39 protein-coding genes and 2 pseudogenes (1 of these 41 only partly in view) are annotated in these 53,591 nt (G+C 56.0%); 22 read left to right on the forward strand and 19 right to left on the reverse strand.

What is annotated here, in order from left to right; genetic code table 11:
• Positions 1-2,249, reverse strand: a pseudogene (locus A1830_RS03990) (glycosyltransferase); it reaches 1,323 nt to the left of the window's first position.
• Positions 2,250-2,745: 496 nt separating this feature from the next.
• Here A1830_RS03990 and A1830_RS03995 point away from each other — a divergent pair.
• Both A1830_RS03995 and A1830_RS04000 read left to right on the forward strand, forming a co-directional pair.
• The gene (locus A1830_RS03995) at positions 2,746-4,290 is read left to right on the forward strand and encodes a methyl-accepting chemotaxis protein (protein WP_067702041.1); all 1,545 of its coding nucleotides are present in this window, start codon (positions 2,746-2,748) and stop codon (positions 4,288-4,290) included.
• A 335-nt stretch (positions 4,291-4,625) separates the two neighbouring features.
• Complete coding sequence (locus A1830_RS04000; protein ID WP_067702043.1) at positions 4,626-6,584, forward strand: methyl-accepting chemotaxis protein; 1,959 nt, start codon at positions 4,626-4,628, stop codon at positions 6,582-6,584.
• 75 nt (positions 6,585-6,659) lie between these two features.
• On the opposite strand, the gene A1830_RS04005 is transcribed toward A1830_RS04000, so the two are convergent.
• A complete protein-coding gene (locus A1830_RS04005) occupies positions 6,660-8,042 on the reverse strand; it encodes a four-carbon acid sugar kinase family protein (RefSeq protein ID WP_067702046.1) in 1,383 nt (460 codons plus the stop codon).
• A 3-nt stretch (positions 8,043-8,045) separates the two neighbouring features.
• On the reverse strand, positions 8,046-8,732 hold the full coding sequence (locus A1830_RS04010; protein ID WP_067702049.1) for an aspartate/glutamate racemase family protein: 687 nt from the start codon (positions 8,730-8,732) through the stop codon (positions 8,046-8,048).
• Between the two features lie 272 nt (positions 8,733-9,004).
• Between A1830_RS04010 and A1830_RS04015 the strand changes: the two genes are divergently transcribed.
• The 3 genes from A1830_RS04015 (at position 9,005) to A1830_RS04025 (ending at position 12,558) form a co-directional block, all read left to right on the forward strand.
• On the forward strand, positions 9,005-10,243 hold the full coding sequence (locus A1830_RS04015) for an alpha-hydroxy acid oxidase (protein WP_067702052.1): 1,239 nt from the start codon (positions 9,005-9,007) through the stop codon (positions 10,241-10,243).
• A 93-nt stretch (positions 10,244-10,336) separates the two neighbouring features.
• Complete coding sequence (locus A1830_RS04020) at positions 10,337-11,038, forward strand: molybdate ABC transporter substrate-binding protein (RefSeq protein ID WP_067702055.1); 702 nt, start codon at positions 10,337-10,339, stop codon at positions 11,036-11,038.
• A gap of 659 nt (positions 11,039-11,697) precedes the next feature.
• On the forward strand, positions 11,698-12,558 hold the full coding sequence (locus A1830_RS04025; protein ID WP_156484933.1) for a hypothetical protein: 861 nt from the start codon (positions 11,698-11,700) through the stop codon (positions 12,556-12,558).
• Between the two features lie 57 nt (positions 12,559-12,615).
• On the opposite strand, the gene A1830_RS04030 is transcribed toward A1830_RS04025, so the two are convergent.
• Positions 12,616-13,641 carry a LacI family DNA-binding transcriptional regulator gene (locus tag A1830_RS04030; RefSeq protein WP_067702060.1) on the reverse strand — a complete coding sequence of 342 codons (1,026 nt, stop codon included), beginning with the start codon at positions 13,639-13,641 and terminating at the stop codon, positions 12,616-12,618.
• 235 nt (positions 13,642-13,876) lie between these two features.
• On the opposite strand from A1830_RS04030, the gene A1830_RS04035 reads away from it, so the two are divergent.
• The 7 genes from A1830_RS04035 to A1830_RS04065 all read left to right on the forward strand — a co-directional run bounded on the left by A1830_RS04035 (position 13,877) and on the right by A1830_RS04065 (position 21,429).
• Complete coding sequence (locus tag A1830_RS04035; RefSeq protein ID WP_067702063.1) at positions 13,877-15,184, forward strand: MFS transporter; 1,308 nt, start codon at positions 13,877-13,879, stop codon at positions 15,182-15,184.
• A 65-nt stretch (positions 15,185-15,249) separates the two neighbouring features.
• Positions 15,250-15,891 (forward strand): 3-oxo-tetronate 4-phosphate decarboxylase, encoded by a 642-nt coding sequence (locus A1830_RS04040; protein ID WP_231877559.1) that lies wholly within the window; start codon positions 15,250-15,252, stop codon positions 15,889-15,891.
• Positions 15,892-15,916: 25 nt separating this feature from the next.
• Positions 15,917-17,068, forward strand: a complete 1,152-nt coding sequence (locus A1830_RS04045; protein ID WP_067702066.1) for a lactonase family protein — start codon at positions 15,917-15,919, stop codon at positions 17,066-17,068.
• A 61-nt stretch (positions 17,069-17,129) separates the two neighbouring features.
• Positions 17,130-17,843, forward strand: coding sequence for a hypothetical protein (locus tag A1830_RS04050; RefSeq protein WP_067702069.1), 714 nt, complete (start codon positions 17,130-17,132; stop codon positions 17,841-17,843).
• Between the two features lie 10 nt (positions 17,844-17,853).
• Positions 17,854-19,269, forward strand: coding sequence for a c-type cytochrome (locus A1830_RS04055; RefSeq protein ID WP_082804085.1), 1,416 nt, complete (start codon positions 17,854-17,856; stop codon positions 19,267-19,269).
• Complete coding sequence (locus A1830_RS04060; protein WP_067702072.1) at positions 19,262-19,792, forward strand: sugar dehydrogenase complex small subunit; 531 nt, start codon at positions 19,262-19,264, stop codon at positions 19,790-19,792. The genes A1830_RS04055 and A1830_RS04060 overlap by 8 nt, the downstream gene beginning before the upstream one ends.
• Positions 19,792-21,429, forward strand: a complete 1,638-nt coding sequence (locus tag A1830_RS04065) for a GMC family oxidoreductase (RefSeq protein ID WP_067702075.1) — start codon at positions 19,792-19,794, stop codon at positions 21,427-21,429. Before A1830_RS04060 ends, A1830_RS04065 begins: the two co-directional genes overlap by 1 nt.
• Positions 21,430-21,560: 131 nt before the next feature.
• On the opposite strand, the gene A1830_RS04070 is transcribed toward A1830_RS04065, so the two are convergent.
• The 6 genes from A1830_RS04070 to A1830_RS04095 form a co-directional block, all read right to left on the reverse strand.
• Complete coding sequence (locus A1830_RS04070; RefSeq protein ID WP_067702078.1) at positions 21,561-23,963, reverse strand: membrane-bound PQQ-dependent dehydrogenase, glucose/quinate/shikimate family; 2,403 nt, start codon at positions 23,961-23,963, stop codon at positions 21,561-21,563.
• A 276-nt stretch (positions 23,964-24,239) separates the two neighbouring features.
• Positions 24,240-24,779, reverse strand: coding sequence for a PadR family transcriptional regulator (locus A1830_RS04075; RefSeq protein WP_067702081.1), 540 nt, complete (start codon positions 24,777-24,779; stop codon positions 24,240-24,242).
• Between the two features lie 72 nt (positions 24,780-24,851).
• Entirely contained in the window at positions 24,852-25,640 is a 789-nt protein-coding gene (locus A1830_RS04080) for a siderophore-interacting protein (RefSeq protein WP_067702084.1), read from the reverse strand.
• Positions 25,641-25,801: 161 nt separating this feature from the next.
• Entirely contained in the window at positions 25,802-27,124 is a 1,323-nt protein-coding gene (locus tag A1830_RS04085) for a PQQ-dependent sugar dehydrogenase (protein ID WP_067702087.1), read from the reverse strand.
• A 2-nt stretch (positions 27,125-27,126) separates the two neighbouring features.
• On the reverse strand, positions 27,127-27,561 hold the full coding sequence (locus A1830_RS04090) for a DUF2231 domain-containing protein (protein ID WP_067702090.1): 435 nt from the start codon (positions 27,559-27,561) through the stop codon (positions 27,127-27,129).
• 455 nt (positions 27,562-28,016) lie between these two features.
• On the reverse strand, positions 28,017-29,408 hold the full coding sequence (locus A1830_RS04095) for an NAD-dependent succinate-semialdehyde dehydrogenase (RefSeq protein ID WP_067702093.1): 1,392 nt from the start codon (positions 29,406-29,408) through the stop codon (positions 28,017-28,019).
• Between the two features lie 135 nt (positions 29,409-29,543).
• Here A1830_RS04095 and A1830_RS04100 point away from each other — a divergent pair, with 135 nt between their 5' ends.
• From A1830_RS04100 to A1830_RS04120, 4 genes are all read left to right on the forward strand, one after another.
• Positions 29,544-30,407, forward strand: a complete 864-nt coding sequence (locus tag A1830_RS04100; RefSeq protein WP_067702096.1) for a putrescine utilization regulator PtrR — start codon at positions 29,544-29,546, stop codon at positions 30,405-30,407.
• Positions 30,408-30,450: 43 nt separating this feature from the next.
• Positions 30,451-30,798, forward strand: coding sequence for an NIPSNAP family protein (locus A1830_RS04105; protein WP_067702100.1), 348 nt, complete (start codon positions 30,451-30,453; stop codon positions 30,796-30,798).
• A gap of 759 nt (positions 30,799-31,557) precedes the next feature.
• Entirely contained in the window at positions 31,558-32,457 is a 900-nt protein-coding gene (locus A1830_RS04110; RefSeq protein ID WP_231877560.1) for a GGDEF domain-containing protein, read from the forward strand.
• A gap of 760 nt (positions 32,458-33,217) precedes the next feature.
• Positions 33,218-34,720, forward strand: coding sequence for a hypothetical protein (locus tag A1830_RS04120; protein WP_231877561.1), 1,503 nt, complete (start codon positions 33,218-33,220; stop codon positions 34,718-34,720).
• A 371-nt stretch (positions 34,721-35,091) separates the two neighbouring features.
• Here A1830_RS04120 and A1830_RS04125 read toward each other — a convergent pair whose 3' ends face one another.
• The gene (locus tag A1830_RS04125; protein WP_067702109.1) at positions 35,092-36,222 is read right to left on the reverse strand and encodes an MFS transporter; all 1,131 of its coding nucleotides are present in this window, start codon (positions 36,220-36,222) and stop codon (positions 35,092-35,094) included.
• A 760-nt stretch (positions 36,223-36,982) separates the two neighbouring features.
• Between A1830_RS04125 and A1830_RS04135 the strand changes: the two genes are divergently transcribed.
• The gene (locus A1830_RS04135) at positions 36,983-37,543 is read left to right on the forward strand and encodes a hypothetical protein (RefSeq protein WP_067702115.1); all 561 of its coding nucleotides are present in this window, start codon (positions 36,983-36,985) and stop codon (positions 37,541-37,543) included.
• 302 nt (positions 37,544-37,845) lie between these two features.
• A pseudogene (locus A1830_RS04140) lies at positions 37,846-38,119 on the forward strand (YrhB domain-containing protein).
• A gap of 89 nt (positions 38,120-38,208) precedes the next feature.
• On the opposite strand, the gene A1830_RS04145 reads toward A1830_RS04140, so the two are convergent.
• Positions 38,209-38,829: a TetR/AcrR family transcriptional regulator gene (locus tag A1830_RS04145; protein WP_067702118.1), complete on the reverse strand. Its 621-nt coding sequence runs from the start codon at positions 38,827-38,829 to the stop codon at positions 38,209-38,211.
• A 166-nt stretch (positions 38,830-38,995) separates the two neighbouring features.
• Here A1830_RS04145 and A1830_RS04150 point away from each other — a divergent pair, with 166 nt between their 5' ends.
• The gene (locus A1830_RS04150; RefSeq protein ID WP_067702121.1) at positions 38,996-40,195 is read left to right on the forward strand and encodes an MFS transporter; all 1,200 of its coding nucleotides are present in this window, start codon (positions 38,996-38,998) and stop codon (positions 40,193-40,195) included.
• A gap of 367 nt (positions 40,196-40,562) precedes the next feature.
• Here the strand turns inward: A1830_RS04150 and fabV are convergent, their stop codons facing one another.
• Complete coding sequence (gene fabV / locus A1830_RS04155) at positions 40,563-41,759, reverse strand: enoyl-ACP reductase FabV (RefSeq protein WP_067702124.1); 1,197 nt, start codon at positions 41,757-41,759, stop codon at positions 40,563-40,565.
• Between the two features lie 74 nt (positions 41,760-41,833).
• Complete coding sequence (gene eptB, locus A1830_RS04160; RefSeq protein WP_067702274.1) at positions 41,834-43,504, reverse strand: kdo(2)-lipid A phosphoethanolamine 7''-transferase; 1,671 nt, start codon at positions 43,502-43,504, stop codon at positions 41,834-41,836.
• Between the two features lie 466 nt (positions 43,505-43,970).
• On the opposite strand from eptB, the gene A1830_RS04165 reads away from it, so the two are divergent.
• Positions 43,971-45,245, forward strand: coding sequence for a Glu/Leu/Phe/Val family dehydrogenase (locus A1830_RS04165; RefSeq protein WP_067702127.1), 1,275 nt, complete (start codon positions 43,971-43,973; stop codon positions 45,243-45,245).
• Between the two features lie 37 nt (positions 45,246-45,282).
• Here the strand turns inward: A1830_RS04165 and A1830_RS04170 are convergent, their stop codons facing one another.
• The 3 genes from A1830_RS04170 to A1830_RS04180 all read right to left on the reverse strand — a co-directional run bounded on the left by A1830_RS04170 (position 45,283) and on the right by A1830_RS04180 (position 46,932).
• A complete protein-coding gene (locus A1830_RS04170; protein WP_067702130.1) occupies positions 45,283-45,693 on the reverse strand; it encodes a hypothetical protein in 411 nt (136 codons plus the stop codon).
• A 60-nt stretch (positions 45,694-45,753) separates the two neighbouring features.
• Positions 45,754-46,200 carry a DUF441 domain-containing protein gene (locus A1830_RS04175; protein ID WP_067702133.1) on the reverse strand — a complete coding sequence of 149 codons (447 nt, stop codon included), beginning with the start codon at positions 46,198-46,200 and terminating at the stop codon, positions 45,754-45,756.
• Between the two features lie 96 nt (positions 46,201-46,296).
• Positions 46,297-46,932, reverse strand: coding sequence for a hypothetical protein (locus A1830_RS04180; RefSeq protein WP_067702136.1), 636 nt, complete (start codon positions 46,930-46,932; stop codon positions 46,297-46,299).
• A 241-nt stretch (positions 46,933-47,173) separates the two neighbouring features.
• Between A1830_RS04180 and hpxO the strand changes: the two genes are divergently transcribed.
• Entirely contained in the window at positions 47,174-48,331 is a 1,158-nt protein-coding gene (gene hpxO / locus A1830_RS04185) for an FAD-dependent urate hydroxylase HpxO (protein WP_067702139.1), read from the forward strand.
• 133 nt (positions 48,332-48,464) lie between these two features.
• Here hpxO and dcp read toward each other — a convergent pair whose 3' ends face one another.
• Both dcp and guaD read right to left on the reverse strand, forming a co-directional pair.
• Positions 48,465-50,519: a peptidyl-dipeptidase Dcp gene (dcp, locus tag A1830_RS04190; RefSeq protein ID WP_067702142.1), complete on the reverse strand. Its 2,055-nt coding sequence runs from the start codon at positions 50,517-50,519 to the stop codon at positions 48,465-48,467.
• A 108-nt stretch (positions 50,520-50,627) separates the two neighbouring features.
• Positions 50,628-51,974: a guanine deaminase gene (gene guaD, locus A1830_RS04195; protein ID WP_067702145.1), complete on the reverse strand. Its 1,347-nt coding sequence runs from the start codon at positions 51,972-51,974 to the stop codon at positions 50,628-50,630.
• 396 nt (positions 51,975-52,370) lie between these two features.
• On the opposite strand from guaD, the gene ydfG reads away from it, so the two are divergent.
• Positions 52,371-53,117, forward strand: a complete 747-nt coding sequence (ydfG, locus tag A1830_RS04200; RefSeq protein ID WP_067702148.1) for a bifunctional NADP-dependent 3-hydroxy acid dehydrogenase/3-hydroxypropionate dehydrogenase YdfG — start codon at positions 52,371-52,373, stop codon at positions 53,115-53,117.
• Positions 53,118-53,591: the final 474 nt, after the last annotated feature.

The following is a 53,591-nucleotide window of genomic DNA, read 5'->3' on the forward strand; positions in this document are numbered from 1 at the left end:
CCGGCCATCTCATCTGCCGTCTTCTCCCATGAGGTGTTGCTCACCACGGCCTTCATCCCGGCGGTCATCGCGGTCCGCTGGGTAGTGGAGAGGGCGATGGCCCGCTCACAGTGGCGCGCAAAATCGGCTCCGTCGCGGGCAATCATCACCAGTTCGCCATAGGGCGTAGCCACATCTTTGATAGCGGTGCTTACTACCGGCAGCGCTGCGGCCATATACTCCAGCACCTTCGTCGGGCTGATAAACTGCGTGGAGGCATTGAGCGCAAACGGCATCAGACAGACGTCCCAGCCAGCCAGAAACTGCGGCAGCGCCTGATAGGGCTGCATACCAAAATAGTGAATATTGTCGCGCACCGGCAGCGCCGCCTGGCTGATTTTCACGACCGGACCGACGTAGATAAAGTGCCATTCAGGATGGGCATCGGCCAGCTGAGCCATCAGGGTGGTGTCGATCCTTTCATCGATCACGCCATAGTAGCCGAGCCGGGGATGAGGTATCGCCGCCTGCAGAGGATGCTCGTTGCTTCTGTCCAGCGCCTGCTCAAAGTGAATGGCATCGACGCTGCTGGGAAAGCAGTGCACATCGGAGTGCCGCGCGCGTTTGGCATCATACAGGCTGGGACCACCGGTAAATACCAGGTCGGCCCGCTTAAGCAGTGCAGATTCACGCTGTAACAGCTGGCGCGGCGCCTGATCGAAGGCGGCCAGCTCATCCATACAGTCATAGATAACCAGAGCAGGATCGAGCGGGGTAAGCAGCGGCAGTGCCATCGGCGTATAGAACCAGACGATGGGTCGCCCCTCGGGGCAGAGCGCCGCCATCAGCGGCTGGAGACGCGCAATCTGATCGTCATGAAAGCCAGGCTGGCGAACGTCGGTATGCGGTCGCGCCACGGTCACATTGGGGGCCGGATGAGAGAGATGCAGTCCGGCCTCACCCGCCTCGTAAACCGGCTCTTCGATAAACACCACCCGATAATGCCTGGCCAGCCGTGAGAGTAAATGCTGCGGACGCTGGAACACAAAATCCCAGCGTAAGTGGCTAAAAACAATCAGCGTAGGGGTTGTCATTGCACTCTCCTCATTATGATCCTGTTGAATCCATTTGTTCTGAAAATGTGCTGTCGTCGCCTGCGCCTGATAAAGCGCGTCGGCATAGGGCTGGTCCAGTTTGCGGACAAAGGGGTCCGCGGCGCCAGGGATAACATCCCACAGGCCGCTGCGATGCCAGATATCGGCATTATCCCATTCGGGTCGATCGGTCACCGGATAGAGACAGATGCCGGTAAGTTCCGTGCCCATCAGCATGGCCTGAGCGGCCTCAGCGGCAATATGATTAATCCATGCGCCCCGCCCGCTGCCCACGTGGCTGGTTTCCGCGATCAGTATGGGGCGCTGGTAGCGCAGTGAGAGAAAGTGAAGCATCGTATGCAGCGGCGCACGGCGCGGATCGCCGAGGTGCCACCACAGCCGGTGATTACTGACGTATTCCCACTGATTGTCGTGATAATAATTGGCCCCGATCAGATCGAGATAGCGCGGCGCCCCGCCCAGCTCAGGCTCCAGTTTGCCGCAAAGCATGTCCCATGCCTGGTACTGGGCGTGACATTCACCTGCCACCTGCTCCCCCCATATCGCCTCCTCGCCCAGGGGCGGAACAATATGGATAAGCGGATCGCAGTGCATGATCCTCGCGCGGGGATCGACCTGCCAGATTGCATCACAGGCGGCAATGGCGGCGCGAACCAGCTGCCGTTTGGACTCAATCCCGGTTAAGTGACCCGGCCCGGCCGACGAGGGAAAATACCCCACGGAGAGCGCCCAGCTGGTAAAGGAAATCTCATTCACCGGCGAATAGACCGGTGGAGTTGCGTAGTAAGGGGCCAGATGGGCTGCCAGGGCGGCACAAAACCGGGCAAAGCGCGGCACAAAATCGACCTGAAAGGGATCGGTCCCTTCCGGCCAGCCATAGTGGCAAATCGTCCAGCATATCTGTACGTTTGCCCGCTTTGCCGCCCGCATACGTTTGTCGACGCTGCTAAAATCGTATCCTGTTCCCCTGTCGCACAGCCGCCAGCCTACACTTTCACGTACGGTCCTGATGCCAAATTCACCGAGCGCCAGGTAATCTTCCCCTGCCTTCGCACCGTGTCCGTTAGCGTCGATCATCGACAGACGCACGCCCTGTCGGTTTAGGTGATCGGCACCCTCAAATCCTGCCTGCCAGAATGAAGCATACGGGGCCATTCCTCTCCTCCGTTCCAGATCCAGTTTAAAAACTATTTCTCCCCGCGAGGGGCATGAAATAAATGTTAAATACGATGATATTCAGGGAAGATTATTATTCGACTACATTACTCTTCAGGTTTAGTTGGTAGTATAATTATGTTAACAACAGAACGGGACAACTAAAAATAGCGAGCCTTTTCATCCAAGTATAGTCAAATAAAGAAATTAGCTCTTAATCACTCAGCCATTATTTAATTTTTAACAAATCATTTCTTCACCCACTGACAAATAACCTTGCAAATCATTAACAAAGCCTGCGAGCAAAAAATAATTATTCCGCTGCGGTTGCAAAATTGCGACGGGTCGCACGGTTTTTTCTCGCTAACATCGTAACTCGTTAAAATTATTATGGAAAATTAAAGCAACCCAGAGCTTACTCATTTTCAAAAAAGGGTAATTTTTCCCGCAGCGTTGCCGATATTACTTTTAACTTTTCTTAGATAAGGATGCTACGATGTCACTGAAAAAGTCCTCCCTGCTTGTTCTGCTTGTGTTATTTACCCTCTTTATAACCAGTATGCTCTCTAACGTCTGGCTTCTGACGCGCAGTAACACCTCGCTGGATAAGGTCAACAAAGAAATACGCGTGGTGCTTTCAATTATTGATCCTATTAACCACAGTCGTACCCTGCGCGTTCGCCTGATGGAATATATGAAAGCCATGGAAAATAGCGCCACGCTTTCCTCGAAACCGACGCTCGACGGTGTTAATGAAGTCGTATCAAAAGCGGATGCGGCATTCCAGGCGTATCTCGCAGCGCCTAAGCTGTCCGATGAACAGGCGCTGGCTGATGAGTATCGCACGGCTTATCTCGCCTACCGTCAGCAGGGCCTGCAACCGCTTATCCTGGCGGCTACGGCCAGCGACCGGGCAGGATTCGATCGTCAGATCCCAAACGTAGTCCGGCTCGACAGGCAGTATGAGATCGTGCTTGATAAAGTGCTGGCCCTGCATGAGCAATATGCTAAACACCTTAATGCCACGGCCCAGGGGAACTTCACGTTCGGCCTGGGTCTGATCGCCACCTTTAGCCTGCTGTTTCTGATCGTCATTACAGCCGTGCTGATCCTGTTGCGCCGCTTCGTATTGGCTCCACTCACGCTTGCCCGCGACCACTGCCGTCAGATAGCGGCCGGTGTGCTGGATAAGCCGCTACCTGTGACACCGTCACGCAGTGAAATCCAGGCATTAATGAGCGCGATGGAGCAGATGCGCGACTCGCTCACCGATATTATTCGTCAGGTGCGGCACTCGGCACAGACCGTCTCCAGCGCCTCGCAGGAAATTGCCGCCGGAAATACTGACCTGGCCTCGCGAACCGAGCAGCAGGCTGCCGCCCTGACGCAAACGGCAGCGAGCATGGAGGAGCTGGGGGCCACGGTAAAACAGAATAATGAGAACGTACATGAAGCCAGTCGCCTTACCCAGCAGGCCGTACAAAATGCCCGTTCAGGCGATCGCGTCTCCCGCGACGTTATTCAGACAATGGAGCAAATCAACAGCAGTTCCAAAAAAATTGAGGATATCATTGGGGTAATCAATGGCATTGCGTTTCAGACCAATATTCTGGCGCTTAATGCGGCGGTAGAGGCGGCCAGAGCGGGTGAACAGGGGCGCGGATTTGCCGTAGTGGCCGGAGAAGTCCGCTCGCTGGCACAGCGAAGTGCCGTCGCGGCAAAAGAGATCGAGGGTCTGATTGTCGCCTCAGTAGCCAGCATTCAGTCGGGTTCACAGCTGGTATCAGAGACGGGCGAAGTCATCAACGCCATTATCACATCGGTTACTCAGGTGGACGCACTGATGAACCAGATTTCCATTGCGTCTGAAGAGCAGAGCCGCGGCATCAGCCAGATTGAACAGGCAGTGACCGAGATGGATAGCGTGACCCAGCAAAACGCGGCGCTGGTTCATCAGTCCGCTGCCTCTTCCGCCTCGCTCGAAGAACAGGTCAGTCATCTCACCCAGGCCGTCTCCGCCTTTCACCTGACAACGGGCTAAACGGATACCCCTACGCCGCCGCAGGTTCGTTCAACAACAAGGGGCTGCGGCGTCGTCAGGAAATGCTCTGTCCTGCCCTCAATGTGGGTAAAAAGTTCTGAGGAGATTTATTAACGTATTAATAACTCGATTGTGTTTGAGTTATTGTCGCGTTCCTGGGTGAATGATAAAGAAAAATAAAAACAGGCATTATTTGCGGCCTTTAATTTTCTTTGCTATATAACAGCCAAATTCTCCACGTTTTCATCCTAATTAAAAATAAACATTTAAATTGGGGTTAGATAAGTCATATCCATAAATAAAGACTTAAGCTAAATTATCCCCTGGAGCACAGCATGTCCATCGCATCATATCTGTGGAATACCCTTATTCCACGTAAAATACATTCACTGGCGGCCCGGCCGGCCAGCAATACGTTTGACTGTCGGGCGGTGCCAACGCGGTTTCCGGTTGGCAGCGGCGATGGCCGGGGCCTGATGATGGTCTTCGTGCCGCCCGAAGCCGATTTCAGCCGGATCAACAGCGCCTGGCAGAAACTGAGCACCCCGCATCGCCGGATTATCGTGCTTTCGTCGACCGGCGCGCTCTGTGCAAAAAAGGGGCAGTCTACCTACTGCGACACCAGCGGGCCGATGGGCAGCTGGCTCTGGCTGCCGCAACAAACTATCGCCGAACATGAAGTGCATCAGCTGGACCTGGCTATCCCGCCCGAGGCCACGGCCGGGCAGCGCATAGCCGCGCTCCGACGCCAGTTAGACAAAATGCCGGTCAGTATGGCGCTCTCCTCTGAAGATACCTTTGCGATGATCTACTGCGACGGCCTCTCTTCGGCAGAAGGATTTCTGATGCAGGCCTGGTATGACAGCGGACGTTTCCCCTGCCTGGCAATAGGCGGATCAGCGGGCGGACGTACGGACTTCCTGAACACCTGGATTGGAACGCATGAGGGGCTGTTACAGAATAAAGCGGTGATTGTATTTTGTAAGATGGCGAAAGGTAAATCATTTGCACCCTTTAAGAGCCAGAACTTTACCCCGACCTCGCAAAGCTGGCTAATTGCAGAAGCGAACCCGGTCACCCGCACCGTTTCCTCGCTGTTTGATACCGACGGACAGCAGAAACCGATCGTTGAGGCACTTGCTGACTATTTTAAATGCCCGCCTTCCCAGCTTGAAAAACATTTACAGGGGACGACATTTGGCGTGAAAGTCGGAGAGGAATACTTTATTCGTTCCGTCGCTAAAGTTAATACCGACAGTCTCAGTTTTTTTTGCGACCTGGAATTTGGCGATCGCCTTTATCTTCTGGAGGCGCAGGATTTTGTTAATGCCACACAGCAGGAGTGGTTGAAATTTTCAGCCGGTAAAGGCAAACCCAGCGCAATGCTGCTTAATGACTGCCTGCTGCGTCGTCTGAATAACCCGGACAGCCTGCCTTCGGCCAAGCTCTTTAGTGGCGTAACCGCCGCGGGCTTCTCAAGCTTTGGCGAAATTTTCGGTGTGCCAATTAACCAAACGCTGTCAGCGCTGGTATTTTACGACCGGGATGTGAAGGCTATGACGCGCTTTGCGGTCGAGTATGCGGCCTATGCCGGACACTACGCACAGCGTTCGCTGCGGCGTTGGGAAGCCCTGCATACGCTACAGACCGGCGTGATTGATAAGGTCATTGCCTACCAGCAGGCCATCGCGCCGGTGATCAATACTTTCCCGCTGCTTGAGCAGGCCACCAACCGCCAGAGCGACGCCCTGGACATCGCAGGGGTGAATATTGGCGCGATTAACGATGCCGCCGCCATCACCCTGACCGCGCAGGAAGAACTCACCGCACAGCTTGCCGAGCTGGAGAAAATTTCCCGCGGCATCACCCAGATAACTGCTGGCATCGGCGCCATTGCCGATCAGACCAACCTCCTCGCGCTTAACGCGGCGGTAGAGGCTGCGCGCGCTGGCGCGGCGGGACGCGGATTTGCGGTAGTTGCGGAGGAGGTACGCCGTCTGGCGCGCTCGTCAAAAGAACAGGCGGATGCTACCCGTCAAAACATCAACGAAACGGTCACTACGCTGGCCACGCTGAAAAAGCTGGCGGGTCGCAGCGCCAGCACGACAACGGATATGGCACAAAAGAGCCTCTCGGCTCAGGGACAGATCGCGACCATCAGCGAAGAGAATGCGCTTGGACGGCAGAGCATGGTGGAAAATATCAGCCGACTCAAAGATGCCGCAGCGGGGATGGATGCGATGAATCAGGCGGTCAGCCAGCTCACCGTTCTGCAAAAGCTGGTGAATCTCTAGCCCCCGGCCGGCTCGCGCTTCCCTGCCCTCGACGCGGCGCAGGAAAGCGCGGAGAGAGACGCGGCTGAGAGGGTGTTAGCCGCGCAGTGAGGCGACCGCGCGGGCGAAAAACGTTTTCCCCCCGAAGTTACCCGATTTTAGCGCCAGCGCGATGGGTTCCTCCCCCTGAGAAAACATCGCGGGTACGCCCACATCGATCTCTTCACCGATAGTCAGCGCACCCAGATCCAGCGCGCTGACCACCGCCCCCGACGTTTCCCCTCCACCGACCACGATACGTCGGGTGCCCGCGGCCACCAGCCGCTGTGCGGTGGTGCCAAACAGCGCATCCAGCGCAGCGGCAACCTTCTCACGGCCGTATTGCTGCTGGATCTGCCTGACCGACGCCGGATCACCGGAGGAGTAAACCAGCGGAGACTGCCCCTGATGCGCCTGAATAAAGTCGACCAGCCGATCGGGACCGGTTATGCCGCTCATCACGTCGCCAACGTCGATCATCATCACCGGGTGATGTTTCTTGTGTTCGGCAATCTGCTCGCGGGTGGCCCCCGAACAGCTGCCGACCAGAATCGCTTCCGCACCGGGAACCTGCGGGGTACGCGCAGGTTGGCCGCTTACCCGCCCCTGCGCAATAAAGTTGTGCGGCAGACCAAGGGCGATGCCGGAGCCGCCGGTGACCAGCGGCGCATGGCGGCAGGCTTCACCGATAGCCGCCAGATCGGCCTCGCTGATAGCATCCACCACCACCAGCGTGGTCGCGTTCGCCTGCAGGCCAGCATCTGACGCTGCGCCCGGCACACGTTCACGAAGGTTATCCGCCTGCTGCGCGATATCGGACGCTGCGCCCGACGCACGTTCGCGTGAGGTTTCCGCCTGCTGTTCTACTTTCGCCAATGCCCGGCTCAGCGCGTCGCTACCCTGGCTCACCGTTTGCCAGCCAATATGCACAACCGGATTATGCGACTGGCGTTGCAGTACCCGGCGCAGATCGGCATCGGTCATTGGCGTGAGCGGATGATGCTGCATTCCCGATTCGTTAAGCAGACGATCGCCCACGAACAGATGCCCCTGATAAACCGAGCGGCCCATGGCGGGGAAAGCGGGACAGACCACCACGCTTTTGGCCCCAAGATGCGTCGCCAGCGCATCAATGACCGGCCCGATATTGCCGCTGTCGGTTGAATCAAAGGTCGAGCAGTATTTGAAAAGGATCTGCTCGCAGCCCTGCGCCTGTAACCAGCGGCAGGCGGCCAGCGACTGGGCCACGGCCCGATCCGCCGGAACAGAGCGGCTTTTGAGGGCGACCACCCCCGCTTCAACTTCTGCCTCAGCAGGCCGCGAGGGCACCCCCAGGTACTGGGTTGTTTTCAGGCCGCCCTCACCCTGTATCCCTTTCGCGAGCGTCACCGCGATATCGCTGGCCCCGGTAAAATCATCCGCTATTACGCCAATTAACATTATCTACTCCTTTACGCCTGCGGGGCTGTGCCGATCCGCTGCCGCCACGCTGGCCTTCATCCGCTTCACGGCGGCATGGGGCGCGGTCAGTACCGGGATTGCAACCTGCTGACGAACGCTGTCGGCAGCGCGCGAGGTGGAAAAGTGGGCAAGCATAATGACATCACAGTGCGCCAGCTCTTTTGCCTGCGCGGCCACCCGCTGATTGTGCCCCTCGACGTCACCTTTCTTCAGCAGATCGATGGCTTCCTCCACCAGCACGGTGGTCAGCGTGGCCGCAGAGTGATGCTCCGCGACGTACTGGTTAAATTCATCGGTCATGGTCTGTATCGAAGGACCAAAGGTGGCGAGCATGCCGATGGTATTTCCCTGCTGCACCGCCTCGTGAAACATTGCTTCATTAGGCTTCAGTACCGGTACAGGAAGCGTCTCCGCCAGCCTGTCGATGGCCGGGCCAAAGGCCGAGCAGGTTACCAGAATGCCCCCGGCCTGCATCTCATAGCCATATTCGCCCAGGCGAACAAAGCGATCGATTAATGCCGGGGAGAGTGTCTCCTCGCGCGCACGGTCCACCGACAGGCCATCGTCCAGCAGGTTAATGGTTTCGGCCTCGGGCCAGATATCCCGAAAGGCCGCATCAATCGGCGCCATGGCGACCGGCGTGGCGTGCAGTAAAACAATACGGGTCATGATTCGCTCCAGAGAGTCAGCTCGGCGGGCGTGCTCTGCCCGGTATAGTCGTACCGCGTCGGGCACGGGTTCCAATGTAAGGGCTTACAAATGTTTCTGTAAAGTGAGCCCGATCACAGATTACGCGGTTCACGTTGTTAATGTTATGTTGAAATATTAACGATAATTGATCACAATTGAAAGCGCTTACAAAATAAATGCATTTTGCGTCATGCCCCGTCATGCCCTGATGCCTCACTGCTAACCCTGTTCACCGACTGTGAGAACGCATTATGACTTCATCTGCTACGCCCTCCACGCTGCGCGGGGTTGACCCGGATACCGCTACCGTCGTGACCGCACCGGCGACGGCAAAGCTGCCGCGTCGGTTTCGCGATCTGCTGGCCCTGGACGATTTTGAACGCCATGCCCGTCGACGCCTGCCCAATATGATCTATCAGTATGTGGCGGGCGGGGTTGAAACCGGGCGCGGTATTGCCGGTAACCTTGAAGCCTACCAGCGCTATACGTTTATCCCTCGTATGTTCAGAGACGTTTCGGGTCGCAGCCAGCGCACCACCCTGTTTGGTCACAGCTATCATCATCCTTTCGGCGTTGCGCCGTTGGGCGGTGCCTCCTTTGTCGCCTATCAGGCCGATATCGCGCTTGCCCGGGCCGCCCGTGAAATGAACGTGCCGATGATCCTCAGCGCCTCTTCACTGGTCAAGCTGGAGGACGTACATGCCGCTAACCCGGATGCGTGGTTTCAGGCCTATCTGGCGGGCGATCAGCCGCGTATCGACCGGCTGCTGGATCGCGTGGCGGCGGCGGGCTTCAGCACGCTGGTGGTCACCGGCGATACGCCGATGCTGGGTAACCGCGAGCACAATATCCGCAGCGGCTTCAGTATGCCGATCAAGATCACCCCGAAGGTGGCGCTTGAAAGCGCGCTCAGCCCGCGCTGGCTGCTGGGCACCGTCGCGCAGACCTTCCTGCGTCACGGCGCGCCGCATTTTGAAAATACCGACGCCGAGCGCGGCCCGCCGATGATGTCGGGCAAAGTGCGAAACACCCAGGCGCGCGACAAGCTCTGCTGGAAAAACGTCGAGGCCATTCGTAAGAATTGGCGGGGAAATCTGGTAATCAAAGGGCTGATGTCGCCGCAGGATGCCTTTATTGCTCGCGATCTTGGTGCGGATGCGGTGATCCTCTCCAATCACGGCGGCCGCCAGCTGGATCACACCCTGCCGCCCCTCTATTCGCTGGCCGAGGTGGCTGCGCAAAAGGGCAGCATGAAGGTGATTATCGACAGCGGCATTCGCCGCGGCACCGATGTGATGAAAGCCATGGCGCTGGGCGCCGATCTGGTTCTGCTTGGCAGGCCTTTTCTGTATGGGGCCGTCATCGGGGGGCAGGCAGGCGTGGAGCATGCCATGCATATTCTGCGTGATGAAATCGACCGCGATTTGGCGCTACTCGGCGTGCGCACCCCGTCTGAACTGGATGAGAGCTACCTGTGTAAAACGCGCTGATACAATTATTAGCGCTAAATGTGCATTACGCGCTGATTCGAAATGAGCGCTACCTGCGCATTACGCGCTGATCCCATTATTAAGGAGTACGGTATGTCCGGAAATACAACCCTGCGCGTATTTAGCGCACTGGCGGTTCGCGCGCCCTTTGACGCACTGGAGCAGGCTTTTTTGCAGCAGCATCCCCACTGCGAACTGACGCTGGAGTGGAATCCCACTTCGGTGATTGAGAAAAAAATTGCCGCCGGTGCCCCGGCCGATGCGGCAATCCTCACCGTACCGGTGATCGAGCGGCTGATTGAGGAAGGCGTAATAATTGCCGACAGCCGCGTGGATCTGGTGGATTCGCGCATTGGTCTGGCCATATTACCCGATGCGGTCGCGCCGGATATCAGCAGCCTGTCGGCGCTTAAGCAGACGCTGCTGGCAGCACGCTCGGTGGCCTGGTCGCTCGGGGGGGCCAGCGGCATCTATTTTCAAACGCTGATCGAGCGGCTGGGCATTGAAGCGGAGATGACGTCGCGCGGTACCACCATCCCCGAAGGATTTACCGCCAGCCAGCTGCTGACGGGCAAGGCGGATCTCGCCCTACAGCAAATCAGCGAGCTGCTGATGGTGCCGGGTGTGAAAGTGATCGGCCCCCTGCCCGATGAGGCGCAGAAGGTGACCGCCTTTGCCGGGGGTATTTTCCGCGCGGCAGCCAATCCGCAGGATGCGGCGGCACTGCTTGCCTCGCTGCGCACGCCGCAGGCGCGGGCGACCTTCGAATCCTTTGGGCTGACCTGTCGCGAGTAGACTGTCTGATTTATCTTCCAGCCTCCAGGCAGTAAAAAAGAACGGCACTGCAGGCGCCAGAGGGTGGTGCTTGCCCTTCAGCTGATGGGATTTAGAAAAAATATCCTTGCTGCCCGGTTTTTGCAGTTTGCACCACCATAATATTACTGGATCCTTTACCCTTTAAACTGGAGAGGCCTTATTATTCTCTCGAACAGGGACTATCCGAAATAATTAAGAGGATAAAGACTGTAATATTCTGAAACCGTAATAAAGTGTTGATACTGATGCAGACAGACGTTTGAGTATCAATATCTGACAATGTTCTTATTACTATAAGCTGCATTATTTCTTATTACTCTAAGCTGCATTATAAAGTCTGGTATTTCCTGAGCGATTCATATTACCAACCGTATTAGCGTTATTATTGTAAGTGAGCAGTCAGGTGGATAATTTACACGAGCATCTGCGTCAGTGGTCGAGGAAAACTAAGCCACTAAGTAGCCGCAGCCAGGGGTTTTTTAACTTACAAAAACCGCTCAACTTTAATTTTTTACAGCACCAGGGGAGTTATGACGGACCCGGTTAGTGGTATTCTTTGAAGCTTATGCTCAGGCGGGCCTGAGCAGGAGTTCCACGTCGGAATCCTATAATTTTAGAAGATAGTGAGAAATGTGAATATGTCTATTATCTCGGGTCCTGGTTTTGTTACAGGCTTTAAGGCCTTGTACTCGATGGCCAGGATCCAGCCTAAAAATACTTTATCTTTATTGTCGCGTTTATCAACAGTTATTAACAGTAATGTTAATTTGAAGAAGTCACAGGCTTCTTGTAATAAAAATCAAATCCAGTCAGGGGATCGGATGGGCAATCTGCGTCCAGCTCCCCCGCCACCGACCTCAATCCTAAAGGCGACTAATCTGGCTATCAAGCTTGAGCAGGTGAACGATAAGCAAAAGCTGGCTAAGCTTATGATGGGACAGGCCACGCAGGATCACCAAAAAAAACCTGAAGCGGCGAGGGAAAAGTGGGATCTACCCAGTCCAGGCCTCAGCAGAAAGACAGTACGGGCTCCGCAGCCGCCGGGGATGTCAAGTCCCAGGATTACCAATCTGGCTCCGCAGCCATCGGGAACCTCAGGTCCGACGGTGAACGATCTGGTTATGCGGCTTAAGCAGGTGAACGATAAACCGAAGCTGGCCAGGTTTTTGGAACAGGCCATGCAGGATTTTCAAAAAAGCCCTGAAGCGGCGAGGAAGAAGTGGGGTCTAACCAGTCCGGGCCTCAGCCGAAAGACCGTGCGGGCTCCCCAGCCGCCGGAAATCTCAAGCCCCAGGGCTTCAGATCTGGCTCCGCAGCCACCGCGAACCTCAAGTCCGACAGTGAACGATCTGGCTATTCAGCTTAAGCAGGTGAACGATAAGCAGAATCTGGCCAGGCGTTTGGAACAGGCCATGCAGGATTTTCAAAAAAGCCCTGAAGCGGCGAGACAGAAGTGGAATCTATCCAGGTCTGGCTCTGATGGTCAGTTAACACGGTAGGAAATCCAGGGATCTTACCAGGATCCTGTAAGCTAACCGAATCACCCCGCGCTCAGGCTAGCGCGGGGCTGTCCCGGTGCTGCTGCGCACAATCAGCCGTGGGGTGAGCAGCGTCTGCCTCGTCGCGGGCTGGCCATTTAGCGTTGCCAACAGATAATCTGCCGCACAGCGGCCGATTTCATCCAGCTCCACGCGCATCGTGGTCAGCGGATGCTCGAGATGCTCCGCGTATTCATAATCGTTGAAACCGGTAATGGATATATCGTTGGGTACCCGCAGATAACGTTCCCCCGCGCCGCGCAGCGCACCAAATGCCAGCAGATCGTTGCCGCAGATCACCGCCGTGGGCGGCTCCGGGCCGTCCAGCAGGCGAAACATCGCCTGGCGCGCATCGTTCATGGTAAAGGCATTATCAATCAGGTTCACTTCCGCCAGGGCTATCCCCGCAGCCGCCAGCGCCTCACGCGTGCCGGTAATACGATCGAACACGCGATCGTTGGAGGGGGGCGTACCGACAATCACCCCAAACCGCTGATGCCCCAGCGCCAGCAGATGCCGGGTAAGCTCGCCTGCCGCATGCTCGTTATCGTAGCCGACGCTCGGGTGCTGCCGATCAACGGAAAAAGTCTGCACGCAGGGAATATCAAGCTGGTTGATACGCTCCCGCAGCCGGGGATGGTGTGAATTACCCACCAGCATCAGTGCATCAATGCCGTATTCCACCAGCTTGTTAACCTCCTGCAGTTCGGTTTGCGGATCGAAGTCGGAGTTCGCCAGCAGCAGGGTATACCCGGACTGGTGGATCTGCTGCTGAAAGGCGGCCAGCGGCCTGGAGAAGGTTTCGGTGGCAAGCGTCGGCACTACCGCCCCAATCGTCATGCTTCTGCGTGATGCCAGCGTCCGCGCCGCGCGATTAATCACATAGCCCAGTTCCTCACACGCCCGCTCTACCGCTTCACGCCGCGACTGGCGCACCGAAGCACTGCCGTTCAGCACGCGTGACACGGTTGCCGTCGACACGCCAGCGCGTTTAGCAACATCTTCCAGGGAGACTCTGCCAGGCAGAGCGGGCTTATCGGACATGATGGAACTCCATGCTGAAATGAGTGACGTCGCCCACAAATTTTGCAGACAGCGAAAACTTAGATTTGAAAGCGCTTACTTTTCGCTTGACTGTTTTTTGTAATCGCTTACTTTTAACATCGTGTTATCAATTTACCTTCAAATTTTACCGAATGATAACAGGGATTGCGACAGTCAGGGGCATCCTCCGTCTGATAACCCTCGTAAAAGCATCAGGATAATAAAGGAATTCACCATGCGTAGATACCCTCGGATCCGCTGGCTAATGATCGCGTTTTGTTTCTTCGCCATCGCCATTAACTATATCGATCGCATTAATCTGGCGATTGCGGCACCCCATATTAAACGGGATCTCGGCCTGGATGACACCAGCATGGGGCTTATCCTCGGGGCCTTCTTCTGGACCTATGCGCTGATGCAGATCCCCGCCGGTCGAATGATTGACCGGCTGGGTGCGCGTATGGGGCTGGCCATCGCCGTGGGCTGGTGGTCGCTGTTTACCGTCTTCACCGCTTTCGGACGCGGTTTTACCTCGATTTTTGCCTTCCGCCTGATGCTGGGACTGGGTGAGTCGGGGGGCTATCCCGGCTGTGCCAAAGTGGTTTACTCCTGGTTTGCAAAAAAAGAGCGCGCGACCGCCAGCGGTATTTTCGATGCCGGCCCGCGCGCCGGGAGCGCCATCGCCCTGCCCCTGGTGGCATGGCTGATCGGCACCTGGGGATGGGAAACCTCTTTTGTGGTTACCGGCGGCCTGGGGCTGGTATGGGTGGCTATCTGGATGCTGTTCTATCGCGAACCTGAGGAGATTAAGGGGCTGGACCCGGTTCAGCGCGAAAATTTACTGGCCGATCGCAGCGTGCAGGTGGTGGATAAAAGCGAGAAGGTCAATATTCCCGGCCTGTTCCGCTACCGGACGGTCTGGGGAATGATGATCGGCTTCTTCTGCATGAACTTTGCCACCTACTTTTTTGTGACGTGGTTCCCAACCTATCTGACCATGGCGCACGGCTTCTCTCTCAAGGAGCTGGGTACGCTGGGCGCTATCCCCGCGCTGATGGGTATCCCCGGCAGCCTGCTCGGCGGCCTGTGCTCCGACTGGATGTATCGCAAGGGATTTTCGCTGACCACCGCGCGTAAAACCTGTCTGATTGCCGGGATGCTGCTCTCATCGGTGATCGCCTTTGCCGCCTTTACCAACAGCATGCCGGTGATCCTGACGCTGTTTTCTCTGACCTATGCGGGCCTGGCCTTTACCGCCGCCAATATCTGGACCCTGCCTGCCGACGTCGCCCCCGGCCCGGGCTACGTGGGGACGCTGAGCGGTATTCAGAACTTTGCGGGCAACCTGGCGGGGATCGTCACGGCCTCCTTTACCGGTCTGATGCTCAGCCTGAGCCATGGATCCTTTGTGGTGCCGCTGCTGGTGGCGGGCGGCATCTGCCTGCTCGGCGCGTTTAACTTTATGTTTATTATGGGGAAAGTGGAACCGCTGGTGCTGAAAAAAAACGGTGGCGCGGCCCAGGTCGCGGCGGCTAATCGCTAACCGATGGCCTCAGGCCGCCCTGTTGCCCGACACTGCTACCCCACTGATGCGAATGAAAGAGTGTAATGATGAAAAATGAAAATCAGCTTCGTGAAGAGATCTGCCAGGTGGGTTTCAGCCTCTGGTCACGTGGCTATACCGTCGGCACCGCAGGCAATATCAGCGCCCGACTGGACGATGGCTGGCTTATCACCCCGACCGATGCCTGCCTGGGCCGACTGACGCCGGCGCAGATTGCGAAAGTCTCTCTTAGCGGCGACTGGCTATCGGGCGATAAACCCTCCAAAACCCTGCTGCTGCATCGCCAGGTTTACGATCGTAACCCGGAGGTTCAGGGCGTGGTCCATACCCACTCCACCCATCTGGTGGGGCTGACGCTGGCGGGCGTCTGGCACGCCGCAAGCATTCTGCCGCCGATCACACCTTATCAGGTAATGAAAGTAGGACGCATTCCGCTGATCGCCTACCGCCGCCCTGGCGCGCCTGAGGTAGCGGAGCAGGTGGCAAAACTTGCCTGCGAGGTCAGAGGGGTGATGCTCGAACGCCTGGGGCCGGTTATCTGGGGCCGATCCGTGTCCGCCGCTTGCTATGCGCTGGAGGAGCTGGAGGAGACCGCCCGCTTATGGATGCAGGCCACGAATAAGCCAGAGCCGCTGAACGAAGCCCAGGTCAGCGAACTCTGTGAAGCCTTCTCCACAAGCTGGTAACGCCAGATAACAACAGGAAAAAAATATGCGAAAAAAACGTGTTTATGCCGCTGCGCTGCTGTCAGTGCTGGCAACCCTCAGCGGCGCACAGGCCCGCACCCTGGTTTATGTCTCTAACGCCGACAGCGGCACGGTTACCGGTTATCAGCTGGATAAAGAGAAGCCCGGCCTGATCCCCACCGGCACCTTACCGACTGGCGAGAAAGCCATGTCGTCGGTGGTCTCTGCCGATAAGAAAACCCTCTATGTTTCGGTACGCAGCCAGCCCTGGCGGGTGGCGGCCTGGCATATTCAGCCCGACGGCACGCTGGTGAAAGCCAGTGAGACGCCGCTGCCGGAAAGCATGGCCTATCTGTCACTGGATAAACAGGGGCGCTATCTGCTTAGCGCCTCCTACGGCGGCGATCTGTTCAGCATCAACCGCATCGACGCTCAGGGCCGGGTGGAGACGCCGCCGGTGCAGGTTGTTCATACCGGCAAACGTGCGCATGCGATTCAGGTTGACCCGACCAACCACTTCCTTTACGTCACGCTGCTGGGCGCTGACCAGCTGTTGCAGTATCACTTTGATGCGACCAGTGGCAGGGTAACCCCGGCTAACCCACCCTTTGTAAATATTCAGCATGAAGCGGCGACCGGCCCGCGCCATTTCGTTATCGCACCGGGGCTGGACAGGCAGGGCAAGCGCAATATGTATATTCTCACCGAGATGGCGGGCAATATTACCCGCCTGACCCTCAATCCTGACGGTACCGCCACCCCCCAGGAGGAGGTGAATTCCGTCTCGCCCAAAGAGGATATGCAGCGTGGTGAAGCCCGGCCGCTGACCGGCGACGATAAGCTGCCGCCTTCGGCTAAACCGCGAATTTGGCAGGCCGATATCCATCTCAGCCCGGACGGACGTTTTCTCTACTCCACCGAGCGCACCCGGAGTCAGCTCTCATCGTTCTCTGTCGATCCTGTTAACGGTCATCTGACCTGGCTCTCCAGCATCAAAACCGAAGAGCAGCCGCGGGGCTTCGCCATTGATAACAGCGGCCGCTTCCTGATCGAATCCGGGCAAAAATCCACCCAACTCTCTTTGTATACCCGTGACAACGTCACCGGCGCCCTGACCCTGGTGGGCCGTTACCCCACGGGTAAAGGTGCCAACTGGGTCACGCTGGTAGAAGAGTAACCTTAGCCACCGCCCGGTGGGCCGTGTCCACCGGGCTGAGTCCCCCACTCATGGAGCCATTATGCCCCTTAAAACACGTCCCCTGATTGCTGCCCTGCTTACCGCAGGCCTGTTTACGCTGACCTCCCTGCCCGCGGCCAGCGCGGTGGAAAAAGGCGTCGCCACTGACCTTGAGCCGCTGCATCACGTTATCCTGGAGAATCAGTATGTCACGGTGATGCGGGTGATTATCCGTCCCGGCCAGTCAACCCAGTATCATGAGCAGCACCTTGATTACGTCAATACCCACGTTAACGGCAGCCGGGTGAGCATCAGCTGGCCTGACAAACCCGCCAAAGAGAGCGAGATGAAGAGCGGCAACGTCAAGTTTGGCGCGCATCAGGGCAAGTCGACGGTCGATCGGGTCACCAATATCGATACCACGATCAATCACCAGGTGGCATTTGAAATCAAACAGCATGGCCCACTGGGCTTTGGTGACGCAACCCGACCGGACAGCCCGCTCTTCCAGCAGGTACTCAGTCAGAAAACCGTGAAGGGCTGGAAGGTCACGCTGCAGCCCGGTGAAGGAACCGGCGCTTACGCCCAGCACGGTCCCGGCGTACGGGTATTCTTCACCGGAGGCCGCCTGCTGGTGGCTGTTCCCGGCCAGCCGAACCGTAATAAAGAGATCTGGATCCACCGTGGCGATGCGATGCTCACCGATCCCGGCAAGGTGGAGTTAACCAACGGTGGCGAAACGCCGCTGATCTTTAACGATTACGAACTGCTGTAGAGGCTGCCCGGTGAGATATCTCTGTCTGCCGCTGGCGATAAGCCTGCTGCTGCTCAGCGGCGCAGGTTATGCTGCTGGCAGCACCGAAATTAACCGGCTGCCGGGCAGCGCAGTCCATGGCGCGGGCGGCAACGAAAATAGCGATCTGCTGGCCAGGGGGAAGTATCTGGCTACTGCCGCCGACTGCGGCGCCTGCCACACCTCACCCCGCCAGGGCGCGCCGATGGCCGGAGGTTACGCCATTCAGTCCCCGATGGGCAGCATTTACGCCAGCAACATCACACCGTCAAAAACAGCGGGCATTGGCCTGTGGAGCGAAGCGGAATTTGTTCGGGCAGTACGCAAGGGCATTAATCGCCAGGGTGAGCATCTTTACCCGGCGATGCCCTACACCGCCTACGCCCGCATCACCGATGACGATATGCATGCGCTCTATTTTTACTTTATGCAGGGCGTGACGCCATCCGATACGCCCACGCCCCGGACGCGGCTCCCCTTCCCGTTCAGCTTCCGCAGTGCTATGGCACTGTGGAACGCCCTTTTCGCCCGTGAGCCACAGGCCCGTTCGACTCCCGCTACGCGCGGAGAGTACCTGGTCAATGCGCTGGCGCACTGCGATACCTGCCATACCCCGCGCAATATGCTGATGGGCCAGCAGAACGATCGGGCGCTGGCAGGCGGCAGCCTGGGCAGCTGGTATGCGCCCAATATCACGCCCGATCCCCAGTCGGGGATCGGTAGCTGGACGGCGGCAGAGCTAACCCGCTACCTGAAAACCGGACGCGTACCGGGCAAGGCGCAGGCGGCCGGTCCGATGGCCGAGGTGGTGGAGCACAGCCTGCAATACCTCTCCGATGCGGATATTGCGGCGATGGTGGCCTGGCTGCGTCAGCTACCGGCCGTGGATAACGGCGAGGTAACGGCCAGAGAGAGTCTGGGCGGACCCTCCGCCAGTGAGGCGCGGCTGCGCGGGCAGCAGGAGGCCGACTCCGGCTGGCAGGTATTCAGCGCCAGCTGCGCCAGCTGCCACCAGCCCGACGGCAGCGGTAACGCTCGCTACCCTTCCCTGTTCCATAACAGCGCTACCGGCGCCAGCCGCCCGGATAATCTGATCGCCACCATCCTGTTTGGCGTCCAGCGCAATGTTCAGGGTGAGTCGGTCGCCATGCCCGCGTTCGGGCCGGATGCCGATTTCGCGATGCGGCTGAGTGACCAGCAGATTGCCGACGTTAGCCGCTACGTAATGAAGAATTTTGGTAACCCGCAGGTAAACGTCACGGCTGAACAGGTCGCCGGGCTGCGCCGGGGCGGGGCCACGCCGCTGCTGGTCCGGCTCACCCAGCCTGGCGTACTGGCGGGGGCCGCCCTCGCCGTTGTCCTGCTCGCGGCGGCCCTGATCATCCGCAGAAGGAGGCGAGATGTCTGAACCCACCTCATTACCCTTGACCCTGTCCCGGCGCAGGCTGTTACAGGGCATGGCGGTACTGTCGCTTAGCGCGCTCACCGCCTCGCTCTTTCCGCAGCAGGCCGCCGCACGCACCCAGGAAACCCAGGCCTTTCAACAGATCGCGGCCTTCCTGGTCAGTCGTCCGGTCAGCCCGGTGCTCAGCGCCCGCTACTTTGCCGCGCTGAACCGTCGCGTAGCGGACTTCTCTACACGCTTTAGCACGCTGGCCCGGTATCTGGAAACGCAGCGCTTTACCCACGTTGACGATCTTGCCCGCACGCTTGCCGTGCAGGATCCCCGGCGTCAGACCGCGTCACTGATTGTCGCCGCCTGGTACACCGGCGTGGTGGGTGAAGGCGCAGACCGCGAGCTGATTGCCTATGCTGACGCCATGATGTACCTGCCGACCCGCGGCGTGCTGGTCATACCCACCTACGGCGGCGGCCCTGATTCCTGGGGCAGCAAGCCTGACGATCCGCAAATAACCAAAGGAGAGGAGTAATGGACAGACCCGTCGATGCCGAGGTGATTATCATTGGCTCCGGCGTGATGGGCGGCCTTATCGCGACCCGACTGGCAAAGGCCGGAAAGTCGGTGATTATCGTCGAGGCTGGCCCACGCGTTAAGCGCCAGGAGATCGTCGAACGTTTTCGCAATTCGCCGTTTAAAATGTCGCTGACCAATATGAAGCTCCAGGGCGTAGGTTCCCCCTACCCCGATCTGCCACACGTTCCCTCCACCTATGGCGACTACATCCAGCACGTCGGCCCGGTAAAGTACGCCACCCGCTACCTTCGCGTGGTCGGCGGTACCACCTGGCACTTTGGCTCCGCGCTGTGGCGCATGGTGCCAAACGACTTCAGGCTGCACAGCCTTTATGGGCGCGGTCGCGACTGGCCCTTTGGCTACGAAGAACTGGAGCCCTGGTACGGCGAGGCCGAAGCCGAGTTGGGGGTGTCCGGCGTCGACGGGCAGGATGAGAGCGGCCACGGCGGCGGGGCATGGCCACCGCGCTCCCGGCCTTTCCCGATGCCGGGCCTGCCGCCCAGCTACCTGTTTACCCGCCTCTCCGCCATGCTGGGTAAAGGCGGTTATCATCCGGTGCTGGAGCCGAATGGCCGCGCCACGCGTCCGTGGAAAAAACGCCCGGCCTGCGCGGGCAACAACAACTGTAATCCGGTCTGCCCCATTGCTGCCAAGTATGACGGTTCCATGCATATCGACGAAGCGCTGGAACAGGGTGCCAGGCTGCTGGATAACTCGGTGGTGGTCAGCATTGAGGCCGACGATCGGGGTAAAATCACCGGCATCCGCTACAAAAAACCGGACGGTTCGGAGCATCAGCTGACCGCCCACCATTTCGTGCTGGCCGCCTACGGCATCGAATCGCCCAAGCTACTGCTGAACTCCACCTCGCCCCGCTACCCAGGCGGTATCGCGAATGGCTCGGACCAGGTGGGCCGCAATCTGATGGGCCATACCGGCATCAGCATGAACCTGATGATGAAAGAGGATGTGTGGCCGGGCCAGGGGCCGACCGAGCTGCTGGTCTATCTTAATAACCGCGACGGTGACTTTCGCCGGGACTTCCCAAGCTACAAGATTAAGGTGCGCAATACGGTACCGACTGCCGATTATGCCGCGTCGCTGATCCAGCAGGGGGTGCTCGGGTCCGCGCTGGATAAGGCGCTGCATCGCCTGTCGGCACGGTCGCTGAACTTCGCTATTGATTTTGAAACGCTCCCGCTGGCGGAAAACCGGGGGCTTCCCAGCAGGACAAAAACGGACGCGCTCGGCATTCCACTGCCGGAGATCTACTACAGCGTAACCGACTACTGGCATGCCGGAAAAACCCAGGGACTGAAGGACTTCGAACGCTTTGCGCAGCTGCTTAACGCCGACGTACTGAAAATTGATACGCAGTATCAGGACCGCCAGCACATTATGGGCACGACGATAATGGGTGACGACCCGGCGAACTCGGTGGTTAACCGCCACTGCCAGAGCCACGATCACCCAAACCTGTTTATTGCCGGGACCAGCGTCATGCCGTCCGCCTCCTGTATGAACCCCACCCTGACCGGCGCAGCACTGAGTCTGCGGCTGGCCGATTATCTGCTGAATACGGTCCGGGTATAAAACCCCTTAACCACCGGGAGGTGCTCCGGGCAGAGTGATAACTCTCCACCGCCACGCTATCACCCTCCGGGCGATAAAAAAGGGGCTGCTTTATTCAGGCAGCCCCTTTCTCCGTTTAACATACCGTTAAGCTATTTCAGGCGGAACGCCACCACGGCATCGCCCTCTTTGGTGCCCATCGAGCCGTGGCCACCCGCCGCAATAATCACGTACTGTCGGTTATCCGCGCCCATATAGGTCGCGGGCGTCGCCTGGCCGCCGGCGGGCAGTTCGGTCTGCCACAGCAGCTTGCCGCTATTGATATCGTAGGCGCGGAAGAAGTTATCTGCCGTTGCCCCGTGGAAAACCAGATCGCCTGCGGTGGTCAGCGGCCCGCCGTGCGCCACCATCCCCATCGGGAAGCCGATGGGAAAGCGTCCCGGCAGGAAGGTCGTTTTCAGGTTTTTGGTGGTGCCAACGCGACGCAGCCACGCCGTTTTACCGGTGGTCAGATCCACACCCACCATCCGGCCCCAGGGTGGTGCAATACAGGGAATGCCCAGGCTGGAAGCGAACTGCTGAATATGGATGGCGTAGTCGCCGTCAAAGTTTTCATTCCAGTACGGCGTGCCGTCTTTGGTAAACAAACGCTTCTCCGCATTTTCCGGCGAACGTTTGATCAGATTGTACTTGTAGGCCAGGCGAACCGGTGCGGCGACAAGGATCTGCCGCTGAGGATCAACGGAGACCGACCCCCAGTTAAATACGCCGATATTGCCCGGAAAAACAATTGACCCGGCGACGGTCGAGGGCGTCCAGGGGTTGCCGTCATAGCGCATCGACTTAAATTCGATGCGGCAGGCCATTTGATCAAAGGGCGTCAGGCCCCACATGGATTTTTCGCTCAGGGGAGCCGGAATAAAGTTCAGGGCAGACACCGGCTGCGTAGGCGAGAAGTCCTCGCCCGCGACGCCTCCCTTTGTCGACACCGCGACCTGATTTATGGGGTAGACGGCCTGACCGGTCAGCCGGTTGAGCACAAACAGGTTGCCGGTTTTAGTCGGCAGGATCACCACCGGCTGCCGTTTACCCTGGTAATCAATATCCAGCAGCGAAGGCTGTGAAGGATTATCGCGATCCCACAGGTCGTGCTTCGACGACTGGAAGCGCCACTTAAACGCCCCGGTTTTCAGATCCAGCGCCACCAGCGTGTCGCGAAACTTCTCGGTATTGCTGTTGGCATCGCGATGGGTGCCCAGCTCATCCGGTGAAGCGTTGCCAAAGGGCACATACACCAGGCCGTTTTTGGTGTCAGCGCTGAGCGTTGCCCAGGCCACCGGGGTATCCTGCGGATAGCTCTGTCCGGCTGGCAGAGGCTGGGTCATATCAGGCCGGGCCGGATCGAAGTTCCACACCAGACGACCGGTGATGGCATCATAGGCACGGATCACGCCAGAAGGGTTTCCGGCGTTATAACCGTTATCCATGACCGAACCACCGAGGATAACCAGATTTCCGGCCACCAGCGGCGCTGCAGTTTGCATCAGAGCATGATCGCGAAGCGGCCCCATATTTTCCCGCAGATCGACCGTGCCGCGGTCGCCAAAATCGGCGCACAGCTTGCCGGTATCCGCGTCCAGCGCCAGCAGCTTATTATCATTGGTTGCATTAAAAATGCGCTTGCGGCATACCGCCTGGCTGCGGGCCGGGGTGGTAACGGCAGCGGCCTGAGCGGTGGACACCGCTGGCGTCGCGGCAGCATCGTAATAGCTTACGCCACGGCAGGTCTGGTGCTGCTGCATATAAGAACGCTCGTGCGTTGGGGTAGTCTTCCATTTCAGCGCCCCGGTTTCCGGGTTGAGCGCATGGACTTCATTATGCGGCGTACAGAAATAGACGGTGTTATTCACCTTAAGTGGCGTAGCCTCAAAGGTGTATTCGCTGGCGTCCTGTGTGCTACGCAGATCCCCGGTATGGTAGGTCCAGGCCGTTTCCAGATTACTGGCATTGTCAGTGGTTATCTGTTTCAGGTTAGAGAAGCGCAGCCCGTCAGCGGTGCCGCCGTAGGCCGCCCAGTCATTCTGCGCGCCTTCGCCACTCTCCGGATTGCGGGCGGTAGTGATATTGCCCTCCTCCGGCAGCGGATCGTAAAACATCATGCCGACAACCAGGGCGATCATCACCAGTACGGTGGTGCCGAGGTAGGGATGAAATGCGCGACCCGTTACCCGGTCTTGCGTACGCGTCAGCGGTCGCACCACCCAGGGCAGCGCCAGCCAGACGCCGATCAGGCCGATAATGTCACCGCGTGGGATCCACTGCCACTTATCGAAGCCCACCTCAAAGATAATCCAGGCCGCCACCAGCCACATCAGCGTGGCGTAGATTGAAAGCGCGATCCTTTTATTTTTAAACAGCAAAACGGCAGTGACCAGCAGCCCGAGGGCCATAATGACGTAAAAGGGCGAACCGCCCAGCAGTAGAAGCCTGCCGCCCATATACAGCATAGCGATACCAATTATCGCTATCACACTACCCGTGAGTTTAGTGACCATGTTTTTCTCTCAGTGTTGACGCAAAGATAAAAAATATTCTTACTTGAGGTTACATTTTTGTAACGCTAATTTAACGAAATCAGAGGAGAAAGACACGCTTTTTACTGCTGTTTTCGGGCGCCAGTACAAAAGTTTTTCGGCTGGCAGATGTCACAGGGAGTGGAGGTTTCTGGGAGTAGAGGTTTCAGAGAGTAGAGATTTCTGGGGGCGCACCGCACCGGGTATCACTAACGGCAACGGCCTGCGATAACAGGCAGGCTTTTTTCATGCTCAGCGTTAGCTTCGCTCAATCTTTTTTGCAGCGTCGTCGAGGATGTCGATAATGTTATACAGGCTTTCCCGGGAGAGGTGCGGCTGGGAAAGCCGACCGTTTAGCGCCATTTTGAAATTGTGAATAGCCCGCTCCATCTCGGGAATGCTGCGATTATTCACCAGCACCGCCAGTGAGCCAAGACGGGTGATGATACGCTCAAGCGGCTGCTGATTCGCAGACAGATAACGCTCACCCGCTGCGGTCAGCCGCCAGCATTTACGCGTGGCCAGCGGATCCCCCACCTGAATAAGCTCACTCTCTTCCAGTAGCGACAGGTTCGGGTAGATGATGCCGGGGCTGGGCGTATATTCTCCTCGCGACAGATCTTCGATAGATTTGATCAGCTCATAGCCCCAGGTGGCCCCCTGCGATAAAAAATGCAGCATCAGTAGCCGAACCTCCCCGGCATCCAGCATTTTTTCGCGGCGCTTTCTGCGCGCGCTGTCAACGCAGGCACCTTTACCCTCTGTGGGGCGGGCGGGGGAACGGGGAGACTCTTTCATGGCGGACCCGATGGTGAATAAAGGGGGGTGATAGTAATCGGCCCCCTGTTGAATTTCAACGGGGGCACAGGGCTATTTCTGATGCCAGTAGGCCATAGCGCGAACCCGTTCGGCTTCACATCCGCGGGTTTGCAGAAAATAGTCGCTGAGTCTCTTTACCGCCTCACCCTCTCCGGTCAGCCAGATAAAGTAGTCATCGGCGGGAAGTGCAATCTGATCCAGGCGGGCGATCAGCATTTCTGCCGCAGCCAGCGTCATTTTTCCGCTCTCCAGCCAGCTGATATCGACCCCCGCCGGGTTACCCAGGTAGTCATTACCGGTGGAGGCTTCCGCAAAGGCAAACAGTTTAATGCTGCTGCCCGACATCGTCTGCTGTCGACGTCGGAAAGCCGGTAGCCCGGTTTCATCACACACGTAAAGCTGGAAGTGATAATCCTCTGGCACCACCAGCGAGCTGCGTGGTCCGCCGATTGCCAGCCTGTCGCCGGGCTGAGCGTTTGCTGCCCAGTCGCTGGCCAGGCCGGACTGATGCAGGTAAAAGTCCAGCGTCAGCCTGCCCGCCTGGCTGTCAAACGCCATCGGCGTGTAGTCCCGCGCGGCGGGACGAACGCCCTCTTTCCACTCCACGCCATCGGCAGTAATCACCGGCAGCTGCAGTTCCCCGGTGGCGGGGTCTGGGAAAAATACTTTGATGTGATCGTCAAAGCCCGCGGAATTGAAGCCCACCAGCGCTTCTCCGCCAAATTCGATACGGTAAAAACAGTTCGCGACCCACTGCTTGCTTAGCACCTCAACGGGGCGAAAGCGCAGCTCATTTCTGACGCGTCGCGGCAGGCGACGCTGTGGTTGATTATCCGGCACGTTATCTCTCCTGATGTTCAGACTCTGGCCTGAATGTTTCCGACGGGCGTCGGGAGGGTGATGAGCGAGGACTAAAATATATCTATGATATATCTTAAAGGCAAGTGCGGAGATAAAGCGAGGTCAGGCCCACCCTGTTAATCAACAGGGTGGGCCTGAGTTTACTGGCCTGTCGCGGCGCTTACGCGCCAGACAACGTTGCCTGCATCATCGGCAATCAGCAGTCCGCCCTGCTTATCCTGCGTCAGACCCACCGGCAGCCCGCGCACCTTTTCCCGATCGTCGGAGAGGAAGCCGGTGACAACCGGTTTTGGTAGCCCCTGCGGCTTCCCGTCTTTGAACGCCACCCACACCACCTGGTAGCCATTCAGCGGCTTGCGGTTCCAGCTGCCGTGCTCGCTAATAAAGGCCCCGCCGCGCCAGGCGGCAGGCAGATTATCGCCGGTATAGAACCACAGACCCAGCGGCGCGACATGGGAGCTGAGCGCGTAATCCGGCCGCAACGCCGCCTTAACCTTGTCAGGGCGCTGGGGTTTAACCCGGGTATCCACATGCTGACCGTAATAGCTCCACGGCCAGCCGTAAAAGCCATTTTCCTGCACCGACGTCATGTAATCCGGCACCAGATCGGCACCGATTTCATCACGCTCGTTAACCACGGCCCAGAGTTTCCCGGTCTGAGGTTCCCACTGAAGCCCGGTCGGGTTACGCAGCCCGCTGGCATAGATACGGCTGGCCCCGGTAGCGACATCTACTTCGAGAATGTCTGCACGGCGATATTCGGCCCCGATGCCGTTCTCAGTAATATTACTGTTTGAACCGACGCCAACGTACAGCTTGCTGCCATCGGGGCTGGCCAGCAGTGACTTCGTCCAGTGGTGGTTTATCGGCCCGCCCGGCAGGTCAGCCAGTTCGCTGCCCGGATCGGTGATCTGCGTGGCACCGCTGTCGTAATGATATTTCATCAGCCCGTCGGCGTTTGCCACATAAAGCGTGTCACCGATGAGCTGTACGCCAAACGGCGAATGCAGATTTTGCAGGAAAATATGCTTCTCCCACGTTTTGCCATCGCCGCTGCTGTTGCGCAGTAGCGTAATGCGGTTACCGCCCTGCCCACCCTTACCGGCGGCCTTCTGCACCAGCCCGGTAATTAACTCCTTAGGCTGGCTAACCTGACCGGGTGGCGCGCTGCCCTCCACGACCAGCACGTCCCCATTGGGCAGCGTATAGAGCTGGCGCGGATGCAGCAGGTCGGCCGCGATTTTCTCAATCTTCAACCCCTGCGCAACTTTGGGCGCTTCCCCCTTTTTCCACGGCTCGCCGTCAGGTACTTTCATTGGCGGCACCAGAAAGCTTTTTGCCGCGGGCAGTTCGGGGTTAGCCCCGGTCTGGCGGGCAGGATCGATTTTCGCCCCTTCGTCACATCCGGAAATCACCAGCGCAACCGAGAGGGCTAACAGAGATAGCACAGCGTTATTTTTCATTATCATAGCTCCCTGACCGCGCGATCGCGCAGTGCAAGCTGCACGTTGGCGAACAGCATTAAAATGACCACAAGGGTCGACAGAATGACCCCGGTGGGCACCACGCCCCAGGCATCCCGGGTGTGGATAAATGCGTTGAATATGGCTAGCACAATCGCCACCAGCCATGCCCAGAAGTGGATTTTTATCGGCGATCCCTGCGGATAAGATACGCCCGTCCAGACCTGTATCAGGTTAATTATGCGCGGGATAATGGCAATAATCAGGCCGATAACAATCAGCCAGCTGGCCGCGCGCGTCCAGGTCACTTCGGTGCTGAACAGATAGATAATATCGAAGATCCATGCCGCGACGAAAAAGCCCACCGGTAAGGGGTTTAACAGGGCGTAAACGGCCACGGCAAGGCTGGAGCGCCGGGGGATCACTTGAGATGTCATTGCATGACTCCTTAATGCAGTAAAGGGCGACGGGTAGCCGTCGGTACGCAGTCATGTAAAATATTAGTAAACTTAGTGATTTTATGTTGTTAAATGTGAAGATAATTAATTGCATATTTACATTGTCGCCTGGGAACGGACGATGCGTTGCGGTGGGATGGAACAGGGATCGGATTAATCAGGCAGCGCAGGTGAGTGTTAAGGGCAGCAAAAGCTGGAGGGTTGGGAATCTGAGGCGTCAGACTGAGGCATCAGGAAGTCAGGAAGTCAGGAAGTCAGGAAGTCACTGGCAGGATAAGCCCCTGCACTGACGCCAGCAGGGACTGCGCAGCGAATCAGCCGCTACACAGCCCCTTATTTGTCTCACGCAGCCCACGCCCGGCTTAACTTCTCCTGAGATGGGTCGCGCCGTACGACGTTACTGGTGCAGAAGCCCTTACAGGGCTGTATGTCACTCAGGAAGCCTGCCACACGGTCTGTACGTTAGTGAACTCGCGTACGCCAAAATGCGACAGCTCACGACCAAAACCGCTCTGTTTAACGCCGCCAATTGGGACGCGCGGATCGGAAAAGCTCGGTGAGTTGATAAACACGCCGCCGGTTTCAATCTGCGCGGCCAGTCGGGTAGCACGCTCAGTATCGCGGCTCCACAGGCTGCCCCCGAGGCCAAAGGCAGAATCATTCGCCAGCTCAATGGCATGGTCAGCGTCCTTCGCCACAATCAGCGAAGCCACCGGGCCAAACAGTTCCTGGGTAAAGCTGGTCATGCCGGGCCTGACGTTGCTGAGCACGGTAGGCGCATAGAAGTTAGCCTCGCCCGGCAGCGCATGGCCGCCCAGCAGGCACTCTGCCCCTTCTGCGAGAGTCGCTTCAACCTGTGCATGCAGCTCATCACGCAGATCGTAGCGCGCCATCGGGCCGACAAAGGTTGATTCGTCGCGCGGATCGCCCACCTTGATCGCCCCGACGGCCTCAACAAACTTATCGCGGAATTCAGCGAACACGCTCTCTTCGACGATAATACGCTTGGCAGCGATACAGATCTGCCCGCTGTTGCTAAAGCGTCCAATCACCGCCCCCTTCACCGCCGCGTCGATATCCGCGTCGGCCAGCACGATAAAGGCGTCTGCCCCACCCAGCTCCAGCACGCTCTTTTTGATCGCCGCACCGGCCAGCCCGGCCACCGCCGCCCCGGCGCGCACGCTACCGGTCAGCGTCACGGCAGCGATTCGCGGATCGTTGATGATTTTCGCCACGCTATCGTTGTCTGCATTTACCACGTGGAACAGCCCATCGGGTACGCCGGCCTTAAGCAGAACGGATTGCAGCAGCAGAGAGCTGCCCATCACGTTAGGCGCGGGCTTGAGCAGATAGCTGTTGCCTGCCAGGATAATCGGTATCGCGCCGCGCAGCACCTGCCAGACCGGAAAGTTCCAGGGCATCACTGCCAGAACAGGGCCGAGGGGAAGATACTGAACAAAGGCTTTGTTCTCCCCTGCCTGCACCGGCTCATCCGCCAGGAAGGCCGGACCGTTCCCGGCATACCATTCACACAGGCTGGCGCTCTTTTCCACTTCGGCCAGCCCCTGAGAAACCGGCTTGCCCATTTCGTCCGCCATGCTTTCTGCCAGCGCGCGTGCCTGCTGTCGCAGACCACCCGCAATGTTTAGCAGCAGTCGGGTACGCTTTTCCAGGTCGCTGACGCGCCACCCCTTGAATGCACCTGCGGTTTTTTCCAGCGCGGTTTCCACCTCTGCGGCCGTTGCGAAAGGCATCTGCTGCGTCACTTCCCCGGTAAAGGGATTGCGCGTAACGGCACTGGCTGGCGTATTGGTTGCTGTATTCATTAAATCTCCCGTTAGCCGGGCAATCAGGCCCTGGCGGTAGTCAGTTGAGATGCGATTCCTGACATTCTAGCCTTGCGCATGGTTCCTGAAAAATGAATAATAATGAAAATATCCTGCTCAATATGAGAATGAATAATGGATCTGACCCAGCTGGAAGTGTTCCGCGCCGTGGCGGAAGAAGGTAGCGTCACCGCGGCCGCCGAAAGGCTGCACCGCGTGCCCTCCAATATCTCGACCCGCCTGCGACAGCTGGAGGAGGATCTGGGTACGCCGCTGTTCAGCCGGGAAAAGCTGCGGCTGCATATTACCGATGCGGGGAGAACCCTGCTGGATTACGCCATCCGCATTCTGGCGCTGACCGAGGAGGCCAGGCAGCGGGTCACCCACCAGCAGCCCGCCGGAATATTTACCCTCGGCGCCATTGAGAGCACCGCGGCCGTCAGGCTGCCGCAGCTGATTGCGCGCTACCATCAGCAGTGGCCGGACGTGGAGCTGGATCTCTCCACCGGCCCCTCTGGCGATATGACCGACGGTCTGTTTTCAGGGCGCTTCAGCGCGGTGTTTATCGACGGGCCGCCGAAGCATCCTCAGCTGGATGGCGTGGCGGCTTTTGCCGAGGAGATGGTGCTGATCTCCTCGCTTAATCATCCGCCGGTGCCCAATGCCGCCTCGGTTTCCGGCTCGACCATTTACGCCTTTCGCGCCAACTGTTCATACCGACGCCGCTTTGAAAACTGGTTTGCCGCGGAACATGCCGCGCCGGGCAAGATTTTCGAAATGGAGTCCTACCACGGTATTCTCGCCTGCGTCAGCGCGGGCGCAGGTCTGGCAATGGTGCCGCGCAGCATGCTGGAGAGCATGCCCGGCCGGGAGAGCGTGGCAGCCTGGCCGCTGGCTGAGGATGCCGGGCTACTGGATATCTGGCTGGTATGGCGTAAAGGCTACGCATCCGGCAACCTGCGGGCGATGGTCGCGATGCTTGAGGACGCTTCGCAGTAGCCAATCACGCATCGTGAGCCTGGATACCAATGGAGCCGAACTGATGAGAACAGTTGAGTTACTGCAGTACATCCTGCAACCTGGTACCGGGCAGGAATTTCATGAAATCATGGCCGGGAAAAGTGCGCCTCTCCATCGTGAGGCTGGTATCGACATCGTTGCCTTTGGCTGCTCTCTGCATGATGAGGATTCGTACTACCTGATCCGGGCATTCGATGACATTGAGCATATGAAGGCAGCGCAGGAAGCATTTTACGGGAATGAGGTATGGCAGAAGGGACCTCGAACGGCAATCATCGAACGGATTAAAACCAGCGTAAAGTCAGTCATGATACTGCCAGAAACAGTGATTGACGGACTGAGGAATTCAGTAACGGCTGACTTATATTAAATACGAGGGACCGGAAAGATTGCGGCAGAATCGCTATTCAATGTACTGGCTGAAACGCAGAAGGTAGCCATGCGGTTCCAGTAGGGTTAGTTTGTATCAGTCATGTTTTTTCATCCTTTTTTGACTGAAGCAGCATACAACAGATGCCTTTTGCAGTGTCAAAGCTAAGTAGAAGTGACCGGAATGTTATGTTTAATGTGATGGTAATAATCAGTCATTATTAGCGAAACGTCTGCTTTTCGCTCAATTCGGCCCGTTAGCCGTTAGTTAAGTTAGCGTTGCATCGACTCGTTAAACTCATAGCGCTTTGCCGACCTGGGTTTCGTTCAGGTAGGAGGCCGCGGTTTTACCGTTTGCATGAGGTTATCCTTCAGCTGTTGTGTCGGAAAAGCATAACGCAGAGTGATTTATTTGATCAGGTGGGGTAATTCACATGGGTTTATTAGGTGAGTTCATTAATTTAGAGGGAGTGACGGTCGTCTTTGTGCTGCGAGTTAAAACCCGGCAAGAAGGCGGAGGGAACCGACTTCCTTTGTTACCCATTCTGATAACTTAAGAGGTTGTCCGGGTGTGACAATATTTCGGTATTCATGGGTTTACGCCTTTATCTGACAGAGGTACTTTTGAGTTACCTGTTTTACCTGACAACCTTACCGATCGCAGCGAGCCTGTGCGGTGTGGTGCGTCAAACTGACACACGATAACACCATCTCTATGGGTCCTGGTTTTAAACATCATCCACCACTACGGAAATTCAATATGCTGCAGTCTTCATCCGTTCGCTTCAGGGTGGCGGTTATCCTCCGGGCCTGCATGGCACTCACCACTGCTGCCATTGTGGCCATCAGCGCAGGTTCCCCACTGGGCACCTTCCGTGAAATCATGTCCAGTCCGGGGTTATATATTGATATCTTCTTCCTGCTGCTCCTGATTTTTACCTTGTGGAATGTTGCCTGTGTTTTCGTTGACGGAGGTCCCCTGAGCGGAGCGATTAACGGCCTCATACTCTGGATCGCTGCAGGCGCATTTGATGTGATGGATGAAATAGTCAGTCAACCGCGATGGGTAGGCTACTTCTGCGAAGATTTGTTTAAGCTGTCCGGAATGCTTCTCACCGTTATTAGCGTCTATTGCATCATCATGCGGATGAATTCACGTTTTTCCGTGGCGCAGACCAGCGCCATGCATGATGAACTCACCCGGCTTCCTAATCGGCGTTATTTTGTGGAAACCCTCAGCAGCACGACCAGTGCACAGCTGTCCATGATGATCATCGATATTGATTTTTTCAAGCACATCAATGACCGGTGGGGGCATGATGTCGGTGATGGTGTTTTGTCCAAATTCGGCGGACAGCTGGCGGGTATCAGTGGGCCTGCACTGAAAGTTTTCCGTATCGGTGGAGAGGAATTTGCGGTAATCGGCGAGGGGCTTTCCCGGTATGAGGTGATTCGCTATGCAGAATCCATCTGCAGGAATGCCCGGAACATCATACTGGATGATGGTCAGGGTATCTCCGTCAGTATCGGGGTTGCTTTCCAGAAAGTTGGGGAAAGCCAGCAGTCGTTAATGAAAAAAACCGACATAGCGCTCTACCGGGCAAAGGAAAACGGACGAAACAGAATTGAGTTGGCCGGCAATGAAAGGTCTGTATCTTAACCCTGTTCAGATATCCTCCTGACAATAACGTAATTTCCGCCCTTTCGCACCCTGTCAGGGTCAGTCGTAAAATACACAGGGATAGAGTAATCGAAGAGTTTTGCATTAGATAAAAATGACATTTACATCACAAGTGAACTCACTATAATCGCCGAAAAATTAAGCTCTCCGATTCGACGGCAGGGATGAGATGTCACCCTGCCGGTTTTTTTATGTGACACAGCGATTTATCGCTGGTGTGCAGCGCCAGGCCACAGCACGGAGATATCGTTGTGGCCAGCGTACAGGGGGAATTTATGATCAAATGGCTTCTGCGGACGCCGAGACTGGCACTGAAGCCCATGAACCCTCATGGTCGCCGATTCATGTCTAATGAGATGTATAATCGCGACTCTCTCAATACGTTTAACGCCGAGCCGGCAAGGTCAAAAGACTCCGCAGCGCTGCTCGGCGCGATGAAAAAGCATCACCCTGAGAGGCAATGCCCGCGTCAATTGAGCTCGGGGCGAAGTTCGCTTTATGCTCAGATTGGACCTTCTGCCCAGTGAGTCAGTCAGCTCCGTGCCAGAAGCGGAAGTAGCTAACAACAGTCGGTGTCAATCATCGGGGAGCAGGTCACATATAAATAGTCAGATGGTTAGTTCAACCAAGTCATGAACTCCACGGTAGATGTGGATATGAGATTTAATGGGCTCGGAGTCGCTCTACTGCGTATTGGCAGCCATCCGCCTAAATCGGCTGAAAGTAACCTCTCATACCAATGATATTTTTGGTCATATCAAGTCAGACTAATAATTTCCCCCCTGTTGCCGATACCATTAGTTCTCAGTCAATATATGAAGGAACATGTATGTACTTCGTTCGACCTGCATTTCGCCCGCTTATTTTTCTGTCGCTCTTCCCTCTTGCTTTCTCTCAGGCTGCTGAAAAGCCCACATTGACAGGCGGCGGTACGAATCCCTTATCCATTGTCAGAATTCACGATCGTGTGAATTATATGGTGTCTCTGAACTTCAGCAACGGAAAGACAGCTCAGCAATGGCGTTCTGTTGACTGTAAACAGGGGAAGGCACAGCTTCTGTACATGGATTTATTGAATGACCAGGGCTATACCTCCACGCGCTCATACGGCAACAGCTATCTGCGATATGCACCGGCACAGGATGATAAGCAAATGACACCGGAGGATGTCCGTACGGTTTGTCAGCTCCCCATAAAAGAGGTCAGGTGGGAAAAGTTATCCGCCACGTCAGAGGTTGGCATCACCAATCTGGTCGATGTGAATAGCATTCAGCACACTGGCGATAACTTATCCGTGCGCATGGGGTATGACATGGCAGATATCGTCTGGGAGCCGCCTTACGACGCGCCGCTGGTATTAAAGATTGAACACTACATATACAACTGCAAGACCCATCAGGGTAAGGCTGTTGCAGCGATGAACTTTGACAACGAGGGGCGCGTGACGGACTCACTCATAACGGCTGACATTGTTCGCCGCCAAAGTAGCTTTGAAATCACCTCTCAGATGATGAAGCGCTTCGGGGAGTTCTGCGATTTACCCTCCGGGAAAAAATTTACTGCCGAAGGGCATTTTGTGCCTGCCGCGAATAAGCGGGCGTCAACGGTGATGGGGCCATCAATGCCCGACCTGAGCAATAATAATCCGCAGTGGCTGAAAAAATATCCTCTTACTGCTGCCATTGAGCATCAGGCTCAGTCATTGATTAAACCCTGGGCGCTTCCACGCTTCAAACAGGTTCGTTATACCGAAGTCAGCGCGCTCGCTAAGGTCGCCGTGCAGTTGGATGCGCAACCCGATGGTTACGTACGCAAGCTGGAAGATTACGGTATCTGGACGGTGCAACGGTTAACGCTGGCCAATCTGCTACAGCTTAAATACACCATGTCCATTAGCTCTGGGGCATCGTTGCTCAATAAATTACAGACGGATCTGCGCTTCCCGCTAGTCACAGGGCAACGTTATCAGGCGCAGTGGGAAAGTATTGACGCCGATAAGAAAGTCACGGCTTCCACATTACGATGTGAAGTGACAAACGAGGGCGATGCAAATACCCTTTCGCCGGTGTTCGGCGGGAAATATCTGTTAGTTGAGTGCAGTGCAACCAATGAGGGACAAGTGTCCAGCAGTGACAAACTAGCCTGGATCCAGGAGCTTAATATCTTCGTTCCAATCACTATGCAGGTCGGTGATAAGCCTGAAACCCCGGTGAGACTGGAAAATGTCAGTGTGATCCGTTAATTAGCAGGCAGGCAAGCGCTCTCAGTAGAGACATACAAGATACAGGGGGCTGGCGATCAGCACCGGGCCAGAACGCGCCGGTTTGCCTGCTGCGCCATTCGGTAAACTCCGGCAGCGGAGGCTTTAACCTAATACGATTTACCGCCAGCGGAGTTTTTCAACTTGCTTTTTTACAGACTTCACAAGGGTTAGGTGGAGTTAGAAAATGTCATTGCTGACATTAATCAAATGTCCGCTTTTCGCTCACAGCGGACCTCCTGCCTCACCCACTCTGTCCGCTCCGTGCCAGAAGCGGACGTTGGCGTTTTATACTGATAACACCATGCGCCATAAATCTGGATGCGTATATTACATCTGGGTTCATGAGCGATTCATCGGAGGTGTCGGAGTTTAATTGAGTGAAGCGTTAATGCCAGTAGTACGACCATTAAAGAGCCTGCGGGCAACCAGCTGGCTGCTATGTCTGAATTCAGCGCTGCTGAGCCCAGCGTTGCGCCGATGCCACTACCAAGATAGTTAGCTGACGAATTCCAGGCGACAGAGGCCGTCGCTTGTTTTGGCGCATAGGTCACCAGAACATGCTGTTGTGGTGCCATACTGGCCCAACCGCACATCCCCCAGATAAAACACCCTATACCTGCCAGAAGCGCTGGTGCATATCCCATTAACGCAAAGCCCATCCCCAGCAGTAAGAGTAGTATTAACGTCGCCCTGGCGGATGTAAGGTGTTGGTCAATAGCCCTACCGATGAATAACGCTCCGGCCATACCACCAAGTCCCCAGAGCCATATAAAGATGCCTGTAAAACTACTCATGTCCCGAGAGGATAATATTTCAGCCATATAGGTATAGAGACCCAGCGATGCAATGCCTGTACATAGCGTCACGGTAAGGGTTGAGAGGATAAACGGTTCAGTTAATACGCTGAGTCGTTCTTTCCATCTGAGCGGTGTTGGGGCTGGAAATGAACTGGCCCTTCCCACTCCTGATGCAGCCAGAATGCCCAGCAGAACTATTAATCCAATGGTCCATCTCCAGCCAAAGTGTGCTTCGAGCAATAATCCAAAAGGAACCCCTAAAGCCGTACCTACACTTAAGCCTGCAAGTATCAGGGAAAGCGCCCGGCCACGTTGGGATGCTTTAACCATTGCGGCAGCGCTCGCTGTAGCCAGCGGCGAGTATAAACCTGCCCCAATACCGGCGATCACGCGGGAGATTAATAGAATATTCAGTGAAGGGGCAATCGCTGTAGCTAAGTTACCCACTGTGAAAAGGCCTATACCTGCCAACAATGCTGTCCGTGTCGAATAATGTGTTGAAGCAGATGCTAAAGCAGGTGCGCTTACAGCATAAGCCACCGTGAATACCGCGACACCCAGGCCGACCATAGCCTGCGTCGTCTGTAAATCCCGTGCCATGCCTGGCAGGAGCCCGGCCAGGACATAGGCATCTAGCCCAAGCGCAAAACCTCCAAGTATCAGCGGCCACAACAGGCAAATCATGTGCCTGATGCCTGTTTCAGTATGGCTTCCAGAAGCCCCGGAAACTTTGAGTCCAGTAATTCACGCCGCAGGCTGATCCAGCAGTTGCGACCTTCGGGACGTGTGGTGGTTATACCAGCCTTTCGCAAAGTACCGGTGTGATGCGTTACGGTAGATTTTGACATGTCTGGTGCCAGGTCAAGGCTGTTAACACGGTCCCGCCCGGAGAGAATACGGACCATTTGCAGCCTTGTTGGATCACTCAAGGCAAAAAGTATTTGTGACAGGTTAACTTCTTCTGGAGCCGGATGCTGATAAGTTCGAGTCATAGAGGGTCAACTGTTCTGTGGTTTTCGAACAATTATAGTTCGGTAATCACCGAACAGTCAATGTAGCTTTCGACCTTACCCTCATGGCACAACCCGGGTTCTGTAGATGATCATTATCCAGGTGACTTTCGCATTAAATAGGAAGGATATAAATGGCTTCTGGGAAGAAGCGCCAAAATTTACTGATAAACTTGAGCAAAATCGATGGCGTACATCGCCTTATATGATTCAGGCGGTTCATTGCAAGGTCTGCTGCAAATCGAACGTCTTCTTTCGCTCATAGCGAACCCGACACCTACGTCTGGCCGCTGTGTGCCAATAGCGGACGTGGCTAACATCGGAATGACTAATCTGCGGGGGCTGGTCAGCACATATGACAACGTATGACGCTGTCGTGACCTCAGCTTGTAAAGTAGTATGAGTTGTTCTGCATTTCACACTTGGGATAGTCAATGACATTACAAGCGACCTATATTGAACAGCCTACGCCCGGCGCTGAAACGGAAGGTGTTTCGATCATCGACGTCAATCCTTTTGGCTCTAAGGGGGAAAAGGATCGGCGACTGCTAATCAGAAACGACGGTGAGCCCCTTCTGATTTTACAGTTATATATACGTGCAGATGAGGATGGCTGGCTTATTTCCAGCGCCTTTTCTGATTTTCTCCTGAATGAATCCCACGTGGCTATCATTTGTGGGGACTATTTTCATGTTTTTGACATAGCCACACACGCGTTCAGAAGCCATCCACTAGGTGATTACGTCGGCCATATTTATTCAGTGCCTGACATCCATACTGACAAGCTACATGATCGGGTTCTGGTTGCAACTTACTGCCACGTTTTTCTGATGGATATTGCTGCAGGCATTCTCTGGAAATCCAGGCAGTGCGCCATTGATGGTGTAATCATAACATCAATAGAGAATGATACCGTGCTTGGCCAAGGAGAGTGGGACCCGCCAGGAGGCTGGGAATCTTTTAAGCTCGATCTTAAAACGGGTATCCTGATTTGAAGAAGGAGTTACCCTCACAGTAATTGCTAAAAGCGGATTTTGCTAGCATCGCAATATCATAATTTATGGGGACAAGTCAGGTTGACCTGCTCCCATTTGATTAATACACCTAGGTTTAACTAGCTCTTCATGGTACTGAGAACAACCGCTAAGTCTGCTCCTCGCTCATAGCGGACCTCGCTACGCTTTAGGCGACCCCCTCCGTGCCTAGAGCATAACTTGCTTACATCGTACTATGTTAGTTTGCTGGGAGCAGGTCAAATCAGCCAGTTCAAATGACGTTATCGACTGAGGAGGGAACAATGATTACTTATCAAAATGCGATGGAAATGGCTTTGGATTACCCTTAAAGGCTATGACATCCCAGTTGTTATTACTCTTCATGGTCGATTCTCAGAAGGCTGGTTCTATTGTTTTCAATCGAGAGAGTATTTAGAAACAGGTGAGTTTTCTGCTCAGTTGGCAGGTAATGCACCGTTCATGATTGATAAAGATGATGGAGAAATTCACATATTTGGAACTGCTTATCCTTTAGATAAATATCTGCAGGATTACGAACAACAAAAAAACACATAACTTCCGTTCTTCGCTCACAGCGGACCTCCTGCCTCACCCACTCTGTCCGCTCCGTGCCAATAGCGGCCTTAGATAGCATCATGTTTTGGTTAATTAACACTCAGCAAACGATGAGCGTCCCAGGCCTTCATCGCGAATGATACCGAGGCATCAAGTTCTTTGCCTGTTGCACCATCACGCGCTTCAGTAGACAGGCCGATCTCAAAGCTGTGCAAATACATGGCGAGCGCACGTGCATCGGTGTCTGCGACCAGTTCGCCCGAATCTATGGCTCTACGGACGCACTTAAGGAACCCTGCGCGGGTATGGGTGCGTCGCGCTTCAAGAATCCGGCAGATATGCTCGTGCCCGGGCGAACAGGTATTAACGGATAACGCGATAAGACAGCCGCTTGGGTGTCCCTGCTCTGTCTGCATTTTTACTGAACGGCGTAACGCCAGTTCAGTGGCCTCACGTGGGTTGAGACTATCATCCCAGAGGCAATCGTTAACCTGGCCATAAGTCGACAAATAGCAATCAACAACTTCTTCAAATAGCGCCTCTTTCGAACCAAATGCCGCATAAAAGCTCGGTGCCGTAATGCCGTTACCGAGATTTGCTTTAAGCAAGGCAAGCGAAGTGGATTCATAGCCATACTGCCAAAAAAGATACATCGCCTGACGAACTGCCTCGTCCCGGTCAAATAATCGTGGACGTCCCATCTTTGCCATATCCGCTCCTGCTTTTGCAAACCTTACATAAATACTAATCGATACATATGTGCTTGACAACCTCCAGGCTGGCCTATATTTTCTGATTTATATATCGATTGGTATATAAATCCAGGACGAGTTCCGAACTCTGCTTTGGCTTTTTAACTGTTTAAAAGGACGCAACGTGCACGCTGAAACTGAATCACAAGGAATCACGACACAACCCAGGCTCCCCCTTCTGCCGCTGCTGGCGTTTGCTATGACCGGATTTATTGCCATCCTGACCGAGACCCTGCCAGCAGGCCTGCTTCCGCAAATCGGCACAGACCTTGGCGTATCCCAGGTAATGGCGGGCCAGCTGGTAAGTATCTATGCGCTGGGCTCGCTTCTCGCAGCCATTCCGTTAACGGTGCTGACAAGGGGATGGCACCGTAAAAAAGTATTGTTGCTGGCCGTCGGGACCTTTCTGGTTTTCAACACTATTACCACTTTTTCCTCCAACTACTGGCTGACGCTGGCCGCGCGGTTTATGTCTGGCGTGGCTGCAGGGCTTGCGTGGGGAATACTGGCTGGCTATGCGCGTCGCCTCGTTCCTGCAGATTTGCAGGGCCGCGCGCTGGCTGTTGCCATGGTGGGGATTCCGATTGCCCTGTCGCTGGGGACGCCTGTGGGAGCATGGCTGGGCGGCATGATGGGATGGAGAGTGCCGTTCGGGGTCATGGCAGCGCTGTCGATTTTATTGTTGATCTGGACGCTCATTGCGGTTCCCGACCTGCCGGGACAGCAGGCTTCGCAGCGATTATCTGTCTGGAAAGTATTCCTGATGCCCGGGGTTCGTCCGGTTCTGGCGGTTATCTTTCTCTGGATGACAGCACACAACATTCTTTATACGTTTATCGGTCCATTTCTGGCGCTATCGGGTCTAACCTCGCAAATCGGACTCATCCTGCTTCTCTTTGGACTTGCTGCACTGGTTGGCATCTGGATAACCGGAGCACTGGTTGATCGTCACCTGCGTAAACTTGTTCTGCTCAGCCTGTCGGCGCTGGCTGCTGTTTCACTGATGCTGGCTGCGGGCATGCGGGAGCCAGTAGTGGTATTTCTGGCCATCGTCGTATGGGGATGGTCATTCGGAGGCGCGTCAACCCAGATGCAGACAGCGGCGGCCGATGCGGCCGGTAATAATGTCGATGTTGCTCAGGCGATGGTGACCACCGCATGGAATGTGGCTATCGCCAGCGGCGGAGTCATCGGAGGGCTGCTTCTTGAAAATGCCGGTGCAGTGTCATTCCCTTGGGCGCTCCTGGCATTAATGGCTGTTGCGTTTCTCTGCGCTTATTTCGGTAAAAAACATGGTTTCAGGCCTGAGGCCAGAAACCATTGAGTTAATCAATGGGCTGGATTAGACAGGATAACATCCAGTTTTAACACGGCGCGTTTGCGCAGTACTTCTGACGGGTAATGTCCGCTCCTCGCTCATAGCAGACATCCATCGTCTATAACCACTGCGCATTTAGCAAACACCTATCCTGGTTGCCTTCAAACACAACTGCCTTAGCCGACATTATGGCCGCTCCAGAACATACGGCATAGATATGAAAACGGTACGGCAGGTGAAAGGCTTTTTTACGAAGGACTGACGCAGGGGAGGTTCCCGGCCGACGCAGGACGCGTCCACCGGGCAGGGTAAAACCGCGCTATACAGCCGGCCTCCCAATGCGGTCAGGGGGCCATTTTGCGCGGTCAGACGGTTACATCTGTACCAGGTTTTTAATCTTCACGTCGGGGTTCACGTCAGCGTCGTAGTCCACGCCGTCAAGGCCAAAGCCAAACAGGTGCATAAACTCGCGCTTGTAGCTGACGAAATCGGTGATGTCATTCAGGTTTTCATCAGTCACCGTTGGCCACAGCTTATCAACGGCGTCCTGCACTTCCGGTGCCAGCTCTTTGTAGTCGGCGCGCAGGCGGCCTTCGTCATCAACGATTGGTGATGCGTTAAACAGGCTATCTTTAAACAGGCCATAGACCTGCTCGATGCAGCCTTCGTGGGTGCCCTTCTCTTTCATCACCCTGAACAGCAGTGCCAGATAGAGTGGCATAACCGGAATAGCGGAGCTGGCCTGCGTCACCACGGCTTTGAGTACGGACACGCGTGCGTCGCCGCCCTTCGCCGCCAGCTGGTCACGGATGCTCAGCACGCGCTTATCGAGATCTTTTTTCGCTTCGCCGATCGACCCGTTCCAGTAAATATCCTGGGTGCTCTTCGCGCCCAGATAGGTAAAGGCGGTCGTTTTCGCGCCTTCGGCCAGCACGCCAGCCGCGTCCAGCGCATCGATCCACATCTGCCAGTCTTCGCCGCCCATTACCGCCACGGTGCCGTCGATCTCTTCCTGCGAAGCAGGCAGCAGCGTGGTTTCATTGACGGTTTCTTTGTCGGTGTTCAGACCACGGACCGTGACTTCTTTGCCAATAGGTTTCAGCGTGGAGTTAAAGACTTCACCGGTTTTCGGGTGCGTACGACGAGGAGACGCCAGGCTGTACACCACCAGGTCAACCTGACCCAGGTCCTGTTTAATCAGCTCGATGGTTTTCTGCTTCACTTCATCGGAGTAAGCGTCGCCGTTGATGCTTTTGGCATACAGGCCTTTTGCTTCGGCAAACTCTTCGAAAGCGGCGGAGTTATACCAGCCGGCGGTAGCCGGTTTGCTCTCTTCACCGGGACGCTCAAAAAAGACGCCCAGGGTGGCGGCATCGCTGCCGAAGGCGGCGGAAATACGCGCGGCCAGGCCGTAGCCGGTGGATGCACCAATCACCAGGACCTTTTTTGGCCCGTTGGCAACGGTGCCCTGACGGGTCACGTAATCGATTTGGTTCTTAACGTTAGCTTTGCAACCCGCCGGATGGGCAGTAACACAGATGAAGCCACGGATGCGTGGTTTAATAATCATGTCGACCTCAGTTGAAACTGTCTCAGTAAATGCGGGCAACAGGATACCCGCTTGTGCCGGTTCAGGCAAAGGTGTCAGTGGGTTATCGCTTTATTTACCTGACACCAGTTACGCTGCGGGTTGATGCCGCCGTCTGGTGAAGTGTAGCCAATACAGCCTAAAACGCTGTCAAACAGCTTTTCATGAAACACCGGCGTTTTGTCGCGCGCCAGCGTTTTTAGCTGCGCAAAGGCCGCGCTGTTGTCGGGCTGCTGCAGGAATTTATCGGAAGCCCAGACCATGATCGGCACGGTACGCTGCTCCATCGGTGCCCTGTCGCGCGGCGTACCGTGAAAATGCATATTCTGTGAAATCGATTCACCGTGATCGGACGCGTAGAAGACAATGGCGTTGCGGTTACGCAGCTGATTGAAGACCTGTTCCAGTACGTGATCGGTATAGAGCAGGCTGTTGTCGTACGAATTCACCATCTCTTCAGTCGAACACTGGTCATCAATGCCCTGACACTCCGGCTTGTAGCGCGCAAAGGATCGCGGATAGCGTTCGGTATAGAGGAAATGTGAGCCTTTGGTATGCAGAATAACCAGGTGCTTACCCTTAGGATGACGTTCCAGCGAATCCCGCAGTTCGTTAACCAGCGCCATATCATCTATCGGCTTGCCCACATTGCGCTTTTCAGACTGGATAGTTTCCCGCAGGGCATAGTCATCCGCCTGGGCCTTATTGTAAAACCAGGCTTCGCTCTGCATGGAGAACAGCTCCGATGAGAACCCCTGCTTTTTCAGCACCGAGAAGACGTTCATCTCTTTTAGCGTGCGCTCCGGCGCGTCGGACGCGCCTCCCTCACGCACAAACATACAGCGCAGCGAAAGCTTGGTAGAGGTATCGCAGGAGTAGCCCTCCAGCGCCGCGAGGTTTTTCTCTTTATCGAGATTTGGCGTGTTATCGCGGCTGTAGCCGTACAGGCCCATATGGTCGCGACGGGCGCTTTCACCGATAATAAATACCACGTACAGGTCGTTAACGTCCTTTGGCGGCGTATAGGTAAAGTGCTGAGCGGGATCGAACAGATTGCGGTTGTCCTCTGCCTGGCTCCAGCTGCTATACGCCAGCAGCCCCACGCCCGACAGCCAGTTTGACGGCGAGTAGCTCCCCGCCACTACGCCGCCGTAGCTGGCCATCATGCTGTTATTCTGGCGGTCGAGGGAATCCTGACGATCGCCCATCACCTTTAACGGCAGCCAGCAGCAGAGGGCAGCCGCGATCATCACGCCGCCACGGCCCATAAACGCCTTATGGTTATGGCGGCGCAGCGCCGCTTCCGGCAGTGGCGACAGCCAGAGCATCAGGATCGGCAGCAGGCTGACCAGTACCACCCACAGGTAAAAGTGCCAGCCGACCGACTCTTTTGAAAGGTCGAGGCTGTCGGTCGCCATTACCGAGGCAATAATGCCGTAGCCGATATCGACGTTGAAAAAAATCATGTAGTAGCTGGCGGCAACGGAAAACACCACCAGCAGCGTCAGCAGGATCCTGAACAGCAGGCGTCCAGCCAGCGAGGCGAGCAGCGTGACAAACAGGACCAGCGCAAAGGCAGCCAGCATCTCTGTGGCGGTAGAAAGCGCGGCGTCCTGAGTGAGCTGATGGAAGCGACGGAAAAATATGGGCAGGTTAAGCAGGATGCCAACATATAAAGCAACAAAGCAGCAGACCCGATGCTGGGTCAAAAAAAGCAGTTTTTTCATCTGATTCATCGTGATTGTTAGTAAATAGTCATGCCAGTACAGAGAAAGCGAGAGAGGCTCTGAAAACTGCCATTTAGGGCGTGCGGAAGGTCAGACAAAGTAAACTAACGTGAGTTTAACTCAGGTTGATGAAATGTATTGTTATAGTGTTACAAATCATGTTCCCGCCGCAAGCGGACCAGGAATGTTGATCCTATTCAAAGTTTTGAGAAATAGTGTTTATCCCGGACTATGCAGTTTAAATGCATAAATATGACTTGCCTTTCGCTTTCACCTGACATCAGATGTTCCTGGGATGTTATTTATTCGCGCTATGCCTTTTCGTCGCCAAAAACAGTTAAATTTTACATAAACTTAAAGATTTCAAAACATGCTTTTAATGATAAATTTAGTCGCGCATAAGTGATATTCACCAAATACGCCCGGATTTGGCAGCACAATTAACTCATTAAAATTAAGGTTTGTTATGGAAAAGCTATCTTACGTTTCTGACAGCAGCACAACGGCCTGGTCAACATACCTGCAACAAATTGACCGCGTTGCACCCTATCTGGGGGATTTGTCCCGCTGGATCGATACGCTGCGACATCCGAAGCGCGCGCTGATTGTTGATATCCCGCTGCAAATGGATGACGGCTCTATTCGCCATTTCGAAGGCTTTCGCGTACAGCACAATCTCTCCCGGGGACCGGGTAAAGGCGGCATTCGCTATCATCCCAATGTCGATCTGAATGAGGTGATGGCGCTGTCGGCGTGGATGACCATTAAATGTGCTGCGGTGAATCTGCCTTACGGCGGAGCTAAAGGCGGGATCCGCGTCGATCCCTTTACGCTGTCAGAAGGTGAGCTTGAGCGCCTGACCCGCCGCTATACCAGCGAGATCGGCCTGATTATCGGTCCGCAGAAGGACATCCCCGCGCCCGACGTGGGAACCAACGCCCGGGTAATGGCCTGGATGATGGACACCTACTCCATGAACCACGGGACTACCATCACCGGCGTGGTCACGGGCAAGCCTATCCATCTTGGCGGCTCGCTGGGTCGTGAAAAGGCTACCGGCCGCGGCGTCTTTATCACCGGGCGCGAAGTGGCCCGCCGTTCCGGCATCGAAATTGAAGGGGCGAGAATCGCGGTTCAGGGGTTTGGTAACGTCGGCAGCGAGGCCGCACGGCTGTTTGTGGCAGCCGGTGGCCGGGTAGTGGCGATTCAGGACCATACCGCCACCCTCTTTAACGCCGGCGGAATCGATCTGGATGCCCTCAGCAGCTGGCAAACCACGCACAAGAACATCGCGGGGTTCCCCGGGGCTGAAGAGATCGCCAGCGAAACCTTCTGGAGCGTGAAAATGGATATTCTTATCCCCGCCGCGCTCGAAGGCCAGATTACCCGCGAGCGGGCGGAAAAACTCAGCTGTAAGCTGGTACTGGAAGGTGCGAACGGCCCAACCTACCCGGATGCGGACGATATGCTTACCTCACGCGGCATCACCGTGGTGCCGGACGTAATCTGTAACGCCGGTGGCGTGACCGTCAGCTATTTTGAGTGGGTACAGGATATGGCGAGCTTTTTCTGGAGCGAGGATGAGATCAATCAGCGGATGGACAGGATCATGACCGAGGCGATGGTTCACGTCTGGGACAAAGCCGCAGAGAAAGCCTGTAGCCTGCGCACCGCCGCCTATATTGTCGCCTGTGAACGCATTCTGATGGCCCGCAAAGATCGCGGGATTTACCCCGGCTAAAACCCTCGGGCGGTGCTGCACCGCCCGCTGCCTTCCCCTACGCTTCGGTAGCCGCGGCCACCTGATACTGCGTTTTAAACGCTTCGTTTTCATCCGTCAGCCGGATGGCGGCTTCGATCATCTCGTTCTGTATCATCAATGTGCCACCGCTGGTGCGCCAGTGAATATAGAGCACGCAGAGCGCGGCGACCTGTAGTCTGTCATTCTCATCGCTGCTGCCGTTAAAACCATATTCTGCTTCTGACCAGCGATAGACGTCGGCAATAAAGGGCATGTCTCCGCTTTCATCCAGCGGCGGCAGGGTCTCAAACAGCGCCAGCATTTCGGGCGTTGCGGTATAGCGCTGGCGTCCGATGGCGTCCATCTGACGCCCGTGGGCGCGGGTCTGATTGGCCTGTTTCGCCTTCATTTTTGCCCGCTTGCTACGTTTATCCTGCTTACTGCTCATCGTATGACTCTCCTGATGTTAGGCGGCGATGATAGCAGAATGCACAGGTGAAAGCTGAGCCTACATTTTGCCGATAAACAGTGAGACCAGGCCGGCGGCAATCAGCGGCCCGACCGGTACGCCGCGAAACAGCGAGACGCCGATGAGCGTGCCAATCAGCAACCCCCCTACTATGGTGGGCTGGCTGCTCATCAGGGAGACGCCGCGTCCCCCTACCCAGGCCACGAATATGCCAATCGCGATAGCCAGCAGGGATTTCCAGTGGAGGAATGAGCCCAGCAGCGTGCTGCCAGGCAGGGTGCCGCTGGCGATGGGCGCAATGACGCCAATAGTGAGGATGATGATCCCGACGGTGACGCCCTGCTTTTCAATCCATGGGAAAAGTGCGTTTAGCGGCGTCATGCGCACCACGATCAGTACCAGCAGCGCGATGGTAACCGTCATGTTATGACTGAAATAGCTCATGCCGGTTAACACCAGCAGTATAAACAGCGTCATATCGAACATTATATTCCCTGAGAGCCGTAAGCGTAACGTCTTGTCTCTCCAGCTTAAAACGCTTTACCGTTCCGTTCTAGCTTTTTAAGTCTCAGCCCTTTTTTCTCAGAGGAGGGTCTCAATCGCTGCCTGCAAGCTGACCGCAGGCCCGGTCAGAACCGATAGGGTGCTGTTGATGTATTTCTCCGCCCCGGCCATGGAGCTTTGTGCCAGCACGATGCAGCCCAGCGCAGAGTCCGGGCGCTGCTGTAGATAGTGAGCAATTTCCTGATGGTAGCCGCTAATATCCCCCGCATTGTAGTAAGCCCAGGCCCGGGGAACGAGCTCGACCATCAGACGATCGCCGGGAATAAATGCCTCAAACAGATGCGTCGTCGAAGCCAGCGTTGAGTGCGCCGTGCACAGCACCAGAATTGAGCCGTGATAATGCGAGGCGGCTTTCGCCAGGGTGGCATCGACCCGCAATACCGGCTTAGTGAACCGTTCTGCCTGCCAGGCAACGACGCCCAGCGTGGTGCAGGTGACAATGACCACGTCCGCCTGCTGGCAAAGCTCATCTATCGCCTGTAACGTGGCTGCCTCTATCTCAGGGGTCATCTCACGGGCCTCGATGGCCTTTTCCAGTAGCTCACTTTCTACCCGATGAAGCAGTTGAAACTCGTCAAAATCCAGCGCGTGCAGTGCCGCTTCATAGAGTTCGATATTACTCCGGGCTGCGTGCAGGCAGGCAATAATGGTCATGGCGTCTTCCTTATCAGGGGGATAGGTTAACTGTGGCAAATCTTTCGGGCTTTGCCAGTTTACTGCATCGACCCTTAACTCACCACTTCCCCCTTTTGGTGCAATACCGCGCGCTTATGCCCCCTCCCGATGAAACGAATGTTGCAGGCCCGATTCATTCGTCACATCCCTCCCCGTCTGCCGCGGGACGGGCATCTGGTATGAAAATTGCACGAATGGGTAACTGGTAAAGGAGAGACGCATGAAAGTAATAGTGATAGGTGGCGGTATCGGTGGACTGTGTAGCGCGATAGCCCTGAAGCGGTACGGTATTGAAACGGAAGTGTATGAAGCGGTGAAAGAGATTAAACCGGTCGGCGCGGCGATCTCCATCTGGCCCAATGGCGTTAAGTGCCTCAATTTCCTGGGAATGAAAGAGCCGCTGCGGGCACTTGGCGGTAACATGCGCACGATGGCCTATCAGGATTTTCGACGGGGGGAGGTTCTGACCCGATTCAGCCTCGATCCGCTGGTGGCTCAGTCGGGCGAACGTCCTTATCCAGTGGCGCGCGCCGAACTCCAGATGATGCTGCTAAATCATTACGGCCGCGAAAAGGTACAGTTTGGCAAGCGCGTAACCCAGGTCGAACAGGATAGTCAGGGCGTCATCGCCCGGTTTGAAGATGGCAGCGAGGTCCGGGGTGACCTGCTGATCGCCTGCGACGGTACCCATTCGGTAGTGCGTAACAGCGTGCTGGAGAGACCGGTTGAGCGGCGCTATGCAGGCTATGTGAACTGGAACGGCCTGGTTGAGTGTGATGAAGCCATCGCGCCCGCCGATCAGTGGACCACCTTCGTCGGCGAGGGTAAGCGCGTCTCGCTGATGCCGGTGGCGGGTAACCGCTTCTATTTCTTTTTTGATGTTCCCCTGCCCGCAGGTTTAGCGGAAGATCGCACTTCCCTGCGTGACGATCTTACGCGCTACTTCAGCGGCTGGGCGCAGCCGGTGCAAACGCTGATCGAACGTATTGATCCGCAGACCACTAACCGCATCGAAATCCACGATATCGACCCCTTTTCGCCGCTGGTTAAAGGACGCGTGGCGCTACTGGGTGATGCAGCGCACAGCACCACGCCGGATATCGGCCAGGGCGGCTGTGCGGCGATGGAGGATGCGGTGGTACTGGCAGACGCGCTGCAATCGCATCCGCTCGATGCTGAGGCGGCGCTGCGTCACTATCAGCAGCAGCGCGTCGATCGGGTAAAAGATTTGGTGCTGAAAGCGCGTAAGCGCTGCGATGTTACTCACGGTAAAGAGATGGCGGTGACCCAGCAGTGGTATGAAGAGCTGAAAACCGAGACCGGCGAGCGCATCATGAATGGCATGTGCGAGACCATTCAGGGCGGGCCACTGGCGTAGTGGTTGTGCACCGCGCAGGCCCACCCTGATGTTTGAACGGCTGTTTAGCGCGAAAGATACCCTACGGTTGAACGGCTGTTTAGCGCGGGGACTACCGCTTCTGGTAGCGGATACTCCCCAACTTATCACACCCTTAGCTGTCCTTAAGCCCGCGATTAATCAGCATCGGTTCAATTTCAGGATCCCTTCCCCGCCACTCGCGATACAGCTGATTAAGATCTTCACTGTTACCGCGTGACAGGATCTTATCCCGGTAGACCTGGCCATTTTCCCGCGTCAGGCCACCCTGCTCGTTAAACCATTCAAAACCGTCATCGGCCAGCATCTGCGTCCAGAGATAGGCATAATATCCCGCGGCATAGCCGCCTCCCCAGATATGCTGGAAGTAGCTGGAGCGGTAGCGAGGCGGCACGGCGGCAAGATCAATTTTATCCTGCTGAAGGGCACTTTTCTCGAAGCTGTCCACGTCCTGCACCGGCGTATCCGACGCAAGGCTGTGCCAGTGCTGATCCAGCAGCGCGGCGGCCAGCAGCTCCGTCATGTCGTAGCCCTTGTTGAATTTACTCGATTTAACGATTTTATCACGCAGCGCCTGCGGCATCGGCTCGCCGCTCTGATAGTGATGGGCGAAATTGTTGAATACCTGGTCATTGCTGGCCCAGTGCTCGTTGCACTGCGAGGGGAATTCCACAAAATCTCGCGGTGTTTCCGTCCCGGAGAGGCTGGGGTAGCGCTGACTGGCAAACAGCCCATGCAGCGTATGGCCAAACTCATGGAACATAGTGATAACATCATCCCAGCTAATCAGAGCGGGTTCGCCGTCGGCCGGTTTAGCAAAGTTACAAACGTTATAAATGACCGGCCGGGTATCCAGCAGCGTTGACTGCCCGACAAAATTGCTCATCCATGCCCCGCCACCTTTATTATCGCGTTTGAAATAGTCGACATAGAACAGGGCCAGCGCGTCTCCGGTGCTGTCGAAAATCTCGAAAACCCGCACGTCGGGCTGGTAAACCGGAATATCGCTGCGGGGGGCGAAGGTAATTCCAAACAGCTGCGTGGCCGCCCAGAAAACGCCCTTATCGAGGACGTTCCACATCTCGAAATAGGGTTTGGTTTCGCTCTCATCAAGATCGTATTTTTCCTTTCGCACCTGCGCGGAATAATAGAGCCAGTCCCAGGGCGCCACGGTAAAATCTCCCTGCTGCCGGGTAATCACCGCCTGAATGTCAGCCGTTTCACGCTGCGCCCGGTCGGTAGCGGCCGGAACAATCGCCCGCATAAAATCGAGCGCTGCCTCAGGCGTTTTCGCCATCTGGTCCTGTAGCTGCCATGCGGCAAAGCTGCTAAAGCCCATCAGGGCCGCCTGCTTAGCCCGCACCTGCGCCAGCTGGATAATCAGCTGTCGCGTATCGCTGGCATCCCCTTTTTCAGCGCGATTCCATGAGGCGTCATAGAGTGCCTGCCGCGTGTCGCGATTGCTCAGACTTTGTAGCGCCGGCTGCTGGGTAGTGTTTTGCAGCATAATCAGCCAGCTATTCTCCAGCCCCTTAGCCTGTGCTGCCCCGGCAGCCGCGTTCAGTTCGGCCTCGCTCAGGCCTGCCAGCAGGGTCTTATCCTTTACCACCAGCCCCCCGTCCCGCGCTGCGATCAGCAGCTGGTTGGTAAACTTTGTACTGAGCGACGCAGCCTGCTGATTCAGCGCTTTGAGCTGGTCTTTTTGCGATGCATCCAGGCTGGCACCGGCCAGCTGGAAACGCTGCCAGATAACCTCGACCAGCCGCAGGGATTCCCCCGACAGGCTGAGCGAATGACGCTGCTGATAAATCGTGTCGAGACGCGCAAACAGGCGGCTATCAAGTTTGATATCATCCTCCAGCGCGGTCAGCTTCGGCGACATCTCTTCGTCCAGCGCCTGTAACGCATCACTGGTATTGGCTGAGGTCATGGCACCAAAGACGTTTTCAACGCGCTTAAGCATCTGCCCGGCTTTTTCGAGCGCTTCGTAGCTGTTTTCAAAGGTGGGGGCGTCGGGATTAGCAATAATTTTCTGGATCTCTTCGCGCTTGACCCGCATGCCCTCTTCCAGGGCGGGGCGGTAGTCGTCCTCCGAGATGAGATCGAACGGCGGTGCCTGAAACGGCAGTGTGCTCGGCTGGCTGAAAGGGTTGGCTGACGAGAGGGGCATGGGCGTGTCTCCGGGTCGCTAAAGCTTTCAGCATAGGACGAGAAGGCCGTGAAGCCAACCCCGTCACTAACGTAATGCGAGATATCTCCAGCCGCTCTCCCGGGGATATCAACGGCCCCCGGCAATTTCGCCCTTCTCCACGCTATTTTGCTGCCATACGCACTGGCCGTTAACCCAGGTACTGGCGATATTACGATCGTCACCCAGCGTCATCAGCACAAACATCTTTTCCCCGATATCGCGGCTGTTGGCCTGGCGCATTTTTTGTAGCTCTGAGACGGCCGGATCGATCACCACAAAATCGGCTTCCTTACCCGGCAGAAAGTTACCGATATGGCTATCCAGATCCAGCGCCTTCGCGCCGCCGAGCGTGGCGTGGTAGAACGCCTCACAGGCTGACAGGGAATAGCGCTGTAGCTGGCCCACTTTGTATCCTTCGGCCAGGGTTTTCAGCATATTAAATGTCGTACCTGCCCCGACATCGGTGCCGATGCCCATCTTCACCTGCCTGTCCCAGCAGCGTTTCAAATTGAACAGGCCGCTGCCGAGAAACAGATTGGACGTGGGACAAAAGGCGACCGCCGAATCGGTGTCATGCAGGCAGTCCCACTCGCTATCTTCTAAATGCACGCAGTGAGCAAAGACGCTGCGACGCCCGGTAAGCTGATAGTGATCGTAGACGTCGAGGTAGCCGCTGCGATCGGGAAAGAGCGATTTTACCCACTCAATTTCCTGGGGGTTTTCGCTAAGGTGGGTATGCAGCCAGGTATCGGGAAATTCGGTTTTAAGCTGACGTACCTTGCCCAGCAGAGCCGGGGATGAGGTGGGCGCAAAGCGCGGCGTCAGCGCGTAGCTGAGACGGCCGCAATTGTGCCAGCGGTCAATCAGCTCGCGGGTTTGCTGATAGCTCTGCTCGGGCGTTTCGGTAAGATAGTCAGGGGCGTTGCAGTCCATCATCACCTTACCGGCAATCAGCCGCATATTGAGGCGATGCGCCGCTTCAAACAGGGCATCCACGGACTGGGGATGCACGGTGCCGAACACCAGCGCGGTAGTGGTGCCATTGCTGAGCAGTTGCTGCAAAAAAAACGCCGACATGTTCGCGGCATGCGTCGGGCAGTGATACTGGCTTTCGACCGGGAAGGTATAGTGCTGTAGCCACTCCAGCAGCTGTTCGCCGAAGGCACCAATCATCTCGGTCTGCGGATAGTGAATATGGGTGTCAACAAAGCCCGGAACGATAAGCTTTCCGCGATAGTCAATAACGGCCTGCGGATCGCTTAACAGCGACTGGCCCTCTTCCCAGCTTTGCAGCGAAACAATTTTACCGCCGTTAAGTAGAAGCAACCCATCCTCAATATAGCGGGCGAGACCGGCAAGCTGCCCGGGATTTTCCGCCGCAGCGGTAAAATCAAAAAAACTTCCCCTAATGGCCTGGGTATAGGTCGGTAACATAGCGATTCCTTTTTGAAAGAGCCTTGTGCTTTTTCGGTTATGGCAACAGAGGGGTGAAGTGAAATTTGCAATTGTCATGCCAGAGCAAGGTGAAATTAATATAGCTAATTTTCAGGTAGTTAGCATAAATTGATGACCTTTTTTAACTGTGCAAATATAAATGGCCAGGCAATCGTTTGCCTGCATAAGCAAACGATTGCAATGTCACTATCTGTATTGGGTGAATGCTTTTTCTGCGGGCCACCTCCCCGGTCGCGCACCAATAAAAGGCATATCCAGGGTCTGATGCGCCAGTAGTGTGCAGCCCCGGAATTAACATATAGATATTGCGTCTTATCAGGATGTGGGCAACGTGATAGGGTGAAGAAAAGTTAAAATATGATGAGGAACAGTATGATGATTGTGTTTGTTACCGGTGCCACCGCGGGATTTGGCGAGAGTATCACCCGCCGCTTTATCGCTCAGGGTCATAAAGTCATAGCGACCGGACGCCGCAATGAACGTCTGCAAGCGCTGAAGGATGAGCTGGGTGACAATTTATACACGCTGCAGCTGGACGTACGTAATCGCGCCGGAATTGAAGAGGCGCTTGGCAGCCTGCCCGCTGAGTGGCGCAATATTGACGTGCTGGTCAATAATGCCGGGCTGGCTCTGGGTATTGAACCGGCTCATAAAGCCAATGTCGATGACTGGGACGCGATGATCGACACCAATAATAAGGGACTGGTTTATATGACCCGTGCCGTGCTGCCTGCCATGGTGGAGCGCGATGTGGGTCATATTATTAATATTGGTTCGATAGCGGGCAGCTGGCCTTATGCGGGCGGTAACGTTTACGGGGCGACCAAGGCTTTTGTGCGGCAGTTTAGCCTTAACCTGCGTACGGATTTGCACGGTACGGCGCTGCGCGTGACGGATATCGAGCCGGGCCTGGTGGGCGGCACCGAGTTTTCGAACGTCCGTTTTAAGGGCGACGATGCCAAAGCCGGGAGCGTTTACGACGGTACAGAGCCGTTGACGGCGGAGGATATCACCGAGGCGGTTTACTGGGTGGCGACGCTGCCTAAGCACGTGAATATTAATACGCTGGAGATGATGCCGGTTGGCCAGACCGTAGCGGGCCTGAAGGTCCATAAGAGCTGAGGTCAGGGCCTGCGCGGGTTAGTGTTGTTTGCATGAAGGTCAAAACCTGGTCTGGTGACAGGGCTATGTTGCGGGTCAGAACGCCGGGGCGCCGTAAACCCATCCCTGGGGGCTTCACTGCCGCATCCCTGCGGCAGAGACCNAACGCCGGGGCGCCGTAAACCCATCCCTGGGGGCTTCACTGCCGCATCCCTGCGGCAGAGACCCGGCTTATCTGCTCCGCAACACCGCCCTCTGGCTGCGGAATGGGGTGCGCATTCTCTGGCAGTGGCTAAGGTCAAAACCCGCCAGGTGATGCAGCTATGTTGTTTGCAACAAGGTCAAATCCAGCTCCGGTGACAGGGCTAAGTTGCTTGTAGGAAGGTCAAAACCTGCTCCGGTGACGCGGCTATGTTGCGGGTCAGAACGCCGGGGCGCCGTAAACCCATCCCTGGGGGCTTCACTGCCGCATCCCTGCGGCAGAGACCCGGCTTA

Origin of the sequence: Erwinia sp. ErVv1 (genome assembly GCF_900068895.1) — a bacterium.
In the GTDB taxonomy this organism is placed as follows: domain Bacteria; phylum Pseudomonadota; class Gammaproteobacteria; order Enterobacterales; family Enterobacteriaceae; genus Erwinia.

What these genes read in the sequence shown, in the direction of transcription:
- A1830_RS03995 (WP_067702041.1), top strand. Translation starts at nt 2,746, where the DNA reads ATGTCACTGAAAAAGTCCTCCCTGCTTGTTCTGCTTGTGTTATTTACC.
- A1830_RS04000 (WP_067702043.1), top strand. Translation starts at nt 4,626, where the DNA reads ATGTCCATCGCATCATATCTGTGGAATACCCTTATTCCACGTAAAATA.
- A1830_RS04005 (WP_067702046.1), bottom strand. Translation starts at nt 8,042, where the DNA reads ATGTTAATTGGCGTAATAGCGGATGATTTTACCGGGGCCAGCGATATC.
- A1830_RS04010 (WP_067702049.1), bottom strand. Translation starts at nt 8,732, where the DNA reads ATGACCCGTATTGTTTTACTGCACGCCACGCCGGTCGCCATGGCGCCG.
- A1830_RS04015 (WP_067702052.1), top strand. Translation starts at nt 9,005, where the DNA reads ATGACTTCATCTGCTACGCCCTCCACGCTGCGCGGGGTTGACCCGGAT.
- A1830_RS04020 (WP_067702055.1), top strand. Translation starts at nt 10,337, where the DNA reads ATGTCCGGAAATACAACCCTGCGCGTATTTAGCGCACTGGCGGTTCGC.
- A1830_RS04025 (WP_156484933.1), top strand. Translation starts at nt 11,698, where the DNA reads ATGTCTATTATCTCGGGTCCTGGTTTTGTTACAGGCTTTAAGGCCTTG.
- A1830_RS04030 (WP_067702060.1), bottom strand. Translation starts at nt 13,641, where the DNA reads ATGTCCGATAAGCCCGCTCTGCCTGGCAGAGTCTCCCTGGAAGATGTT.
- A1830_RS04035 (WP_067702063.1), top strand. Translation starts at nt 13,877, where the DNA reads ATGCGTAGATACCCTCGGATCCGCTGGCTAATGATCGCGTTTTGTTTC.
- A1830_RS04040 (WP_231877559.1), top strand. Translation starts at nt 15,250, where the DNA reads ATGATGAAAAATGAAAATCAGCTTCGTGAAGAGATCTGCCAGGTGGGT.
- A1830_RS04045 (WP_067702066.1), top strand. Translation starts at nt 15,917, where the DNA reads ATGCGAAAAAAACGTGTTTATGCCGCTGCGCTGCTGTCAGTGCTGGCA.
- A1830_RS04050 (WP_067702069.1), top strand. Translation starts at nt 17,130, where the DNA reads ATGCCCCTTAAAACACGTCCCCTGATTGCTGCCCTGCTTACCGCAGGC.
- A1830_RS04060 (WP_067702072.1), top strand. Translation starts at nt 19,262, where the DNA reads ATGTCTGAACCCACCTCATTACCCTTGACCCTGTCCCGGCGCAGGCTG.
- A1830_RS04065 (WP_067702075.1), top strand. Translation starts at nt 19,792, where the DNA reads ATGGACAGACCCGTCGATGCCGAGGTGATTATCATTGGCTCCGGCGTG.
- A1830_RS04070 (WP_067702078.1), bottom strand. Translation starts at nt 23,963, where the DNA reads ATGGTCACTAAACTCACGGGTAGTGTGATAGCGATAATTGGTATCGCT.
- A1830_RS04075 (WP_067702081.1), bottom strand. Translation starts at nt 24,779, where the DNA reads ATGAAAGAGTCTCCCCGTTCCCCCGCCCGCCCCACAGAGGGTAAAGGT.
- A1830_RS04085 (WP_067702087.1), bottom strand. Translation starts at nt 27,124, where the DNA reads ATGAAAAATAACGCTGTGCTATCTCTGTTAGCCCTCTCGGTTGCGCTG.
- A1830_RS04090 (WP_067702090.1), bottom strand. Translation starts at nt 27,561, where the DNA reads ATGACATCTCAAGTGATCCCCCGGCGCTCCAGCCTTGCCGTGGCCGTT.
- A1830_RS04095 (WP_067702093.1), bottom strand. Translation starts at nt 29,408, where the DNA reads ATGAATACAGCAACCAATACGCCAGCCAGTGCCGTTACGCGCAATCCC.
- A1830_RS04100 (WP_067702096.1), top strand. Translation starts at nt 29,544, where the DNA reads ATGGATCTGACCCAGCTGGAAGTGTTCCGCGCCGTGGCGGAAGAAGGT.
- A1830_RS04105 (WP_067702100.1), top strand. Translation starts at nt 30,451, where the DNA reads ATGAGAACAGTTGAGTTACTGCAGTACATCCTGCAACCTGGTACCGGG.
- A1830_RS04110 (WP_231877560.1), top strand. Translation starts at nt 31,558, where the DNA reads ATGCTGCAGTCTTCATCCGTTCGCTTCAGGGTGGCGGTTATCCTCCGG.
- A1830_RS04120 (WP_231877561.1), top strand. Translation starts at nt 33,218, where the DNA reads ATGATATTTTTGGTCATATCAAGTCAGACTAATAATTTCCCCCCTGTT.
- A1830_RS04125 (WP_067702109.1), bottom strand. Translation starts at nt 36,222, where the DNA reads ATGATTTGCCTGTTGTGGCCGCTGATACTTGGAGGTTTTGCGCTTGGG.
- A1830_RS04135 (WP_067702115.1), top strand. Translation starts at nt 36,983, where the DNA reads ATGACATTACAAGCGACCTATATTGAACAGCCTACGCCCGGCGCTGAA.
- A1830_RS04145 (WP_067702118.1), bottom strand. Translation starts at nt 38,829, where the DNA reads ATGGCAAAGATGGGACGTCCACGATTATTTGACCGGGACGAGGCAGTT.
- fabV (WP_067702124.1), bottom strand. Translation starts at nt 41,759, where the DNA reads ATGATTATTAAACCACGCATCCGTGGCTTCATCTGTGTTACTGCCCAT.
- eptB (WP_067702274.1), bottom strand. Translation starts at nt 43,504, where the DNA reads ATGAAAAAACTGCTTTTTTTGACCCAGCATCGGGTCTGCTGCTTTGTT.
- A1830_RS04165 (WP_067702127.1), top strand. Translation starts at nt 43,971, where the DNA reads ATGGAAAAGCTATCTTACGTTTCTGACAGCAGCACAACGGCCTGGTCA.
- A1830_RS04170 (WP_067702130.1), bottom strand. Translation starts at nt 45,693, where the DNA reads ATGAGCAGTAAGCAGGATAAACGTAGCAAGCGGGCAAAAATGAAGGCG.
- A1830_RS04175 (WP_067702133.1), bottom strand. Translation starts at nt 46,200, where the DNA reads ATGTTCGATATGACGCTGTTTATACTGCTGGTGTTAACCGGCATGAGC.
- A1830_RS04180 (WP_067702136.1), bottom strand. Translation starts at nt 46,932, where the DNA reads ATGACCATTATTGCCTGCCTGCACGCAGCCCGGAGTAATATCGAACTC.
- hpxO (WP_067702139.1), top strand. Translation starts at nt 47,174, where the DNA reads ATGAAAGTAATAGTGATAGGTGGCGGTATCGGTGGACTGTGTAGCGCG.
- dcp (WP_067702142.1), bottom strand. Translation starts at nt 50,519, where the DNA reads ATGCCCCTCTCGTCAGCCAACCCTTTCAGCCAGCCGAGCACACTGCCG.
- guaD (WP_067702145.1), bottom strand. Translation starts at nt 51,974, where the DNA reads ATGTTACCGACCTATACCCAGGCCATTAGGGGAAGTTTTTTTGATTTT.
- ydfG (WP_067702148.1), top strand. Translation starts at nt 52,371, where the DNA reads ATGATTGTGTTTGTTACCGGTGCCACCGCGGGATTTGGCGAGAGTATC.